Source organism: Vogesella oryzae, assembly GCF_902829295.1.
Lineage (GTDB): Bacteria > Pseudomonadota > Gammaproteobacteria > Burkholderiales > Chromobacteriaceae > Vogesella > Vogesella oryzae.
This window is the reverse complement of sequence record NZ_CADEPL010000020.1, coordinates 1-56,658: the sequence shown is the minus strand read 5'-3', so window position 1 is coordinate 56,658 and position 56,658 is coordinate 1. Positions and strand designations below refer to the sequence as shown.

General features: G+C 57.6%; 56 protein-coding genes, 2 tRNA genes and 1 other RNA gene (1 of these 59 only partly in view). 30 read left to right on the top strand and 29 right to left on the bottom strand.

Annotation, left to right across the window (positions count from 1 at the left end):
* The 5 genes from HU218_RS08725 to HU218_RS08705 form a co-directional block, all read left to right on the top strand.
* Positions 1-161: the 3' end of a CinA family protein gene (locus tag HU218_RS08725; RefSeq protein ID WP_174874548.1), read on the top strand. It extends 328 nt beyond the left edge of the window; only the last 161 of its 489 coding nucleotides appear in the window; its start codon lies beyond the left edge, outside the window; it ends in the stop codon at positions 159-161.
* Positions 162-405: 244 nt separating this feature from the next.
* Entirely contained in the window at positions 406-1,407 is a 1,002-nt protein-coding gene (locus HU218_RS08720) for a BMP family lipoprotein (RefSeq protein ID WP_174874547.1), read from the top strand.
* 129 nt (positions 1,408-1,536) lie between these two features.
* Positions 1,537-3,060, top strand: a complete 1,524-nt coding sequence (locus HU218_RS08715) for an ABC transporter ATP-binding protein (RefSeq protein WP_174874546.1) — start codon at positions 1,537-1,539, stop codon at positions 3,058-3,060.
* Complete coding sequence (locus tag HU218_RS08710) at positions 3,057-4,154, top strand: ABC transporter permease (RefSeq protein WP_217450763.1); 1,098 nt, start codon at positions 3,057-3,059, stop codon at positions 4,152-4,154. The genes HU218_RS08715 and HU218_RS08710 overlap by 4 nt, the downstream gene beginning before the upstream one ends.
* Positions 4,155-4,164: 10 nt before the next feature.
* Positions 4,165-5,112: an ABC transporter permease gene (locus HU218_RS08705; RefSeq protein ID WP_174874545.1), complete on the top strand. Its 948-nt coding sequence runs from the start codon at positions 4,165-4,167 to the stop codon at positions 5,110-5,112.
* Positions 5,113-5,181: 69 nt separating this feature from the next.
* Here the strand turns inward: HU218_RS08705 and HU218_RS08700 are convergent, their stop codons facing one another.
* From HU218_RS08700 to HU218_RS08685, 4 genes are all read right to left on the bottom strand, one after another.
* Positions 5,182-6,075, bottom strand: a complete 894-nt coding sequence (locus HU218_RS08700) for a tyrosine-type recombinase/integrase (protein ID WP_174874544.1) — start codon at positions 6,073-6,075, stop codon at positions 5,182-5,184.
* Positions 6,075-6,926 (bottom strand): AAA family ATPase, encoded by an 852-nt coding sequence (locus tag HU218_RS08695; protein ID WP_174874543.1) that lies wholly within the window; start codon positions 6,924-6,926, stop codon positions 6,075-6,077. The genes HU218_RS08700 and HU218_RS08695 overlap by 1 nt, the downstream gene beginning before the upstream one ends.
* 78 nt (positions 6,927-7,004) lie before the next feature.
* On the bottom strand, positions 7,005-7,421 hold the full coding sequence (locus HU218_RS08690; RefSeq protein WP_174874542.1) for a hypothetical protein: 417 nt from the start codon (positions 7,419-7,421) through the stop codon (positions 7,005-7,007).
* Positions 7,418-7,864, bottom strand: a complete 447-nt coding sequence (locus HU218_RS08685; RefSeq protein WP_174874541.1) for a thioesterase family protein — start codon at positions 7,862-7,864, stop codon at positions 7,418-7,420. Before HU218_RS08685 ends, HU218_RS08690 begins: the two co-directional genes overlap by 4 nt.
* 123 nt (positions 7,865-7,987) lie before the next feature.
* Between HU218_RS08685 and HU218_RS08680 the strand changes: the two genes are divergently transcribed.
* Positions 7,988-8,440, top strand: a complete 453-nt coding sequence (locus tag HU218_RS08680) for a universal stress protein (RefSeq protein WP_174874540.1) — start codon at positions 7,988-7,990, stop codon at positions 8,438-8,440.
* Positions 8,441-8,507: 67 nt separating this feature from the next.
* On the opposite strand, the gene HU218_RS08675 is transcribed toward HU218_RS08680, so the two are convergent.
* A complete protein-coding gene (locus HU218_RS08675) occupies positions 8,508-8,834 on the bottom strand; it encodes a helix-turn-helix domain-containing protein (RefSeq protein WP_174874539.1) in 327 nt (108 codons plus the stop codon).
* Positions 8,835-9,077: 243 nt separating this feature from the next.
* Positions 9,078-9,176: signal recognition particle sRNA small type (gene ffs / locus HU218_RS08670), an RNA gene on the bottom strand.
* Between the two features lie 144 nt (positions 9,177-9,320).
* Here ffs and argE point away from each other — a divergent pair.
* From argE to HU218_RS08650, 4 genes are all read left to right on the top strand, one after another.
* Positions 9,321-10,502 (top strand): acetylornithine deacetylase, encoded by a 1,182-nt coding sequence (gene argE / locus HU218_RS08665; RefSeq protein ID WP_174874538.1) that lies wholly within the window; start codon positions 9,321-9,323, stop codon positions 10,500-10,502.
* Positions 10,503-10,630: 128 nt separating this feature from the next.
* Entirely contained in the window at positions 10,631-12,019 is a 1,389-nt protein-coding gene (locus HU218_RS08660; protein WP_174874537.1) for a sodium-dependent transporter, read from the top strand.
* Between the two features lie 21 nt (positions 12,020-12,040).
* Positions 12,041-12,517 carry a hypothetical protein gene (locus HU218_RS08655; RefSeq protein WP_174874536.1) on the top strand — a complete coding sequence of 159 codons (477 nt, stop codon included), beginning with the start codon at positions 12,041-12,043 and terminating at the stop codon, positions 12,515-12,517.
* Between the two features lie 11 nt (positions 12,518-12,528).
* Positions 12,529-12,894 carry a cupin domain-containing protein gene (locus tag HU218_RS08650; RefSeq protein WP_174874535.1) on the top strand — a complete coding sequence of 122 codons (366 nt, stop codon included), beginning with the start codon at positions 12,529-12,531 and terminating at the stop codon, positions 12,892-12,894.
* A gap of 82 nt (positions 12,895-12,976) precedes the next feature.
* Here HU218_RS08650 and HU218_RS08645 read toward each other — a convergent pair whose 3' ends face one another.
* From HU218_RS08645 to HU218_RS08615, 7 genes are all read right to left on the bottom strand, one after another.
* The gene (locus HU218_RS08645; RefSeq protein WP_246210886.1) at positions 12,977-13,261 is read right to left on the bottom strand and encodes a hypothetical protein; all 285 of its coding nucleotides are present in this window, start codon (positions 13,259-13,261) and stop codon (positions 12,977-12,979) included.
* A gap of 93 nt (positions 13,262-13,354) precedes the next feature.
* Positions 13,355-14,443, bottom strand: a complete 1,089-nt coding sequence (locus HU218_RS08640; protein ID WP_174874534.1) for a TRAP transporter substrate-binding protein — start codon at positions 14,441-14,443, stop codon at positions 13,355-13,357.
* A gap of 93 nt (positions 14,444-14,536) precedes the next feature.
* Entirely contained in the window at positions 14,537-16,021 is a 1,485-nt protein-coding gene (locus tag HU218_RS08635) for a TRAP transporter large permease (protein WP_174874533.1), read from the bottom strand.
* On the bottom strand, positions 16,018-16,572 hold the full coding sequence (locus HU218_RS08630; protein ID WP_174874532.1) for a TRAP transporter small permease subunit: 555 nt from the start codon (positions 16,570-16,572) through the stop codon (positions 16,018-16,020). Before HU218_RS08630 ends, HU218_RS08635 begins: the two co-directional genes overlap by 4 nt.
* 160 nt (positions 16,573-16,732) lie before the next feature.
* Positions 16,733-17,317, bottom strand: a complete 585-nt coding sequence (locus tag HU218_RS08625; RefSeq protein WP_174874531.1) for a hypothetical protein — start codon at positions 17,315-17,317, stop codon at positions 16,733-16,735.
* A complete protein-coding gene (locus tag HU218_RS08620; protein ID WP_174874530.1) occupies positions 17,317-17,820 on the bottom strand; it encodes a C40 family peptidase in 504 nt (167 codons plus the stop codon). Before HU218_RS08620 ends, HU218_RS08625 begins: the two co-directional genes overlap by 1 nt.
* Positions 17,817-19,733, bottom strand: coding sequence for an ATP-binding cassette domain-containing protein (locus HU218_RS08615; RefSeq protein WP_174874529.1), 1,917 nt, complete (start codon positions 19,731-19,733; stop codon positions 17,817-17,819). Before HU218_RS08615 ends, HU218_RS08620 begins: the two co-directional genes overlap by 4 nt.
* Before the next feature lie 152 nt (positions 19,734-19,885).
* Between HU218_RS08615 and HU218_RS08610 the strand changes: the two genes are divergently transcribed.
* The 13 genes from HU218_RS08610 to HU218_RS08550 all read left to right on the top strand — a co-directional run bounded on the left by HU218_RS08610 (position 19,886) and on the right by HU218_RS08550 (position 35,387).
* Positions 19,886-20,242: a hypothetical protein gene (locus HU218_RS08610; RefSeq protein ID WP_174874528.1), complete on the top strand. Its 357-nt coding sequence runs from the start codon at positions 19,886-19,888 to the stop codon at positions 20,240-20,242.
* A gap of 19 nt (positions 20,243-20,261) precedes the next feature.
* Positions 20,262-20,723 (top strand): protein YgfX, encoded by a 462-nt coding sequence (locus HU218_RS08605; protein WP_174874527.1) that lies wholly within the window; start codon positions 20,262-20,264, stop codon positions 20,721-20,723.
* A 9-nt stretch (positions 20,724-20,732) separates the two neighbouring features.
* Positions 20,733-22,025, top strand: a complete 1,293-nt coding sequence (gene folC / locus HU218_RS08600) for a bifunctional tetrahydrofolate synthase/dihydrofolate synthase (RefSeq protein ID WP_174874526.1) — start codon at positions 20,733-20,735, stop codon at positions 22,023-22,025.
* 3 nt (positions 22,026-22,028) lie between these two features.
* Positions 22,029-22,808: an SPOR domain-containing protein gene (locus HU218_RS08595; protein WP_174874525.1), complete on the top strand. Its 780-nt coding sequence runs from the start codon at positions 22,029-22,031 to the stop codon at positions 22,806-22,808.
* Positions 22,809-22,824: 16 nt separating this feature from the next.
* Entirely contained in the window at positions 22,825-23,310 is a 486-nt protein-coding gene (locus HU218_RS08590) for a CvpA family protein (RefSeq protein WP_174874524.1), read from the top strand.
* 74 nt (positions 23,311-23,384) lie between these two features.
* Positions 23,385-24,923: an amidophosphoribosyltransferase gene (gene purF / locus HU218_RS08585; protein WP_174874523.1), complete on the top strand. Its 1,539-nt coding sequence runs from the start codon at positions 23,385-23,387 to the stop codon at positions 24,921-24,923.
* A gap of 89 nt (positions 24,924-25,012) precedes the next feature.
* Positions 25,013-26,194: an O-succinylhomoserine sulfhydrylase gene (locus HU218_RS08580; RefSeq protein WP_174874522.1), complete on the top strand. Its 1,182-nt coding sequence runs from the start codon at positions 25,013-25,015 to the stop codon at positions 26,192-26,194.
* 188 nt (positions 26,195-26,382) lie between these two features.
* On the top strand, positions 26,383-27,018 hold the full coding sequence (locus HU218_RS08575) for a TetR/AcrR family transcriptional regulator (protein ID WP_174874521.1): 636 nt from the start codon (positions 26,383-26,385) through the stop codon (positions 27,016-27,018).
* A 35-nt stretch (positions 27,019-27,053) separates the two neighbouring features.
* The gene (locus tag HU218_RS08570; protein WP_174874520.1) at positions 27,054-29,507 is read left to right on the top strand and encodes an acyl-CoA dehydrogenase; all 2,454 of its coding nucleotides are present in this window, start codon (positions 27,054-27,056) and stop codon (positions 29,505-29,507) included.
* Between the two features lie 93 nt (positions 29,508-29,600).
* Entirely contained in the window at positions 29,601-29,978 is a 378-nt protein-coding gene (locus tag HU218_RS08565; RefSeq protein ID WP_174874519.1) for an acyl-CoA thioesterase, read from the top strand.
* 184 nt (positions 29,979-30,162) lie between these two features.
* Complete coding sequence (locus HU218_RS08560) at positions 30,163-31,536, top strand: OmpP1/FadL family transporter (protein ID WP_174874518.1); 1,374 nt, start codon at positions 30,163-30,165, stop codon at positions 31,534-31,536.
* A 202-nt stretch (positions 31,537-31,738) separates the two neighbouring features.
* Positions 31,739-34,114 carry a 3-hydroxyacyl-CoA dehydrogenase/enoyl-CoA hydratase family protein gene (locus HU218_RS08555; protein ID WP_174874517.1) on the top strand — a complete coding sequence of 792 codons (2,376 nt, stop codon included), beginning with the start codon at positions 31,739-31,741 and terminating at the stop codon, positions 34,112-34,114.
* Positions 34,115-34,184: 70 nt separating this feature from the next.
* Positions 34,185-35,387: an acetyl-CoA C-acyltransferase gene (locus tag HU218_RS08550; RefSeq protein WP_174874516.1), complete on the top strand. Its 1,203-nt coding sequence runs from the start codon at positions 34,185-34,187 to the stop codon at positions 35,385-35,387.
* A gap of 74 nt (positions 35,388-35,461) precedes the next feature.
* Here HU218_RS08550 and HU218_RS08545 read toward each other — a convergent pair whose 3' ends face one another.
* From HU218_RS08545 to yjgA, 5 genes are all read right to left on the bottom strand, one after another.
* Positions 35,462-36,982 carry a PilZ domain-containing protein gene (locus HU218_RS08545; protein WP_174874515.1) on the bottom strand — a complete coding sequence of 507 codons (1,521 nt, stop codon included), beginning with the start codon at positions 36,980-36,982 and terminating at the stop codon, positions 35,462-35,464.
* A 72-nt stretch (positions 36,983-37,054) separates the two neighbouring features.
* The gene (trpC, locus tag HU218_RS08540) at positions 37,055-37,861 is read right to left on the bottom strand and encodes an indole-3-glycerol phosphate synthase TrpC (protein WP_174874514.1); all 807 of its coding nucleotides are present in this window, start codon (positions 37,859-37,861) and stop codon (positions 37,055-37,057) included.
* A 10-nt stretch (positions 37,862-37,871) separates the two neighbouring features.
* On the bottom strand, positions 37,872-38,834 hold the full coding sequence (locus HU218_RS08535) for a YheT family hydrolase (RefSeq protein ID WP_174874513.1): 963 nt from the start codon (positions 38,832-38,834) through the stop codon (positions 37,872-37,874).
* Positions 38,834-39,412, bottom strand: coding sequence for a molybdopterin adenylyltransferase (gene mog / locus HU218_RS08530; RefSeq protein WP_174874512.1), 579 nt, complete (start codon positions 39,410-39,412; stop codon positions 38,834-38,836). Before mog ends, HU218_RS08535 begins: the two co-directional genes overlap by 1 nt.
* Positions 39,409-39,975 carry a ribosome biogenesis factor YjgA gene (gene yjgA / locus HU218_RS08525; protein WP_174874511.1) on the bottom strand — a complete coding sequence of 189 codons (567 nt, stop codon included), beginning with the start codon at positions 39,973-39,975 and terminating at the stop codon, positions 39,409-39,411. The genes mog and yjgA overlap by 4 nt, the downstream gene beginning before the upstream one ends.
* Positions 39,976-40,079: 104 nt before the next feature.
* Between yjgA and pmbA the strand changes: the two genes are divergently transcribed.
* From pmbA to HU218_RS08510, 3 genes are read left to right on the top strand one after another with little or no spacing between them, the layout of a single operon-like run.
* The gene (gene pmbA / locus HU218_RS08520; protein WP_174874510.1) at positions 40,080-41,432 is read left to right on the top strand and encodes a metalloprotease PmbA; all 1,353 of its coding nucleotides are present in this window, start codon (positions 40,080-40,082) and stop codon (positions 41,430-41,432) included.
* Positions 41,433-41,440: 8 nt separating this feature from the next.
* Positions 41,441-42,649: a patatin-like phospholipase family protein gene (locus HU218_RS08515; RefSeq protein ID WP_246210884.1), complete on the top strand. Its 1,209-nt coding sequence runs from the start codon at positions 41,441-41,443 to the stop codon at positions 42,647-42,649.
* Between the two features lie 47 nt (positions 42,650-42,696).
* The gene (locus HU218_RS08510) at positions 42,697-43,185 is read left to right on the top strand and encodes a disulfide bond formation protein B (protein WP_174874509.1); all 489 of its coding nucleotides are present in this window, start codon (positions 42,697-42,699) and stop codon (positions 43,183-43,185) included.
* Positions 43,186-43,272: 87 nt separating this feature from the next.
* Here the strand turns inward: HU218_RS08510 and HU218_RS08505 are convergent, their stop codons facing one another.
* From HU218_RS08505 to HU218_RS08495, 3 genes are all read right to left on the bottom strand, one after another.
* Positions 43,273-45,153 (bottom strand): M3 family metallopeptidase, encoded by a 1,881-nt coding sequence (locus HU218_RS08505; RefSeq protein WP_217450762.1) that lies wholly within the window; start codon positions 45,151-45,153, stop codon positions 43,273-43,275.
* A gap of 136 nt (positions 45,154-45,289) precedes the next feature.
* A tRNA-Asp gene (locus tag HU218_RS08500) sits at positions 45,290-45,366 on the bottom strand.
* An 11-nt stretch (positions 45,367-45,377) separates the two neighbouring features.
* Positions 45,378-45,453, bottom strand: a tRNA-Val gene (locus HU218_RS08495).
* A gap of 228 nt (positions 45,454-45,681) precedes the next feature.
* On the opposite strand from HU218_RS08495, the gene HU218_RS08490 reads away from it, so the two are divergent.
* Both HU218_RS08490 and tilS read left to right on the top strand, forming a co-directional pair.
* Positions 45,682-46,647 carry an acetyl-CoA carboxylase carboxyltransferase subunit alpha gene (locus HU218_RS08490; protein ID WP_174874508.1) on the top strand — a complete coding sequence of 322 codons (966 nt, stop codon included), beginning with the start codon at positions 45,682-45,684 and terminating at the stop codon, positions 46,645-46,647.
* Positions 46,619-47,944, top strand: a complete 1,326-nt coding sequence (gene tilS / locus HU218_RS08485; protein WP_343033025.1) for a tRNA lysidine(34) synthetase TilS — start codon at positions 46,619-46,621, stop codon at positions 47,942-47,944. The genes HU218_RS08490 and tilS overlap by 29 nt, the downstream gene beginning before the upstream one ends.
* Before the next feature lie 58 nt (positions 47,945-48,002).
* Here the strand turns inward: tilS and HU218_RS08480 are convergent, their stop codons facing one another.
* From HU218_RS08480 to HU218_RS08455, 6 genes are all read right to left on the bottom strand, one after another.
* Positions 48,003-48,407 (bottom strand): cytidine deaminase, encoded by a 405-nt coding sequence (locus HU218_RS08480; RefSeq protein ID WP_174874506.1) that lies wholly within the window; start codon positions 48,405-48,407, stop codon positions 48,003-48,005.
* A 139-nt stretch (positions 48,408-48,546) separates the two neighbouring features.
* A complete protein-coding gene (gene prmB, locus HU218_RS08475) occupies positions 48,547-49,497 on the bottom strand; it encodes a 50S ribosomal protein L3 N(5)-glutamine methyltransferase (protein ID WP_174874505.1) in 951 nt (316 codons plus the stop codon).
* Positions 49,498-49,617: 120 nt separating this feature from the next.
* Positions 49,618-50,991 carry a phosphomannomutase/phosphoglucomutase gene (locus HU218_RS08470; RefSeq protein WP_174874504.1) on the bottom strand — a complete coding sequence of 458 codons (1,374 nt, stop codon included), beginning with the start codon at positions 50,989-50,991 and terminating at the stop codon, positions 49,618-49,620.
* Between the two features lie 76 nt (positions 50,992-51,067).
* Positions 51,068-52,093 (bottom strand): anthranilate phosphoribosyltransferase, encoded by a 1,026-nt coding sequence (trpD, locus tag HU218_RS08465; protein WP_174874503.1) that lies wholly within the window; start codon positions 52,091-52,093, stop codon positions 51,068-51,070.
* 22 nt (positions 52,094-52,115) lie between these two features.
* Positions 52,116-52,685 (bottom strand): aminodeoxychorismate/anthranilate synthase component II, encoded by a 570-nt coding sequence (gene pabA / locus HU218_RS08460; protein ID WP_174874642.1) that lies wholly within the window; start codon positions 52,683-52,685, stop codon positions 52,116-52,118.
* A gap of 350 nt (positions 52,686-53,035) precedes the next feature.
* Positions 53,036-54,289: an Hsp70 family protein gene (locus HU218_RS08455; protein WP_174874502.1), complete on the bottom strand. Its 1,254-nt coding sequence runs from the start codon at positions 54,287-54,289 to the stop codon at positions 53,036-53,038.
* A 222-nt stretch (positions 54,290-54,511) separates the two neighbouring features.
* On the opposite strand from HU218_RS08455, the gene HU218_RS08450 reads away from it, so the two are divergent.
* Positions 54,512-54,826: a DUF2249 domain-containing protein gene (locus HU218_RS08450; protein ID WP_174874501.1), complete on the top strand. Its 315-nt coding sequence runs from the start codon at positions 54,512-54,514 to the stop codon at positions 54,824-54,826.
* A gap of 113 nt (positions 54,827-54,939) precedes the next feature.
* Positions 54,940-55,923, top strand: coding sequence for a potassium channel family protein (locus HU218_RS08445; protein WP_174874500.1), 984 nt, complete (start codon positions 54,940-54,942; stop codon positions 55,921-55,923).
* Between the two features lie 48 nt (positions 55,924-55,971).
* Here the strand turns inward: HU218_RS08445 and ppnP are convergent, their stop codons facing one another.
* Entirely contained in the window at positions 55,972-56,283 is a 312-nt protein-coding gene (gene ppnP, locus HU218_RS08440) for a pyrimidine/purine nucleoside phosphorylase (protein ID WP_174874499.1), read from the bottom strand.
* A 223-nt stretch (positions 56,284-56,506) separates the two neighbouring features.
* Positions 56,507-56,658, bottom strand: a 152-nt coding sequence (locus tag HU218_RS08435) for an IS3 family transposase (RefSeq protein ID WP_174874498.1), incomplete at its 5' end; no start/stop codon positions are given.

Genomic DNA, 56,658 nt, shown 5'->3' with positions numbered 1-56,658 from the left:
CCGAGAAGCCGGTTGGCATGGTTTGCTTTGCCATTGCTGGTACTGCAATTGCTACTCCGCTGACATGGACGCAACACTTGGCCGGAGATCGACACGCCGTACGAGAACAGTCCATCTGTGAATTGCTGTCGGCACTCTTGCAACAGTTGGCACCGAACTAAGCACCTCTGGCACCGATCATTAGGGCCTGTTCCTTCGGCCGGTACAAGCAACGGAAAAATCCGCTGATAACTTTCGGCGCTATGCGTATAATCACGCCCCTGCCTGAAATTTGCGCAACGCAAGCCGGTGTGTCTATCGACTGCCAATGCAAATTCACTGCGCCTGAAAACGTGTTGTCATGGTGTTTTGTCGCTACCATGATTCAGCCGATTCAAACGATACGCACATTGGGAGAAACATCTCATGCAAATTGCAAAAAAACGGGGCTTCGCCATCGCCGCTGCCATGCTGGTAGCCGCATCCTCCAGCTTCGCCTTTACTCCGGCCGTGGTCTATGACCAGGCCGGCAAGTTTGACAAGAGCTTCAACGAAGCGGCCTACACCGGCGCAGAACGCTTCAAGAAAGCTACCGGCGTTGCTTACCGTGAAGCCCAGATTGCCAACGAGGCACAAAAAGAGCAGGTTCTACGCAACCTGGCGCGCAAGAACATCGACCTGGTCGTTGCCGTTGGCTTCTCGTTTACCCAGGCGGTTCAGACTGTTGCCGCTGAATACCCCAACGTGAAATTTGCCATCGTCGATGACGTTGCCAAGGGTGCCAACGTACAGTCCGTACTGTTCAAGGAACAGGAAGGTTCCTATCTGGTAGGCATGGCCGCAGCACTGGCGTCCAAATCGCACAAGGTCGGTTTTATCGGCGGCATGGACGTGCCCCTGATCCGCGCCTTCGGTTGTGGCTATACCCAGGGCGCACGCGCTGCCGACAGCAAGGTTGAAGTGGTTTCCAACATGACCGGCACCACCCCGCAAGCATTCAATGATCCGGCACGTGGTGGCGAACTGGCCCGCAGCCAGTTTGACCGTGGCGTCGACGTTGTCTTCCATGCCGCCGGCGGTACCGGCATGGGTGTACTGCAAGCAGCCAAGGACAAGAGCAAGCTGGGCATCGGCGTGGACTCCAACCAGAACCACCTGTTCCCGGGCTTTGTTTTGACCTCGATGCTCAAGCGCGTAGATAACGCTGTCTACGACCTGTTCATGGCTGGCAAGAACGGCACCTGGAAGCCGGGCATCGTTACCATGGGCCTGAAAGAAGGCGGTGTGGACTGGGCGCTGGATGCGAACAACCGCAAGCTGATCAGCAAGGACATGGAAGCCAAGATCAATCAGGCCAAGAAAGACATCATTTCCGGCAAGGTCAAGGTTGTCGACTACCGCGCAGCCAACAGCTGCCCGGTTAAGTAACCCCAAAACGTCTGACTTTCAGATAGATGACGCGGCAAGCAGGCCTGGACCTGCTTGCCGCGCTTTCATGCGCTAGCATTTTGCTGTGCGTCATATCTGGACTGCATTTTGACCGAAAGCACACATCATATGGCCGAATTAGCCATCGAACTCATTGGCGTCAACAAGCACTTCGGTGAGGTTCACGCCAACAAGGACATTAGCTTCGGAATCCGCAAAGGCTCCATTCACGGCATCATCGGTGAAAACGGAGCCGGCAAATCCACACTGATGAGTATCCTCTATGGCTACTATCAGGCGGATTCTGGTGCAATCAAGATCAACGGTAAGGAACAGCGAATCCGCTCCAGCCAGGATGCGATCGCCAAGGGCATTGGCATGGTGCACCAGCACTTCATGCTGGTCGACCCGTTTACCGTGCTGGAAAACATTGTACTGGGCGCGGAAGAAGGCATCAGTTTGGAGAGCAGCCTTGCCGCCGCGCGCCGCCATCTGGCGGAACTGAACCGTGATTATGGCCTGCAGGTCGACCCGGATGCCGTGGTTGGCGAACTGGGTGTCGGCAGCCAGCAACGCGTCGAGATCCTGAAGGCACTGTATCGCGGTGCCGACGTGTTGATTCTGGATGAACCGACCGCGGTACTTACCCCGCAGGAGGCCGACGATCTGTTCCGCATCCTGCGCCTGTTAAAACAGCAGGGCAAGACCGTGATCCTGATCACCCACAAGCTGCGCGAAGTGCTGGACATTACCGACACCGTGACGGTGATGCGTGCCGGCGAAATTGTGGGCCAGGTGAACACCGCCGAGGTAAACAAGGAAGACCTGGCCGACCTGATGGTTGGCCGCAAGGTCAATCTGCAGCTGGACAAGACGCCCGCCAAACCGGGCAAGCTGGTGCTGGAAGTCAATGGGCTGAACCTCACCGATGAGCGTGGCGTCGCATTGTTGAAGGACATCAATTTTTCGTTGCGCGCAGGCGAGATCGTCGGTATCGCCGGCGTTTCCGGCAACGGCCAGTCCGAGCTGCTTGAAGTACTGTCCGGCATGCGTGAGGCGTCCAGTGGCTCAGTACGCTTCAACGGCACCGAGCTGACCACGCTGAAATCGCGCGACCCCAAGGCGGCGGCCTATCGTCAACTGGGTATTGGCCACGTGCCGGAAGACCGATCCCGAGAAGGCTTGGTCAAGGACTTCTCCACCTTCGAGAACGCCATTCTCGGCCATCATCACGACAAGAGCATTCGCCGCGGTTGGCTATTCAACCGCAAGGCTATTGTTGAGCGTTGCCGGCGTTTTATTACCGAGTTCGATGTCCGTCCTGCGCTGACCCATCGCCGCATCGGCCTGTTCTCCGGTGGCAATCAGCAAAAAGTGATTTTGGCACGCGAGATTCACGCCAACCCGGAGTTGATGCTGATCGGTCAGCCGACCCGCGGCGTGGATATTGGCGCGATCGAGTTCATCCACAAGCGCCTGATGCAGTTGCGTGACGAAGGCAAGGCGCTACTGCTGGTATCGGTGGAGCTGGACGAAATTATGGCATTGAGCGACCGCATCATCGTAATGAATGCCGGCGCAATTTCCGGCGAGTTGCCGGCGGCCGAAGCCACCGCCACTTCGCTGGGTTTGTTGATGGGGGGTCATAAATGAGCCAGCCTGCCAATCTGCCGCGCTGGGCGGCACTGTGGCTGATGCCGGTTTTGAACCTGCTCGCGGCACTACTGGTGTCCGGGCTGGTGATTGCCTTGATCGGCGAAGATCCGATCGAGTGCCTGAAACTGATGATCAACGGTGCATTCGGCTATCCGGAAGGCATCGGCTACACCTTGTTCTACACCACCAGCTTCATCTTTACCGGTCTGGCGGTGGCTGCGGCGTTTCATGCCGGACTGTTCAATATCGGTGGCGAAGGTCAGATGTATCTGGCCGGGCTGGGCGTCACGCTGGTCTGTCTGCAATTTGGCGGTCTGCCTGCCTGGCTACTGATTCCGCTGGCCATGTTGGCCGCAATGGTGTTTGGCGCCGGCTGGGCATTCATTCCCGCCTACCTGCAAGCCAAGCGGGGCAGCCACATTGTGGTCACCACCATCATGTTCAACTTCATCGCCAGTTCGCTGATGACCTGGCTGCTGGTGGACAAACTGCGCATGCCCGGTTCGCAAACACCGGCGACAGTCGAGTTTGCCAAGTCAGCATGGGTGCCGATGCTGCATGAGCTGTTGGCGCCACTGGGTTTCGCCTTGCCGAACACGCCGTTGAATGCCACTTTCTTCCTGGCGCTGCTGGCCCTGGTGCTGTTCTATCTGGCGGTGTGGCATAGTCCGCAGGGTTTTGTGACCCGTACCGTTGGCTTGAACGAGAAAGCCGCGCGTTACGCCGGCATTCCGGTGGACAAGGTGGTGATTGCGGTAATGTGCGTTTCCGGTGCCTTGGCGGGCTTGGCTGCCATCAACGAATTGCTCGGTTCGACTCACCGCATGAACATGGGCTTTACCAATGGCATCGGCTTCGTCGGAATCGCCGTAGCACTGATGGGGCGCAATCATCCGGTCGGCATCCTGCTGTCTGCATTGCTGTTTGGCGCACTGACCCAGGGCGGACTTGACCTGTCATTCGAGAAACCGGCAATCACCCGCGAGATGATCATCTTTACCCAAGGCCTGATCATCCTGTTCTGTGGCGCGCTGGAAAACCTGTTCCAGACACCGTTGTCGATTGCACTCAAGCGCATACTGAAGAAGTAGGGGGACACACATGGATATGTTTTTTAGTGTGCTGGATGCCACCTTGCGCGTGAGCACGCCACTGGTGCTGGCCGCGCTGGCCGGTCTGTTTTCGGAACGATCCGGCATTGTCGACTTGGCACTGGAAGGCAAGATGTTGGCCGCAGCCTTTGCGTCTGCCTGTGTTGCCTATCTGGCGCATTCTCCATGGGCGGGTCTGGGTGCCGGCATTGCCGCAGGCGTGCTGGTTGCCCTGCTGCACGGGGGGGTGTCGATCAGCTACAACGGCAACCAGCTTATCTCTGCCGTCGCCATCAATATGATGGTGTCTGGCGTCACGCCGGTCTTGGCGCTGGCGTGGTTTCAGCAGGGTGGACGCACGCCGACACTGGACGACAGCGAACGCTTTACCGCATTGCCCATGCCGTTTGCCGATGCCATCGAGCAAAGTTCAGCGTTAAAGCTCATTTTCGGCCACAACATTCTGGTCTACATCGCGGTGGCCGTGATCTTTGTGGTGAGCTGGGTGATGTACAAGAGCCGCTTCGGCCTGCGATTGCGTGCCGTGGGTGAAAACCCGCATGCCGCCGACGCCGCCGGCATCAGCGTGAAAAGCGTCCGTTACATCGCCCAGGCGATCAGCGGTGCCTTGTGCGGCGTTGCCGGCACATACCTGGCATTGGCGCAGACCGGCGCCTTCATCCAGGACATGACGGCCGGCAAGGGCTATCTGGCACTGGCCGCACTGATCTTCGGCAAGTGGCGGCCGTGGGCGGCCGTTTCCGGCTGTTTGCTGTTTGCCTTTACCGATGCCATCCAGATTCGCCTGCAGGGTGTGGAGCTGCCATTGATCGGCAGCATTCCGGATGCGTTCATTCAGGCCATCCCTTATGTGCTGACCGTGGTACTGCTGGCCGGGCTGATGGGGCGAGCGGTGGCGCCGAAGGCGATCGGCATTCCATTCGTCAAATCACGCTAAGCTGCGGCCAACCATGAGAAGAAACGGCGCCTGTGTGGCGCCGTTTTTATTTATTGCGGTTCAATTGGATTACTCGTCGCTGTTTTTCTTTCGCGCGCGCGGATGGGCGCCATCGTAGACTTTGGCCAGGTGCTGGAAATCCAGGCTGGTATAGATCTGGGTGGTTGCCAGATTGGCATGTCCCAGCAGCTCCTGCACTGCCCGCAGATCGCCGGACGACTGCAGCATGTGGCTGGCAAACGAATGCCGCAGCATGTGCGGGTGCACATGCTGTTCACTGCCGCTACGTAACGCCCAGCTATCCAGCCGGCGGGCCAGCTGGCGGCTGCTGATTCGGCTGCCGCGCCGTGACAGAAACAGTGCCTCCTCGCCCTCTGCAGGTTGGCGCAATGGCAGCCAGCGGTGTAGTGCGGCCAGTGCCTGCTTGCCGACCGGCAGGATGCGTTCACGATTGCCCTTGCCATGTACTTTTACCAGGCCCTCGCCCAAATCGATGTCGCTCAGGTTCAGCGCTACCGTTTCGGACAGCCGCAGCCCCGAGGAGTACATCAGCTCGAAGATCGCCTGGTCACGAATGTCATGCTCGTCTTCAGGAGCGCTGTCCAGCAAATGCATCGCGCCATCCACGCTCAGCACGTTCGGCAGGCGCTTGCCGGCTCGCGGCGCGCGCAAGCCGGCACAAGGGGTGGCCGCAATCCAGTCGCGGCGCACCATCCAGTCATACAGGCTGCGCCAGGTGGATAGCATGCGTGCCAGCGTCCGGGGGGAAAGTTCCTCACGCCGCAGTTGTCCCAGGGCCCGCTGGATCTGTGGCCCATCCACTGCTGCCGGTACGGTGTCGGCCAATAGTTCGGCCAGCCGTGTCAGGTCACGGCGGTACGCCAGCCGAGTGTGTTCGCTGCGTGCGGCCAACCGCAGCTGGTCATCGAAGGCGTCAATCAATCCTTGCCAGTGCGCTTCCATCAGCTGCGGCGCACCTTGGCCATTTGCATCAACCGCTCGAACAGGTGCAAGTCCTGCTCGTTCTTCAATAACGCCCCAACCAATGGTGGCAATTGCTGCTGTTCATGCCGCTGTAGCAGCTCTTCGGCACGGGTGTCTTCGTGCTGCAGCAGTTTCAGCCAGTCCAGCAATTCGGAAGTGGAGGGTTTTTTCTTCAGGCCGGGCAGCTCGCGAATGCCGGTGAACACCTCCAGGGCACTCTTCACCAGGCTTTGCTGGATATCCGGGTAGTGCACATCGATGATGGTTTGCAGGGTGTCGCGGTCCGGGAAGCGGATGTAATGGAAGAAGCAGCGGCGCAGGAACGCGTCCGGTAGTTCTTTCTCGTTATTGGAGGTAATGATGATGATGGGTCGCTGCCGGGCGCGCACGAATTGCTGGGTTTCGTGCACAAAAAACTCCATCTGATCCAGCTCTCGCAGCAGATCGTTAGGGAACTCGATGTCGGCCTTGTCGATTTCATCGATCAGCAGCACCGGCGCAGCATCAGCCTCGAATGCCTGCCATAGCTTGCCCTTGATGATGTAGTTGTGAATGTCGTGCACACGCTCACTACCCAGCTGCGAGTCGCGCAAGCGCGATACGGCATCGTACTCGTACAGGCCATGCTGCGCCTTGGTGGTCGATTTGATTGGCCAGATAATTAATTCTTTGCCAGTGGCCTTGGCCAGCTCCTCGGCCAGCATGGTTTTGCCGGTTCCGGGCTCGCCCTTGATGAGTAGTGGGCGCTGCAGGGTGATGGCGGCATTGACTGCCATCATCAGATCGTCGGTGGCAACGTATTGATCGGTGCCGGTAAAGCGGGTTGTCATTGCGGGTTAGCCTTGTCTTGTTATGGTGTTGCGGTAATGCAAACAGCCGCCAAATGGCGGCTGTTGTCGGCGGACTGCTTAGCCTTTACTAAGCTCGGCCTGCAAGTCGTCCAGCGTGATGTGCCAGTGCGCCATCATGTGACGCAGCAACAGCATTTCGGAGTCGCTGATTTCCTTGTCAGCCTTGCAAATGTCCAGGGCAAGGGCGCAGCACAGTACGTGCTTGTTGCGTTCGGTGACAGTGTCCAGAATATTGTTGATTCGTTCGGCGCTTAACAAGTGGATGATGCCGTCTTCCTCCGCTTCGTCGGAAATGTCATCGCAGTATTCCATCAGCACGCTGATGAAGTCTTTGCGCGCCAAGCCAACCAATTGGTACACATGCAGGCTCTCCAGCGTTTCGATTTCGCGGGGGTCCATGTTGCCATCGGTAATCATGAACATGGCCAGAATCCGGGCGATGGCTTCCGGGCTGTTGGGCGCGTATTTTTTCATGGCGCGTCTCCTGTGTTTTGTTCTTCGAACCGCAGTAGAAACCCTGCGGGGATTGGGGCAACTTTACGGGCTTGGTAGTCGAAGAAAACAATGCCTGTCTTCAATCTTGCCACTTCTTTACCGGTGGCGCCATCACTAACCAGGTAGAAAATATCGCAGCCATAAGAGTTGAAATCAGTCAGTGCCAGCTGAAAGCGAAGGACATCGCCGTGAAAGGCTTCTGCCCGATAGATTACCGCAGCATCGGTCATGATGATGCCCCGACCCGCAATATCCAACTCGGAAAACCCGTGCGCCTTGAGCAAACGCAATCGCGCCTCATGTGCCAGCCGCAAAATGGCGTCGTTACCAAGATGACCACCATAGTTGATATCCCCAATACATACTGAAACTTGGGTTTCAAAGATGAATTTAGCGGGTAATGCCAGCTTGATTCGCGCCATGGGTTCCAGTCTTGCGGATTCGGTATTCAGTCATACTGCCTATGCAGTTAACGTTTATCAATGCCTTCGTGCTGTATTGCGCTAGACTGGGACTGTGTCTTTCACGCGGAAAGAGAGGGGGATATGTATCAGAGAATTTTCGTGCCAGTTGACGACAGTGCTACATCTGCACTGGCTTTAGCTGAAGCATGCAAACTGGCAAAAGAAGTTGGTGCAGCCATGAAATTGGTGCACGTGGTTGATCTGGCTCAGTTTGGCTGGGGTGGGGCAGAATTCCTGGATGCGGCTGAACTACAGGGCTCCATCAAGCAAGCTGGTGAACAAGTGCTGGCCGCCTGCCGTAGCAAGGTTGAAGCTCTGGGCTTGGTTGCGGAATCGGCAATTCTGGAAAGCTGGGGCGACCGTATTGCCAGCGTTATTGTGGAGGATGCCAATAGCTGGGGGGCGGATTTGATGGTGATGGGCACGCATGGGCTTGGCGGTTTAATGCACCTGCTGATGGGTAGTGTGGCCGAAGGCGTACTAAAGCAGGCAGATGTGCCAGTGTTACTGGTGCGAAATCCGAGTGCAGACTAATTGTCGATACGACTAAATCAATAAAAAACACCCGCAGCTGCGGGTGTTTTTACGCTGGGTCCGGCAATCAGGCTTCGGCGCCGTCTGCCACTGCGTCGCCTTGAGCTTCCATGCGGGCGCGAACGGCCTTGCGCAGGCTCTTGTAGAGATCAGGATGGGTTTCTTTCAGGTACTCGACAATTTCAAAGTCTTCACGACGCACCTTGGACAAGTCGATCTGCTCGACATGAACCAGACGGAGCAATTCACGTACCGGCTTTGGCATGTTGCGACCGCTTTCGTAGCGGCTGCCGCCTGATTGGGTGACACCAATACGGCTCCAGAACTCCTGCTGATTCAGGCCCAGCTTGCGACGGATTTCCCGTGGGTTCGGGATTTTTTCAAACAGTTTCATGGCGTTCCTCGCTGCATGTTTGTTTTGAGGTCGGAGGGTAAGTCCGAGTGACGATTCAAATAAAAAACAGTGGGCGCGGAGTCATTGCTCCAAGCCCTTGTGTAATGCATATGATAGCAGGATTTCGATTGCGAAAAAACGAAAATGCTCTTCGAATTATCGATAGATTTTGATCGACACTTGGGGCTTGCTCAGATTTTATGAAACGAGCAAAGCGAGGAATTTTTTTGAGCAGAGGGGAGGGGTGGCGAGCCTGAACCCCGGCACTTGCACTAAATAGCTGTGGCTGCTTCCTTCCGGACCTGACCAGGTTCACTACCGTGCAATGCGGGGGGGCCCGCCATAGAGAGCACGAATAATACCCGCTGCTGCTGTACTTGCCAAGCGCGCCACGCCTTTTCTTTTCCATCCCGCGCATGCTCGCCATTTTCAGTCTACCGGCAATTGGTTATGCTGACTTGTGTTTTGCGCCAATCAGGTACCGCCATGTCTGCCATTCCTTCATCTTCCACACTCACTATTCTGGTGCAGCTGCTTGCATTTGATACCACCAGCAGAGAATCCAACCTGGCTCTGATTGATTGGGTAGCAGACTATCTGGACGGCTATGGCATCCACTCCACGCTGACGTTCAGCGACGACCGTCACAAGGCCAATCTGTATGCAACCATCGGCGACAGCTCCTTGCCCGCCATCATTCTCTCCGGTCACACCGATGTGGTACCGGTTGATGGCCAGACTTGGCAATATCCGCCGTTCGCCGCGACAAAGACTGATGACAGGATTTACGGGCGCGGCAGTGCCGACATGAAGGGGTTTGTTGCCTGCGTACTGGCCATGGTGCCGGCATGGGCCGCGCTTGCCCAGACTCAGCACTGGACACGCAGCCTGGGGATTGCGCTGTCCTATGATGAAGAAGTGGGTTGCTTGGGTGTTGGCCGACTGATTGCCGATTTACAGGCGCGGCAAGTCCCCGTTGCAGGCTGCATCATTGGCGAGCCTACCAATATGCGCCCGGTAATCGCCCACAAGGGCATTGCTCACTATCGCTGCCACGTTCAGGGAAGGGCGGCTCACTCGTCCCTTACTCCCCAGGGCGTGAATGCCATCGAGTATGCGGCGCGACTGATTACCCATATCCGCAAACTGGCCGATACCGAGGCATCTTTCGGCAACCGGCACCCCTTGTATGATGTGCCGTTCACCACCCTGCAAACCGGTTTAATCAGTGGTGGAAATGCGGCCAACATCGTGCCCAAGAGCTGCGAGTTCGTGTTTGAAGTGCGCTGGTTGCCGGGAGACGCACACGAACGCTTCGTAAGTTCGGTGCGGGATTATGCCTCCAGTCTGCAGCAAGAAATGCGCGAAATTGCCCCAGAGGCGGAAATCAGCTTCGAACAGCTCGTGAACTGCCCGCCATTCCAGTCAGAAGAGGGCGGCGAGATTCGTGAACATGTGGCCGCATTGTGTGGTTGCCATGGTGGCGATGCCGTCGCCTATACCACCGAAGCCGGACGGTTTCATGAAGCCGGTATTGCCTGCGTGGTTTGCGGTCCCGGCTCCATCGTGCAAGCACACCGCCCGGATGAGTTTGTCGAGCTGGACCAGCTGGCTGCTTGTGAAGCCTGGCTGTCAGCGCTTCAGGCCAGGCTGGTAGCCGAGGAATAAGCCCAAAAACCCCTTTACGATGCTTGTTGTGCACTGCAGAATCCGCCTTCCTTTGCCAAGCGCAAGGTAGTTGCCCATGTCGTCACAAGCGACAAAGGGCGGATTTCGGTTTTCTGTGGGATCTGAAAATGAGCAAACAAACACGACCCGTGTCCAATGAGGCAACGGGCAATTCTCGTGATGGATTTACCTCCAGTTTTGGCGTGTTGGCCGCCACGCTGGGCTCTGCCGTCGGGCTGGGCAACATCTGGAAGTTTCCCTATGTAACTGGCGCCAATGGTGGCGCAGGTTTTCTGGTTGTTTATTTGCTGGCGACACTGCTGGTCGGCTTGCCAGTCATGATTGCGGAAATTAGCCTGGGACGGCGGGCAAAGGCTGATGCAATCACCACCTTGCGGACCCTGGCGCCTTCCGGACAGAAGTGGTGGCTGGTCGGGCTGTCCGGCGTTATCGCCGCCTTCCTGATTACCTCGTTCTACTCAGAAGTGGCTGCATGGGTTTTCGCCTATGTATTCAAGGCGATACGGGGTGACATTCTATCAAGCGATCCGGCTGTCACTTCTGCTGCCTTTGGGGCATTGATCAGTGACCCGTGGCAATCCCTGCTCTGGCAGTGGGGTGTGCTGCTATTGATGGGCGGCATACTGGCATTTGGCGTAGCCAAGGGGATTGAGGCCGTCACCAAGAAACTGATGCCATTACTATTCATCCTGTTGATCGTCATTGGGATCCGCAGCCTGATGTTGCCTGGTGCTGCCGCAGGTTTGGCATTCCTGTTCACCCCGGACTGGAGCAAGCTTAGCGCCAGCGTGGTGCTGGTTGCGATGGGGCTGGCATTCTTCAAACTCTCTATCGGCATGGGCACCATGATCACATATGGCAGCTATTTCCGTGACGAGCAGAACATACCTGCCACCACATTTCGTGTCATGACCGCCGACCTGTTTGTCTCCATGCTGGCCGGCATTGCCATTTTCCCCGCCGTGTTCAGCTTCGGCTTCCAGCCGGCAGCCGGCCCATCGCTGCTCTTCATCACCATTCCGGCGGTATTTGCCAGCATGCCGTTTGGCCATCTGCTCATGGTGCTGTTTTTTGTGCTGTCTGCAGTCGCCGCCACCGGTGCAATGCTGTCCCTGCTCGAAGTGCCGGTATCGGTAATGGTTGGCCGCTTTGCCATTAGCCGCCCAGTTGCAACGGCCATTACCGTACTGCTGCTTGCACTGGTCGGAGCCAGTTGTGCGCTATCTAACAATACACTGGCAGATACCAAGCTGTTTGGCATGACATTTTTTGATCTGTTCGACTATCTCAGCTCCAACATCCTGTTACCGCTAGGCGGGATTTGCATTTGCCTGTTTGTTGGCTGGATCTGGGGAAAAGAACAACTTAGCGCCACACTAAGCAATCATGGTGTACTGTCAAATGGCAAAATCGTGAGCATGGTGTATTTGCTGCTCAAGTTCATCACACCGGTATTGATTGCACTGGTGATGCTCAAAGGACTGGGCTGGCTGTAACGGCAACGCGACGGAGGAAAGATGAAGGTTGTAAGTTGGGTAACTGGGCTGCTTGTTGCTTGCCTGTTGGCATGGGCAGCCTGGCCTGCGTCCAACAGCAACCTTTTCCCCCCAGATACGGATGGCGACTTGATTCGCGATGATGTTGGCCAGCTGATTGCCGAGCGCTTTGCGGCCAACCCGGCGGCAAATGCCTCGCTGCGGCAGCTGGCCAGAGCCTGGCAACAGGGCGTGCAGCAGTCAGAAACAACCTGGCCGCAAGCACAACAACAGATACGCCTAGCCACCAGTTGCGTCCTGAACGATGCCGTTTTGGGCAAGGCACATATGTCAGCCGAAACGATGTACCACTTTATGCAGCATATGCATGCCGCCATCTTTGACACTCCGGCCAGGCGTGCCCGCTGGGAGCGATTTGACCTTGCAACCAACAGTGCACCATTCGAAGACCTGCCACTGAATCCGTGCGTGTTTGATCCGGCCGCGCTGGCCGGCTAATGGAGCGTTCAATGCAAAGTATTACCATCATTACCGAACAAGGGCAGTCGCCGGAAATCGACTACCCGAAACCTGAGCGCTTACTGGAAGGCAACCCGCGCCGCCAAACCTGGAGCGGTTATGACAGCCCTGACGGGGTGTTGGCCGCAGGAATCTGGTGTTGCGAAACAGGAGCGTGGCGCATAGCTTTTTCTCCGGAAAAGGAAGAATTTTTCTGCGTGATGAGTGGCCGGGTCAGGCTTAGCAACATGATGGGGGAGCACTGGGAAGTAGGCCCAAGCGAAGCTGCTGTCATACCAGCAGGTTTTAATGGCGTATTTCAGGTTCTGGAACCGGTACGCAAATACTACGTCATTGTCGAGCGCAAGACCGACTAGGCTCAGAACGAACGACCCAAAAATGCGGCCGACCTCTCACGGACGATGTGCAGGTTGGCCGCATTGCTCTCTAGGCAATGGCTTAATCAGGTTCCGGATCGTAGCGCGCATCCGGATCAACAGGTGGCGGGGTAAAGCCGTTAATTTCCCGCTCTTCGCGCGCCAGCAACAGAATCAGTGCCGCATTCAACGTGCCAAAGCCCCAGGCAATCAGGAAAAAGACCGAGTAGGCCGTCAGTTTGTCCTCGAACAGCCGGGCGCCATGCAGACTCAGCTCATGGGGATCAAATACCGAAAAGAAACAAGCCGTTGCTAGCGCCCCGGTAATGAAGGCTGGCCAGAGTGTGAGAATACGTTTATGCAGCATGGCAAACTCCCGAGGTGACACTTCTACTGTAGCCAGCCGCGGCATGAATGCAAAAAAGCCGCGATTCCTCGCGGCTTTTTCAGGTAGGTAACCTTACTTAACCCTGTTGGCATACATGAAGTTTTCCATCTTGCTTTCCGCAAGATTGAACCAGCCATGCTGCAGGGTGCGGAACTTCTTCCACTCGGTATAGATTTTCTTGAAGTCCGCGTTGGAGGCTGCTTCCTTCTCATAAATGGTGAATGCTGCCTTCTGCGCTGCCTGCAGAACATCATTCGGGTACTGATGCAGCTTGGTGCCCTTCTGCAGCAGGCTAACCAGTGCTACCGGGTTCTTGGCATCGTACTCGGCCTGCATGCTGATGTTGGCCTCGGCAGCCGCGGCTTCGAAAGCTGCTTTATACTCTGCCGGCAGCTTGTCCCACTCCTTCTTGGAAACATAGAAGGACACGTTCGGGCCCGGCTCCCAGAAGCCCGGGTAGTAGTAGTGCTTGGCAACCTTGTAGAAGCCCAGCTTCTCATCATCGTACGGCCCAACCCATTCGGCCGCATCGATGGTGCCTTTTTCCAGGGCCGGATAGATGTCGCCGCCGGCAATGGTCTGGGGAATGGCTCCGAGTGCAGCCATAATTTCGCCGCCAAAGCCCGGAATACGCATTTTCAGGCCCTTGAGATCGGCGAGCGACTTCACTTCCTTGCGGAACCAGCCCCCCATTTGGGTGCCGGTGTTGCCGCCCGGGAAGTTGACGATGTTGTACTTGGCAAACAGCTCACGCATCAACGCCATGCCACCACCGTAGTACAGCCAGGCGTTCTGCTGGCGTGAGGTCAGTCCGAATGGCAGCGTGGTATCAAACGCAAACGCCTTGTTCTTGCCCACATAGTAGTAGCTGCAAGTGTGGCCACATTCGACGGTGCCGTTCTGCACCGCATCCAACACCTGGGTGCCCGGAACGATCTCGCCACCGGCAAATACGCGGATCTGGAACTTGCCGTCGGTCAGTTCACTGACTCGCTTGGCCAGCTGCTCGGCGCCGCCGTAGATGGTGTCCAGGCTTTTGGGGAAGCTGGATGCCAGCCGCCAGCGGATGGCAGGGGTGTCTGCAGCCATGGCTTTGGCCGAAACGGCGGCAGTAGCAAGGCCGACTGCACCGGCTTTCTTCAGAAACGAGCGTCTTTCCACTGTGATCTCCTTGTGTTGTGTCTACTGCTATTTTTACTGGCCGGTTGAGCGGCCGATTTGGGTGCAGCGGCTCGAGCTACACCCGTGGAATGGTTACTGACCGGTCAGCTCCTTGAGCAGGTCATTGCTTTGGTCACTGCCAGCGGCCGATGCGTCGCCGGACTGTTCCGCTGGCACCTCTAGCGGCGCCGAGCTTCCTGCGTCGTCAACCTGCTGCAACATGGTGGCGGCATCGGTGCCGGTATTGATCTTTTCGCTATGCAAAGAACCGGTGACCAGCGAAGGGAAGGCGATCAACAAACCAACCATGATAAGTTGCTGCAGCACGTAGGGAATGGCGCCCCAGTAGATGTCCGTACTCTTGACCTCTTTCGGCGCCACGCTGCGCAGATAAAACAGCGCGAAACCGAAGGGCGGGTGCATGAAGGATGTCTGCATATTGACGGCCAGGATCACGCCAAACCAGATCAGATTGATGTCCAGGCTTTGCGCCACCGGGGCCAGCAATGGCACCAGGATGAAGGCGATCTCGAAGAAATCGAGGAAAAATGCCAGGAAGAACACCAGTACGTTGACAGTAATCAGGAATCCGGTAGCGCCGCCAGGCAGATTGGACAGCAAGTGCTCGACCCACTTGTCGCCATCCACGCCGAGGAAGGCGATACGGAAAACACGAGCGCCGATCAAGATGAAGACCACAAAGGTGGACAGCTTGGCGGTGGAGTCCATGGCCTGTCGCAGCAGGGTCAGGCTCAGCTTGCGATTGATCAATGCCAGTGCCAGCGCGCCAACCGCACCCATCGCTCCGCCTTCGGTAGGCGTGGCAATGCCGAGGAAGATTGTGCCCAGCACCAGGAAGATGAGCAGCAGCGGCGGGATCATCACTAGTACGACGCGACGCGCCAGTGCTATGCCGCGCAAGGTACGGGCCTCTGGCGGCAAGGCCGGTGCCAATTGTGGTTTGACCAGCGTGACCAAAAAGATAAACACCGCATAGAACGCGACCAGGGTCAGGCCCGGAATCATCGCACCGGCATACATATCGCCAACGGAGGTGCCCAACTGGTCTGCCAGTACGATCAGCACCAGTGATGGTGGAATGATCTGCGCCAGGGTGCCGGATGCCGCAATGACACCGGTGGCAATACGGGTGTCGTAGCCATAGCGCAGCATGATGGGCAGTGAAATCAGCCCCATCGAGATCACCGAAGCAGCGACAACGCCAGTGGTAGCCGCCAGCAGTGCTCCAACAAAAATCACGGCGTAGGCAAGGCCTCCGCGGATGCTGCCGAATAGTTGGCCGATGGTATCCAGCATGTCTTCCGCCATGCCGGAGCGCTCCAGAATCAACCCCATAAAGGTGAAGAACGGGATGGCCAGCAAGGTGTCGTTACGCATGATGTCGTACACCTGGTTGGGCAGCGCTTGCAGCAGCTCCGGGCGGAGCAGGTCGAAGTGGATACCTATCCAGCTAAACAGCAGACCAACAGCGGACAGGGAAAAAGCGACGGGAAAGCCGATCAGCAGAAACAGGATCAGCGAGCCGAACATGATCGGCGCCATCATTTCGAAGCTCATACGTGCTCCTCCTGGTGCGGGTCATGTTGTCCGGCCGCCGGATCCGGGTGCTGGCCGGCCAGAAAACCGAGACGTTTGATGATTTCCGAGCAGCCTTGCGCGAGCAGCAGGGCAAAACCGACGGGAATCAACAGGAAGACGGGCCAGCGAATCAAGCCGCCGGCATCTGACGACATCTCGCCGCTTTGCCAGGCGTTGTAGAACATCGGCCAGCCAAACTTGATCAGCAGCACACAGGTGGGCACCAGGAACAGCAGGGTGCAGACAATATCGACAACCGCACGGGCACGCGGGGAAAGTTTGCTATTGAGCAGGTCGATGCGGATGTGTTCGTTCTTTTGCAGGGTATACGCCGCCGCCAGCAAGAACACGGCGGAGAACAGGTACCACTGCACTTCCAGAAAAGCGTTGGAACTGAAATTGAAGGCTTTGCGGACAATGGCATTGCCGGCACTAATGAGCACGACGATGAGCACAAGCCAGGATGCGGCCTTGCCTACCCGTGCAGTGATGGCGTCGATAAGACGCGACAATGCAAGCAGTGACTGCACTGTGATCTCCTCTTTGTTGTGTGTTGAGCTCTTTGGCTCTTGGCGGCGGCTTCTCCGAGCTCGCCGTCCTGTTGGTCTCAATTGCGTTAACAACCGGCCGGCAGGATGAGGCTATGAAAACACAGCAAAGTTGGCTTGCAAAGCACAATGGAATAGGGGATTACCCTTGGTTGTCTGATTTGATCCGGGCAAGACGCAAGCGCAGCGCGTTATCGCGAGTCTCGAGGGCAGCAATCTGTACGCGTTCGGCCAGTGTTTTACCCAGCAGTGGTTGCTGCAACCAGCGCGCGACAGCTGGCAATTTTTCCAGCAGCACACTGCAGCGATTGTCTTGTAGCACCAGCCACTCCAAGGGTGCGGCCAACCTCTGCAATGCACGCAAGCCAAGACTGCTCTCCAAACCCAACTGCATCAGTTTTCCCAATGCGCGGCCCACCAGTGTTGGGTCACGATTTTCACCCCGCACGGAAAAATCGATATCAATACGGCGTTGCGCCCAATCGACCGGGGCAAAACGGAAATGAATGGAAAGTAGCCGCTGGCCGGGCTTTTTCAGCAACAGCTGTAGTACGCCGCCATCTGCAGAGAACTGCAGATGCTCCACGCACAATTCTTCGCTATCAAGCGCTGCCTGCAGCTGCGACTGTAGCCAGGGGGCGGGCAGGGCGATGCCGTTGCGGTGCAAGGTCGGCAATCTGGTGCGGAGTGTTTGCCAGCGTTGCGTCCAGCCAGGCGGGGAGTCCATCAGTCGAACAGGGTCCGGGCGCCCTGATAACGGGCAGCAAAGTAGCTGTTGTCCATCCGCTCGACACGAATGGTGCTATTGCTGCGTGGCGCATGCACAAACTTGCCGTCGCCAATATAGATTCCCATGTGCGAGAACGGTCGACCCAGGGTGTTGAAAAACACCAGGTCGCCAACCCGCAGTTGATTATTGCCGACGGGTCGCGCCAGGCTGGCGATCTGCGCGGCGTTATGCGGCAGCGTCACGCCGGCGGCATTCTTGTAGATGTAGGCAACCAGCCCGCTGCAATCCAGGCCGGCCTCCGGATTACTGCCTCCGAACTGGTATTCGATATCCAGCATGCTCAGGGTGTAGAGCAAGATCTCGCGGCCGACTCCGTCAGCCTGCAGCGAGGAGAGTGTCACCGTGCGTGCCGGTGCCTTGGCTTTTCTGGCGGGAGGCTGGCTGGTGCTACAGGCTGCCAACATGGCGACCAGCAGTGCTACGGTGACAGCGGTTCTCATCCCTGTTTAGCCTCCAGGATTTCCCAGCGCTCCAGCTTTTCCAGCAGCGCAAGTTCGATTTCCTCGATACGGCTCTGCATATCGCGTGCTTGTAGCGGTGCATCACGGTAGATGTTCGGGTCCTGCAACCGGGTCTGCAACTCGGCCTGCTCATTCTCCAGTGCGGCAATTTCTTCAGGCAGACGTTCCAGCTCCCGCTTTTCATTAAAGCTGAGTTTCTGCGTGCGATTGCTACGGTCACGCTCCTGTTTTTGCGGCTCAGGGTTGGCCGCAGCCGCCTTGCGCTGGGTGTCCTGTTTCAGTGCCGCCATGCGGGCGCGGGTATCGACCCAGTCCTGATAGCCCCCCGGATATTCCTCCAGCCGGCCGTCCCCCTCAAAGGCGATCACCTGGGTGACTACGTTGTCGAGAAATGCGCGGTCGTGGCTGACAAGGAATACGGTGCCGTTGTAATTGGTGATCAGATCTTCCAGTAGTTCCAGCGTATCGATATCCAGATCGTTGGTCGGTTCGTCCAATACCAGTACGTTGGCCGGACGGGTGAACAAGCGCGCCAGCAACAGGCGGTTGCGTTCGCCACCTGACAGCGACTTAACCGGGCTGCGCGCCCGCTGCGGCGAGAACAGGAAGGCTTCCAGATAGCTCATCACGTGCTTCTTCTGGCCGGCGATTTCGACAAAATCGTTTCCCTGGCTAATGATGTCGGCGACGCTGGATTCTTCATCCAGCTGGCTGCGGAACTGGTCGAAATACGCCACCTCCAGCTTGGTGCCCTGTTTTACCGTGCCGCTATCTGGCTGCAACTCGCCAAGGATCAGTTTCAGCAGTGTCGTCTTGCCGGCGCCATTGGGACCGATCAAACCAATCTTGTCGCCACGCAGGATGCGGCTGGTAAAGTCGCGAATCAGCACCTTGCCGTCGTAGGCCTTGCTGACGTGCTCCAGCTCGGCGATGAGCTTGCCCGAGCGCTCGCCGGCATCCAGCTGGAAATTCACCTGACCGACGCGTTCGCGACGAGAGGCACGCTCACGGCGAATGGCCTCCAGCCGGCGCACACGGCCTTCGTTGCGAGTGCGTCGGGCCTCGATGCCCTTGCGGATCCAGACTTCTTCCTGGGCGTGAAATTTATCGAAAATACGGTTCTGCTCTTCTTCGATCGCCAGTTCCTCGGCCTTGCGTACCTGATAGGCGGCAAAATTACCCGGGTAGCTGCGTAGCAGGCCACGATCCAGCTCCACGATGCGGGTGCAGACGTTGTCGAGGAAGCGCCGGTCGTGCGTAATCAGCAATACGCTGCCGGTGAAGTTGCGGATCAGTTCTTCCAGCCACTCGATAGCGCTCATGTCCAGGTGGTTGGTCGGTTCGTCAAGCAACAACACATCCGGGCGGGCCACCAGTGCCCGCGCCAGTGCCACCCGTTTTTTCCAGCCGCCGGACAGGTCGCTTACCAGTGTGTCGGCATCAAGCTGCAGATGGGTGAGGGTGGAGCTGATCAGGGCATCGAATTGCCAGCCGTCGCGCGCTTCCAGTTGATGCTGGATGTCGGTCATGCGTGCCATCATCGCGTCATGGTTGGCCGCGGGGTCCGCCAGCTGCAGGGTGAGATGGTGATAATCGACCAGCAGGGTTTTGAGATCACCCAGGCCTTCGGCCACAGCATCGAACACAGTGTGCCCATCGCCAAATACCGGCTCTTGCGGTACGTAGGCCACGCGCAAGTCGTTCTGCTGGTTGATGCGGCCATCATCAAGCTTCACCGTGCCGGCAATGGCCTTGAGCACCGAGGACTTGCCGGCGCCATTGCGACCGATAAGAGCAACGACCTCGCCGCTTTCCAGCGAGAAATCAACGTGGTCGAGCAGGGCGTGGTGACCAAAGGCAAGACAGGCTTTTTCAACAGTAATCAGGGCCATGATACGGGCTGGGACGCATAGGAAATCTGTAATACCAAGGATTGTAACATGAGGGGGTAGAGCGCCCTTCGCCTTGGCCGGTCATGGCTGTTACAATGCGCGCCAAACCAGACCGGGCACCGGCATTTGCCGCCCCACCTGAAAGGATTGCCATGTACTTTGTTGACCGCTCGGTAGCCGTAATCAAGCCGAAAGCACCGTTCCTGACCTGGCTGAACGCCGTTCCTGACAATGACATGATCGACCTGTCGCTGGATGTATTGCGCGCGGACTGCACTGTGTTGCTGCTGCCGGAATTTGACGAGCCGGAAGATGCGATCACGCATATCGACGAAATGTACGAGCAAATCTTCCGCATGGAACTGGCCTCCTGGTACGAAGACGAAGCGCTATGGCCCAAGGACATGTCGCTTAAAACTTTTTGGGAATGGTTCGACGTCGAGGTGCATTCCACCCTGCTGGATACCGTCGACAACGAGATCATCAATAGTCCGGCCACGCCGGTCTGATCGTTAGTCAGCCTCCGGCATGCATCCGCAACGCGTAACGCCATTTGGTGCCAAGCTGCGCTGCGGAGTATTGCTGCCGGCAGTGCTGATTGTTGCCAGCCTGCTATTGGTGCTCGCCGCGCGCTTACTGCCTTGGTGGCAACTGCTGCCACTCATGTTTGGCTGGATATTGGTGATCGGCTACCTGCTACGCCAAAGCGGCATGTTGGCCGCACCGCTACAGGGGTTTCGGGTGGAAGCCCGTGGCCGGCTGGCAATTCAATTGCAGGATGGCGCCTGGCTGGCCGCGCACTTGCTTTCGGCCAGTACAGCCTTCATCTGGCTGGTGTCGCTGAAAATGATCGACGAGACCGGCAGGCATCATCAGCTATTGGTATGGCGCAGCACAGTGGACGCGGAAACGCACCGCGCACTGCGTGTTTATGTTCAGTGGAGTCGTGACACGGCAACGCCCGTGGCCGATTCAACGAGAAGTAATTAGGTTGTGAAGATGACTGCACAGGCACCCGCAAACGGGGCATCGCTAGCCGACTGGCTGGCTTATCTTGAAGCCGCCCACCCGGTGGGTATCGACATGGGTTTGACTCGCGTGGCAAAAGTCCGCGATGCCATGCAGCTGCAGCCAGCGTTTCCTCTGGTGATTGTCGGTGGCACCAATGGCAAGGGTTCGGTGTGCGCGATGCTGTCGACGATGCTGAATCGCGCTGGCTTCAAGGTTGGCACCTACACCTCGCCGCACATCCTGCGTTACAACGAACGTGTCGCCATTGATATGCAGCCGCTGCCAGATGCAGACATTGTGGCTGGTTTTGCCGCTGTGGAAGCCGCCCGCGGCGACACTTCACTCACATACTTCGAATACGGCACGTTAGCCGCCATGCATGCCTTTTTGCAGCAACATGTCGATGTCGCGGTATTGGAAGTAGGGCTGGGCGGCCGGCTTGATGCCATCAATGTCTTCGAACCGACGGTGTCGGTGGTGGTGAGCGTCGACCTCGATCATCAGGCTTATCTCGGCGACACCCGTGAGTTGGTTGGCTTCGAGAAAGCGGGCATCTATCGTCCCGGCAAGGCCGCCATCTGTGCCGACCCCAATCCGCCGCAGTCTTTGCTGCAACATGCGGCCAACATCGGTGCCGATCTGAAGCTGCTCGGACGCGATTTTGGCATCAGCCGCATGGAAAACCAGTGGTCGTTCCACATGGGCGATGTCCATAAACACGCTTTGCCGATCCCGGCCTTGCGTGGCGAATACCAGATGGTCAACGCGGCTACCGCACTGGCAGTACTTGAGGCGCTAAAGCCGCTGTTGCCGGTGAGCATTGGCGCCATCAAGCGCGGCTTGCTGGAAGTGGACTGGCCTGGCCGCTTCCAGGTGCTACCTGGACGCCCGTTGACCGTGCTCGATGTGGGCCACAATCCCCACGCCGCCCGCGCGCTGGCCGACAGCCTCAAGCGCATGGCGTTTGCCAACAAGCGCATCGCCGTGTTTTCCATGCTGTCCGACAAGGACCTGTCTGCTGTGGTCCGCTTGCTGCAAGATGAATTTGACGAATGGCTAGTGGCAGGGCTGGATATGCCACGCGGTCGCAGTGCTGACGACATCGCTGGCGAACTGGAATCGATGGGTGTCAAGGGCGTATCTCGTTTCAATTCGATACCCGAAGCATGGGATGCCGCCTTATCGCGCGCCGGCGAGAATGATAGAATTGTGGTCTTCGGCTCGTTCCATACCGTAGCCGAAGTCATGCAACACCGTCTCCATCATCGCGCCCAAGGATAGTCGATGGCTCTTTCCACTCATGATGAACTGCTGATGCTGCGCAAGCGTGCCCGCCGCCGCCTGGTCGGTGCCATTGTGCTGGTGACGGTATCGACTGCCGTGCTGTGGAATGTTGTAGACGCTTTACCCGAACAAGCGATGCAGCCGGAATCGGTTGACATTACCGGCTTGCAGACTGCCTCCGCGGCACAGGCCGTAGCCCCCAAAGCGGCCGCTGCATCACGGCCGGCGCAGAGCGTGCCTGCGACCGAGCTGTTGGCGACGTTACCACCAGAAGATACGGTGACCGCCCAACCGGCGGCCGCCACCGCATCTCCATCCACGTCAGCAATTGTGGCAACACCTCCTGCGCCGGCGGTGAAACCCAAGATTGAGCCGGAAAAAGTCACGCAGTCGGCCAAAACCACGCCCAAGCCGGTCGAAAAAGCAAAGCCCAAGGAGGCGCCTAAGCCGGATGGCACCAAGACTGACCCGATGGCCATTCTGGAAGGGCGCGACACCCCCAAGCCGGCCATCAAGCCTGAGCCTGAGGCTGCCAAACCTGCCGCGGATGGCAAGCGCTATAGCGTACAGCTGGCGGCTTTGTCCGACCCTGCCAAAGTCGATGCACTGCGCAGCAAGTTGGCCGCAAGTGGTGTTAGTGCGCGCTTCAGCAAAGTACAGACCAGCAAAGGTGAGGTTACCCGTGTGCGCGTAGGCCCCTTTGCCTCGCGCGCCGAAGCGGACGCATCGCTGCGGCGGCTGGCAAAAGCTGGCGTAACCGGCATTGTGGTAACGCAGTAATGCACGGAGCACTGGCATGACCTGGCTGGACTACCTGATCCTTGCCCTGATAATCGGCTCCATTGCCATCTCGCTGTTTCGTGGCCTGGCGGTTGAGTTGCTGTCACTTGGCTCATGGTTGCTGGCGCTGTGGGCAGCACGCACTTTTGCACCCATGCTGGCGGGCTTCGTGCCACTACCCGGCGAAGGCATCCAGCTGCTGGCAGCCTTCCTGCTGTTGCTGCTGCTGACCTGGTTCTGCTCCTCGCTGCTTGGCAGTTCGCTGACGGTGGCCATGGATGCCATCGGACTTGGCGGCGTAAACCGTTTTTTGGGTGGCCTGTTCGGGCTGCTGCGCGGCTTGCTACTGGCAACGGTTGTGGTCATGGCGGGCGGCCTGAGCGACCTGCCGAAAAGCCGCGACTGGCAAAATGCCTTGTTTGCCCAGCCGTTTGAATCTGTTGCGCTTGCCTGTCGGCCGTGGATGCCGGACATGCTGGCGCAGAAAATGAAGTTTTCTTAGCTTTGCCATAGAGGGGTGAGGATGCAGTGGTGTCTTCGCCCCTTGTTTTTAGTCGTGTAGTCTGGGGATTAACTATGTGTGGAATTCTTGGGGTGGTAGGTCGGACGCCCGTAAACCAGCTGTTGTATGACGGTCTGCAACTGTTGCAGCACCGCGGTCAGGATGCAGCCGGTATTGTTACGGCCAACGGCAAGACCTTTCACATGCACAAGGGCAGCGGGCTGGTGCGTGACGTGTTCCGTACCCGCAATATGCGATCGCTGCAGGGCAATGCCGGCATCGGCCATGTGCGCTACCCCACCGCCGGCTCGGCCTCCAGTCTGGCCGAGGCGCAGCCGTTCTACGTAAACTCGCCGTTCGGCATCGTGCTGGCGCATAACGGCAACCTGACCAACACCGACGAGCTCAAGTCGGACATGTATCGCAACGACCTGCGCCACATCAACACCAACTCCGACTCGGAAGTGCTGCTGAACGTGTTTGCGCACGAAATTGCCTCGCGCGTGGAAAACGCCACTCTGACTCCGGAGGCCGTGTTCGGCGCCGTTGAAGCCGTACACCGTCGTGTCCGCGGCGCTTATGCGGTTGTGGCAATGATTGCCGGCTTTGGCCTGGTCGTGTTCCGCGATCCTAACGGCATCCGTCCGCTGGTGATGGGGAGCAACGTTGTAGATGGTCACACCGAGTACATGTTTGCTTCCGAATCGGTGGCGCTGGACTGTTCCGGCTTCAAGCTGCTGCGCGACGTAGCGCCGGGCGAGTGCGTGTATGTAACGTTTGATGGCGACATGCACAGCAAGATCTGCGCCGAGAAAACCCAGCTGGCACCGTGTCTGTTCGAATACGTGTACTTTGCCCGTCCAGACTCGGTAATCGATGGTGTCTCCGTTTACCAGTCCCGTCTGAATATGGGCGAAATGCTGGCCGAGAAAATTCGTCGCGAATTCCCGGACGTTTCCATCGATGTAGTGATCCCGATTCCGGACTCCAGCCGCCAGAGTGCGCTGCAACTGGCCAATGCGCTGGGCCTGCCGTATCGCGAAGGCTTCATCAAGAATCGCTATATCGGCCGTACCTTCATCATGCCGGGCCAGGCGGTACGCAAGAAGTCCGTGCGTCAAAAGCTGAACCCGGTGGCACTGGAATTCGCTGGTCGCAACGTATTGCTGGTGGACGACTCCATCGTGCGTGGCACCACCTCCAAGGAAATCGTGCAGATGGCACGCGACTCCGGCGCCAAGAAGGTGTTTTTTGCTTCCGCCGCGCCAGCAGTCCGCTTCCCCAACGTGTACGGCATCGACATGCCGACCCGTGCCGAGCTGCTGGCCACCGGCCGCGATGATGCGCAGATCGCCAGCGAAATCGGCGCGGATGCCGTGATCTATCAAGAGCTGGACGCTCTTGAGCAGGCAGTACAAAGCATCAACCGCGAACTAAATGTGTTCGAGGCTTCTTGCTTCAGTGGCTGCTACATCACCGGCGACATCGACGAGGCATACCTTGATGCCATCGAGGCCGCACGAGGCAAAGGCAAGGCGCAGCCGGAAGGAGATGACCCCAGCAGCAAACTGGTCGATTTGAACCTGAATGTTGCCGAACAAAACCTGATGTGATGTTCATATAACGACAAGGGTTGGCCGCTACGGCCAACCCTTGTTATCTTCGATGGACCCGTTTCCATCGTCCGTATTGCGAGCCCACCATGTCCTGCGACGACTCCTCCCTGCAATTGCACCCAGAAACCCTGGCCATTCGCGCCGGCCGCGAAACCAGCGAATATCGTGAGCACAGTCAGAGCCTGCACCTGACCTCGAGCTTTACTTTTGAATCGGCTGCTCAGGCCGCCGCCATGTTTCTGGGCGAGATCGACGGCTATACCTACTCTCGCTTCACCAATCCGACCGTCAGCGCCTTCCAGCAACGCCTGGCCATGATGGAAGGCGGTGAGCGTGCCATCGCTACCGCCAGCGGCATGGCAGCCATTCAGGCGACCATGCTCACCCTGCTCAAGGCTGGTGATCATATCGTTTCGTCGCAGAGCCTGTTCGGTTCCACCATCAATCTGTTTAACGGCATTCTGGGTAAGTTTGGTGTCGAAACCAGCTATGTTGACGCCTCCGATCCGGCGGCCTGGCGTACAGCAGTCAAGCCAAACACCAAAGTCTTTTTCCTGGAAACACCGTCCAACCCGCTGACCGATCTTGCCGATATCGCCGCGATCGCTGACATCGCCCACGCCGCCGGCGCGATCCTGGTGGTGGACAACTGCTTCTGCTCACCCGCGCTGCAGCAACCACTGAAACTTGGCGCCGACCTGGTGGTACATTCGGCTACCAAATATCTGGATGGTCACGGCCGTGTAATGGGTGGGGCGGTTGTGGGTAGCGACAAGCTGGTGGAGCAGGTCTACTTGCACGTACGCACCGCTGGTCCGACGCTGGCACCATTCAATGCCTGGGTGCTGCTATCCGGCCTCGAGACGCTTTACTTGCGGATGGAGAAGCATGTTGCCAACGCGCAAGCCCTGGCCGAATGGCTGGAGCAGCAGCCTGCTGTTACCCGTGTTTTCTTCCCCGGCTTGCCAAGCCACCCACAGTACGAGCTGGCAAAGCGCCAGCAGAATGGCGGCGGGGCGGTGGTGTCGTTTGAAGTGGCCGGTGGCCGCGAAGCGGCGTGGCGAGTTGTCGATGCAGTGCAGATGATTTCACGCACGGCCAACCTTGGCGACGTGAAGAGCACCATTACCCACCCGGCCTCGACGACCCATGCCCGCATTACGCCAGAGGCACGAGCCAGTGCCGGCATTACCGAAGGCTTGTTGCGTGTAGCGGTAGGGCTAGAGCACATCGAGGACATCAAGGCCGATCTGCTGCGCGGCCTGTAAAAAACGTCTGTTTCAAGCAAGCGGCAGTCTAGAATATGGACTGCCGCTTTTGGTTTGGGCGACTGACAGCAGTAATCGATGCCGTTCTTGACACGAGTCAAATTAGAACGTAAGTTTCAAACACTTGTTCGAAAGTCATGATGAATAAGGCGACGCAACTTATTACCCCTATCAAGGGACAGGATCACATGGAAGCGAACAAACCGGATACCGCAACACGCATTCTGGACGTAGCAGAGCGCCTGTTTGTGGAGCACGGCTTTGAAGCAACTTCGCTTCGCATGATCACCCAGCAGGCTGAAGTCAACCTGGCTGCGGTGAATTACCACTTCGGATCCAAGGATGCACTGTTCGAATCAGTATTCATGCGCCGCATCGGCCCGTTTGTCGCGGCCTGTCTGGCTGAGCTGGATGCTATCGAACAGCCGGGTCAAGCACTGACCGCAGAGGCATTGGTGACTTCTTTTGTCCGGCCATGTCTGGCCCTGTCAAAAGACCCCTCGAGGGGAGGGGCGCTCTTTGTCAGACTGATGTCGCGTACGCTGGTGGAAAACCACCGCTTACTGCGCGAAGCACTATCGCAGCAGTACAGCGTGTTTGTGCAGCGTTACAGCATTGCTTTTCAGCGGGCGCTGCCACAGTTTGAATCCGAAGATATTGCATGGCGTATGCACTTCGCGTTTACCGTGATGTTCAACGCTTTTGCCGGTAATGATGTATTGAAGATTTTTGGTCGTAGTCAGGTGGTAAATGCCCGTGACCCGGACCTGATCATCAAGCACCTGGTTCCATTTGTTGTAGCGGGGTTGACGGCGCCCATCTGATTGACTTGACAGGGTCAACACGAGGGTAATCCATAATGATATCTGCCGTAATTCTTGTCCTGCTGGTTGGTGCGCTGGCTTATTTCCGCGCACCGGTCTTGCTCTGGACCATCACTATTGCTGCCTGGCTGACCAGCCTGCAACTCTTCTGGAACTGCCAAATCCCGTTTGCGGTCTGGGTCGTATTCGGCGTCATTGCTGCCGTACTTAACCTGCCGTTCTTGCGCCGCGCCATCTTTACCGGCCCGGTGTTCAGCATTTTCAAGAAGATCACGCCTGCCATGTCGCAGACCGAGCAAGAGGCTATCAATGCCGGTACGGTCTGGTGGGATCGTGACTTGTTCTCAGGTAAACCGGATTGGCTGCGCTTGCTTTCCTTCCCGGACCCGAAACTGACTGCCGAAGAGCAGGCATTTCTGGATGGCCCGACCGAAGAGCTGTGCAAGATGGTCGACGACTGGAAGATTACCCATGAACGGAAGGATCTGCCGCCGGAAGTGTGGCAGTTCATCAAGGACAAGGGTTTTCTTGGCATGATCGTCAAAAAGAAATACGGCGGCCTTGAGTTCTCCAATTACGCCCATGCCAAAGTGGTCACCAAGATCGCTACGCGTGGCGGCAGTGCTGCAGTGTCGGTCATGGTTCCCAACTCCCTGGGGCCGGGCGAGCTGCTGCAGCACTATGGTACCGAGGCGCAGAAGGACTACTACCTGCCGCGTCTGGCCAAAGGTGTGGAAGTGCCATGCTTCGCGCTGACCAGCCCGTACGCTGGCTCCGACGCTGGCGCCATCCCTGACTTTGGTATCGTTTGCCGCGGCTCCTATACCGACCCGCGTAGCGGCCAACGTCACGAAGACGTTCTGGGTGTCCGTGTAAGCTGGGAAAAGCGCTGGATCACGTTGGCACCGGTAGCCACCATTCTCGGCCTGGCGTTCAAGATGTACGACCCGGAACATCTGCTGGGCGACAAGCAGGACATCGGTATCACCTGCGCGCTGGTGCCGACCGAGCATGAGGGCGTATGCATCGGCCGCCGCCACTTCCCTGGCGGCGCGGCGTTCATGAACGGCCCTACCTGGGGCAAGGACGTTTTCATTCCGATCGAGTGGATCATTGGCGGCCGCGAGTATGCCGGGCAAGGCTGGCGCATGCTGGTTGAGTGCCTGTCGGTTGGCCGTTGCATTTCTCTGCCGGCAATGTCGGTTGCTTCCGGCAAGGTGGCGTCGTATACCACCGGCGCCTACGCCCGCATTCGCGACCAGTTCGGCTTGTCGATCGGCAAATTCGAAGGCGTCGACGAGGCGATGGCACGCATCGGTGGTTTTACCTATCAGATGGAAGCATCGCAGGATCTGGCGCTGACCGGCCTGGATATCGGCGAAAAGCCATCGGTACTGTCCGCCGTGCTGAAGTACCACAACACCGAGCGTATGCGTAAGGCCCTGAATGACGCCATGGATATTCACGGCGGCAAGGCAGTGGTGCTTGGGCCGCGCAACTATTTGGCGCGCGCCTACCAAGCCATTCCCATTGCCATCACCGTGGAAGGCGCCAATATTCTTACCCGATCGATGATTATCTACGGACAGGGCGCCATTCGTTGCCATCCATTCGTGCTGCGTGAAATCAAGGCTGCGATGGCCAATGACGCAGCCGAGTTCGACAAGGCGATCACCGGTCACATCAACTTTGTTATCAGCAACGTATTCCGCTCGTTGTGGATGGGGCTGACAGGTGCGAAGCTGGTCGACAGCCCCAAAGCTGGCGATGTTGCCGCTTACTACAAGCAGTTGACCCGTTTCTCCAGTGCTTTTGCATTACTGTCTGACATGGCCATGTTCAGTCTGGGCGGGTCGCTGAAGTTCCGCGAAAAGCTGTCTGCCCGCCTGGGGGATATGCTGTCCAACCTCTATATTGCCTCTGCTTGCCTGAAACGCTTCGAGCGCGATGGCGCTCCTAAGGAAGACTTGCCGGTCCTGAAGTGGGCGGTAGAGATGGCACTGTACGATCTGCAGCAGGCTATGGACGGCTTCCTTGCCAATTTGCCAAGCCGCATGTTGGCCGCAGTGTTGCGCAAGGTCATCTTCCCGTGGGGCTTGACACTTAAACCGGCTAGCGATCGTATCGGCACCCAAGTGGCGCGCAGCCTGATGGAACTTGGCCCGACCCGCGACCGCCTTACCCGCGGCATGTTTGTGTCCCAGGATGAAACCGATCCGGTGGGCGTGCTGGTACCGGCCTTGAAGGCAATGCTGGAAACCGAACCGGTCGAGCAGAAGTTGCGCAAGCTGGCACGTGATGGCAAATTTGCCGCCGTTACCGCGCGCGAACGACTGGCAGAAGCCCTGCACAGCGGGGTCATTACCCAGGCAGAATTCGACGCAGTAACTCGCGCCCGCAAACTTAAGCGTGACGTCATCATGGTTGATGATTTCGACATGAAACTCGAGCAACACGATGAAGGTCTGCTGCAACGCCTGATTTTCTAATCGCCACAAGGCAACAGCATCGGGCGGCCAAATGGCCGCTCTTCTGCCGATATCGTTTTGCGTCGGGCAGAACGATATCTGGAGGAGTTGACAATGCAAGATGTAATGCATGGAACAAACCGGCAACCTGTCCTGCGTGTACGTGCCGAAGTACATGGCAGCAATGTCCACGGCAGGGTGCATATGGGCTGGCTGATGGGGCAGATAGATTTGGCCGGTTCAGCTGTCGCCGAAAGGTTGGCCGCGGGCCAGGTAACTACTGTGGCGGTAAACGCTTTTCAGTTTGCCAACCCGATCCAGCTCGGCGATTTTGTCTCGATTTATGCCGACAAGCTGCGTCTGGGGCAGAAGTCCGTCACACTGAAAATCACCGTTGAAACCGAGCGGATGAATGGCGATATCCTGCCGGTTACCGAGCTGATTTCGACCTATGTTGCCATCGATAACGATGGCCGTTCACGGCTGATCTAGGCTGTCGCTTGCCCGTAATTTGGACCCACTGTTGTACTGTTGCTTTAGTGAAACGATTGTTTGGAACAATCGCTCGAAATCGCTTGAACTAGGTATTCACTCTGATACCATCGTCTACAGGTCGAGAACAAAAATATGATCGATCAAGACAGCGCCACAAATAACGCACAGAGGGATTAACACCATGCAACTCAAGCGCCTGACTCTTTCAGTAATGATGATGGGAGCTTCCGCTGCCGCAATGGCATCGGGGTACCACTTTGGTACCCAATCTGTCAGTTCGCAGTCTACTGCCAACGCCAGCGCAGCTGAAGCTGCCGACGCATCCACCATTTTCTACAACGCCGCCGGTATGACCAAGCTGGACGGCACCAATTTCTCCGGTGCAATTAATCTGGTAATGCCAAGCGTTGAATACAGCAATGCTTCCGGCAATTACCCAACTGGCGGTGCGATTACCACGGGGGATGGGGGTGCTGGCACTACTGCTGCCACATCCGGAAAAATCACCGATGATCTGATTGCAGTGCCGCATTTTTACCTTTCGCATCAACTAAACGACAAAGTTTATGTAGGTTTGGGGGTGTATGTGCCGTATGCATCCGATACCGAATATCAGCGTAACTCTGTGCTCCGCTACAACTTGAATGCTACCTCGCTGACTACCATCGATATCAATCCGACCGTAGCATTCAAACTGAATGAGCAGCACTCAGTTGCCGTCGGGGTAATTGCACAGTATGCCAAGGCGCATCTGCGCCAGTACGCAAACTTTGGCTTTGCACTCGCTGGCAACAACCCCGCAGGTAACGGCCAAGCTGACGGGTTTGCAGATGTAGATGGCGATGACTGGGGTTTCGGCTACAACCTGGCCTGGATGTGGGATATATCCGACAAGACTCGTGTTGGCATAAACTATCGCTCTCAAATTGAACACACGCTGTCTGGCACAGCAAAATGGAGCAAACCTGCCGCAGGCTATAGCGCACTGAATGCTGCCGGGTTTAAGGATTCCGAAGGCGCCAGCGTGGATATCACCACCCCGGAGTCGCTGTCGTTACACGGCATGCACAAGCTGAACGATAAAGTTGACCTGTTCGCGGACGTGACTTGGACTAAGCACTCCCGCTTCAGTACCGCCCAACTCAAGTATGAAAATTCAAAAACTAACCAAGGCAATACCACCTATCTGAATCCGGACTGGAAAGATACTTATAAAATTGCCATTGGTGGTTCCTACCAGTGGAGCAATCCGCTGCAGCTGCGTTTTGGTATCGCCTACGATAAGTCCCCGGTACCGGATGATAATCATCGACTGGCAACCATGCCGGATAATGATCGCTACTGGTACTCGTTTGGCGCCAAGTACGATATCAACAAGAACAACTCTGTGGACGTGGCCTACAGCTATATCCAGATCAAGGATGCCAAGGCTAATGTATCTGGCAAGTGCTCTAACTACGGCGTTTCTCAGTGTGTTTCCAGCCAAACAACAGCTACAGCCGATTACAAATCTCATGCCCAGATCATAGGTGTGCAGTACAACCATTCTTTCTGATGGCTTTAGCGGTATCGCGGCCAACTCTTACAGGTTGGCCGCAACAACACGGTTTACCGGCCGTGTTTTTTTTAAGGGAAATGCTGAATATTCATTCAGTTACTGTATCGAGTCCGATACTGGCGAAATCCCTGCCTTGGCCGACCCGGAACCTATAATCCGAGAGGCCTTCACTATGTTTGTCAAGACAACCGAGGAAACCATGTCTCAGACCAAATTCATCGTACGCAAGGTAGCCGTTCTCGGCGCCGGCGTGATGGGGGCCCAGATCGCCGCCCATCTGGTTAATGCCAAGGTGCCGACCGTGCTGTTCGACCTGCCAGCCAAGGAAGGCCCGAAAAGCGCGATTGCATTGAAAGCGATCGAGGGCCTGAAAAAGCTCAAGCCGTCCCCGCTGTCCAGCAAGGAGGCCGTGAACTTTATTCAGCCAGCCAACTATGAAGAGCATCTGCACCTGCTGCAGGACTGCGACCTGGTGATCGAAGCGATTGCCGAGCGCATGGACTGGAAAGCCGAGCTGTACGCCAAGGTAGCGCCGCATCTTGGAGAGCAAACCATTTTTGCAACCAACACCTCGGGTCTGTCGATCAACCAGTTGGCCGATTCTCTGCCGGCCGAACTGAAGCCGCGCTTCTGCGGCGTGCATTTCTTCAACCCGCCGCGCTACATGCACCTGGTAGAAATCATCCCGTGCGTTGGCTCCGCTGCCGCGATGCTGAATAACCTGGAGCGCTTCCTGGTGACCACGCTGGGTAAAGGCGTAGTACGTGCCAAAGATACCCCCAACTTCGTGGCCAACCGTATCGGCGTATTCTCGATGCTGGCGACCATCGCCAATGCCGAGAAATTCGGCATCCGCTTCGATGTGGTTGACGACCTTACCGGCCCGCGCCTGGGCCGTCCGAAATCTGCCACTTTCCGCACTGCCGACGTAGTTGGCCTGGACACCTTCGCCCATGTGGTCAAGACCATGGACGACACCCTGCCGAATGATCCGTGGCATGGCTTGTTCAAGTCACCGGAATGGCTGCAGAAACTGATTGCCGCCGGTGCGCTGGGCGCCAAAACCAAGGCCGGCATCTACAAGAAGGAAGGCAAGCAGATGTTCGTACTCGATCCGGTGGCCGGCGAGTACGTAGGCAGCGGCCAGAAGGGTGACGATGCAGTCAAAGACATTCTGAAAATTGCCAATCCGGCAGAAAAATTCCAGAAACTGCGCGATAGCGAGCACCCGCAAGCGCAATTCCTGTGGGCATGCTTCCGCGATGTGTTCCATTACATCGCTTATCACCTCGGCGACATCGCCAATTGCGCGCGCGATGTGGACTTTGCCATCCGCTGGGGTTTTGGCTGGAGCGTTGGCCCGTTCGAAACCTGGCAGGCCGCCGGGTGGCAACAGGTGGCCAAGTGGATTGCCGAGGATATTCAGGCTGGCAAGTCGCTGGTTGCGGCCAACCTGCCGGCATGGGCGCTGGAGACGGATCGCGCCGGCGTGCATTTCGCTGATGGCTCGTTCGATGCGGCTGGCAACAAACTGGTTGGCCGCAGTACGCTGGATGTCTACCAACGCCAGCTGGCACCGGCCAAAGTGCTGGGCGAAGCAAACGCCCCTCTGGGCGAAACCGTGTTCGAGAACGACGGTGTGCGTGCCTTTACTACCGGTGACGAAGTTTTGGTGGTGTCGTTCAAGTCCAAGGCGCACGCGATTGGCCCGGATGTCATTGATGGCCTGAATACCGCCATCGACATTGCCGAAGCCCGCTTCAAAGGTCTGGTGATCTGGCAAACCGAAGAACCGTTCTCGGTCGGCGCCGACCTGACTTCGATGATGCCTGCCTTCATGATGGGAGACTGGGATGCCATCGACGCCACCGTGCGCCGCTTCCAGGAAACCTCCATGCGCCTGCGTTACTGCCAGGTGCCAACCATTGCCGCGACCCAGGGCTATGTTTTCGGTGGTGGCTGCGAGTTCGCCATGCACTGCGACAAGACGGTTGCCGCGCTGGAGTCCTATGTCGGGCTGGTGGAAGTTGGCGTCGGCCTGCTGCCGGGCGGTGGTGGCTGCAAGGAATTTGCTTTCCGCGCCGCACAGGAAGCCCGTGGCGATGTGCTGGCGGCGCTGAAGGACTACTTCATGGCGATTGCCACTGCCAAAGTCGCCACCAGCGGTCACGAGGCCCAGGAAATCGGCTTCTTCCGCAAGGGTGACAGCGTGGTGTTCAATACCTACGAGCTGCTGCATGTCGCCAAGCAACAGGCGATAGCGCTGGCTGAATCCGGCTACCGCCCGCCGATGCGCGGCGCTACCTTCCCGGTTGCAGGTCGTGCCGGTGCGGCATCCATCAAGGGACAGCTGGTCAACATGATGGAGGGCAACTTCATCAGCAAGCACGACTTCTTTATCTCCAGCCTGATCGCCGATGTGATGACCGGTGGCGACGTGGAGCAGGGTACGCTGGTGAACGAACAGTGGCTGCTGGATCTGGAACGCAAGGCCTTCATGACCTTGCTGAAAACCAGCAAGACCCAGGATCGCATCGCCAACATGCTGACCACCGGCAAGCCGCTGCGTAACTGATAGTAGCCAGAATATCGGCAGGCTGGCGTTGCTGAGGGGCAGGCCAGCCTGTCATCAGGAGAATTGCAAAATGGTTAAACAAGTACAAGAAGCTTACATCGTTGCGGCAACCCGCACCCCGGTAGGCAAGGCGCCGCGCGGCATGATGCGTCATGTGCGGCCGGATGACATGCTGGCACACGTTATTACCGGTGCCCTGGCGCAGGTGCCAACGCTGGATCCGAAACTGATTTCCGACTGCGTGGTGGGTTGCGCCTTTCCGGAAGCAGAACAAGGGCTGAACATGGCGCGTATCGGCGTGCTGTTGGCCGGTTTGCCGGATACTGTCGGTGGCATCACCATCAACCGCTACTGCTCGTCCGGCATCAACGCGGTACAGATTGCCGCCGACCGTATCCGCATGGGCGAGGCCGATGTGGTCATCGCCGCCGGTGCGGAATCGATGTCCATGGTGCCGATGATGGGTAACAAGGTTTCGTTGAACCCGGCGATCTTTGCCAAGGACGAGAACTACGCGATTGCCTACGGCATGGGCCTGACCGCCGAGAAAGTAGCGCAACAGTGGGGCGTATCGCGCGAGGATCAGGATGCTTTCGCTGTTGAGTCGCATCGCCGCGCACTGGCCGCCATCGATGGGGGCAAATTCAAAAACGAGATTACCCCGCTGGAAGTAACCTATCGCACGCCGAACCTGGAGACGGGTGAAGTCATCAGCAAGACCCGCGTACTGGATACCGACGAAGGTCCGCGCCGCGAAACCACACTGGATGGTCTGGCCAAGCTGAAGACGGTATTCGATGCCAAGGGTTCGGTGACTGCTGGTAACTCCTCGCAAATGTCGGATGGTGCTGGTGCCGTTATCCTTGTCTCCGAGCGTGTGCTGAAGGAGTTCAACCTCACCCCGCTGGGTCGCTATGTAACCTTCGCAGTGAAAGGCGTACCGCCGGAAATCATGGGTATTGGCCCGAAAGAAGCCATCCCTGCGGCACTGAAACAGGCAGGCCTGGCACAGGATGATCTGAAGTGGATCGAGTTGAACGAGGCATTTGCGGCTCAGGCACTGGCGGTAGCTCGTGATCTGGAACTGGACATGAGCAAAGTCAATCCGCATGGCGGCGCCATTGCCCTGGGGCACCCGTTGGGCGCCACCGGTGCCATCCGTACCGCCACTTTGATCCATGGCATGCGTGATGCCGGCATGCAAGGGCATGGCATGGTAACCATGTGCATTGGTACCGGCATGGGTGCCGCCGGCATCATCGAAGTACTGTAATTATTGCGGCCAACCCTGACTGGCCACAAAAAAAGCCCGGCGTATTGCCGGGCTTTTTCTATATGGCGAGCCACCTAGCTGGTCAGTCGCTCAAGTGTCTCGAATTCGACCTGCTGGCAGTCTTCAAAACTCGCCACCTGTTCGGTTATCCGAATCTGGTAAGTTTTACCATTGGCGGACAGACTCAGCACACCGCCGCCTGCCGGCAATTTGCCCGGCACCAAGAAAACGCGCCGACCACCGCGAGTATTGTTCTGCGTCAGATAGATACCGTTAAACGGCGTGCTATTGATACTTTCGCTTAGCTGCACCGGTAATGGCATATTCCCGAGCAGCTCGACACCGACCTTGGTGCCGCCCTCACTTAGCCGTTGTACACGACGAATGATACCCAACTGGGCAGGTTGGCCGCGCGTGCCGACCCAGATGGTGCGACCGATCAGCAGGCCGTCAACGTCCCGCCCCAGATAAGTCATGCCGACCCCGGCTTCGCTGGAATCGGTAACACGCCATTCGTCGTTAAACTGCTCGTCACCCAACGGCACGTTCCGGTTGAGTCGCAGGTGGTGGGCAATCCGCTCGAAACCGACTTCTACCTTCGCCATGCTACTGCTAGTCAAGCGTTCGTGCCGGCGCATGGATTTGCCACCATCCTGTGACCAGCGGGTAGACAGTTTCTGCAGCAAGCTGCGCCACGTCGCTACCGGCATAGAAGGCAGCGCACGGCTGAAATTCGCCGGCACCGCCTGATCGAAATCGAGGATCAGATCCGCTAGCCGGTTAACCACCGCATCGCCAGACCAGAAACGGCAACCCTTGCCCAAGGTACCGCGACGCAACAATTGCGGTGCCGCAGGCAGGTCCAGGTTGATGACATACTGGAAATCACTATCACTGGCATTCGGTGCAAGGCTGACATCGTCAGCCAGCCGTGACAGTAGCAGGTGAATTGCTTCGATCTCGATCGGCACCAGATTGTCGGTTTGCGCCAAGTGCAGCATTGCGGCCTGCACCAGCATCCTCTCGGCAGTAATGCTTTCTTCTTCCGGCTCGTACAGTGCAATAGCTTTCTGCTGGAAGCCGGCTTGTTCGATCAGCGAATACAGCCGATAAGCTTGCAGCCAGGTCGAGCCATCGGCATGGATGTAACGGAGTGCGCTCCAGCGAATCAAGCTGAGCTGGTGGTGCAGGGCACGCACGGCTGCCAGCTCCAGCGATGGCGTCATCTGTGGCGTTTTGCTGTTCTGGCTTTGCCGCAGGCACAGCAGATAGCCGTTAGCCAGCTCGGTCCAGTACGCCAGAATCGTCGGCAAATAGGTACGCGCACGCGGTACGCCAGCCAGGTAGTCGAGACACAGATGGTGATGAATGGAAGCAGCATGGGTGTCCACATACAACAAGGTCTCAATGCGATCCTTGAAAGTAATGCTGACATCCTTGTTGATGCGCGCCACCGCCTTGATGATTTCCACCAAAGCAGGGCGGCTATCCATGGTCGGCAGGGTGCTTACCAGCCGGGTTGCGGACTCGGTGGTATCGGAACCAGGCCGTCTACGACCGGAGACGGCTCGGAAAATGGCTTTCAGGTCGATCATGGTGCGGTTTTCACAGTCGGCACTGGCCTATCTCTGCATGGTAGATGAAGACAGCCGCAGCTTGGTATAAATCTATGCGGCATCAGCCCCGAAAAACATTCTGGCCAGCCCGGCGCCTGGATCCTGCTCGCGCATAAAGGCTTCACCAACCAGGAATGTATGCACATGATGCTCGCGCATCAGGGCAACGTCCCGGGTGGTCAGGATGCCACTCTCAGTCACCGCGATACGATCAGGCCCTATGGTCGGAAGCAAACGCAGGGTCGTTTCCAGGTTAACCTCGAAAGTGCGCAAATTACGGTTATTGACACCCACCAGCGGCGTTTGCAACTGCAAGGCACTCTCCAGCTCATGCTCGTCATGTACTTCAACGAGAACCGTCATCCCCAGTTCGTGCGCCAACGCCTCGAAATCGCGCATTTGCGGTAGCGACAAAGCTGCGGCAATCAACAGGATGCAGTCGGCGCCAATCGCTCGCGCTTCGACGATCTGGTACTCGTCAACCATGAAATCCTTGCGCAGCACCGGCAACTGGCATGCGCCGCGGGCAGCAACCAGATAGTCCTCATGGCCTTGAAAATAGGGCGCATCGGTCAGCACCGACAGGCATGCCGCACCGGCAGTAGCGTAGCTATGGGCAATGGCAGCCGGATCGAAATCGGCGCGGATGACCCCTTTGCTTGGGCTGGCTTTTTTTACCTCGGCGATGACGGCCGGCAGCTTCTGGCTATGCTTCTGCCGGATAGCGGCAACAAAGTCACGCCGGTCGTCGCGCCGAGCCTCGGCTTCGTCGCGCAAGCTGTTGAGCGAGCGCAGCGGACGACGCTGAGTAACTTCCTGGATTTTAGTGGCGCATATTTTGGTAAGGATATCGGACATAACCAAGCCTTCAGTTGCCGCCAGGGGCAGCCATGTATTTATCAAAAAAGCCCAATAGCCGTTGCGGCATCCAGGTCAGCTGACCTGGGAATGGACCGGTAACGAAACCGGCATGGCCGCCTCGTTCAGGCAATTCCAGTGTCACCGCCGGGCTCACTTCGCTGGCATCAGGCAGTGCACTGGGGGGCAAAAATGGATCATTCCGCGCATTTATCAGCAAGGTTGGCCGCACGATACTGCCCAATACCGGTTTGCTGCTGGCGCGCGTCCAGTAGTCTCGCACATCGCGGTAGCCATGCAAGGGCGCCGTCACGACATCATCAAACTGGGCAAAAGTCCGCGCGCGTCGCACCGACCTGGCATCGAACAGCCGCGGGTGATACTGCAACTGCTGCAATGACTTTGGTTTAAGCGTGCCAAGGAACATGCGGGTGTATAGCCAGCGACCAATGCCACGATCCAGCCTGCTGCTAGCGGCAGCCAAGTCCAGCGGCACCGAGATCGCGGCGGCCGCCAGCGGTAACGCCGATGCTCCCCATTCTCCGAGATAACGCAACAGCATGTTACCTCCCAGTGACACACCTGCTGCAAATAGCATGGGCTGCTCGGCAGCCATACGTTGCAATATCCAGGCCACCTCGGCCGAATCGCCAGCGTGATACGCGCGGGGCTGCCGGTTTTCCATGCCGCCGCAACCGCGAAAATGCGGTACAGCACCATGCCAGCCGCGAGCCTGCACCTCGCGCATCAGCGCGATCGCGTAATGGCTGCGGCTACTGCCTTCCAGTCCGTGAAACAGCACCACCAGCGGCGCACCGGGCCGGCCATCAATCCGATCGACGAATATTTCACCGCCATCCGGCGTAGACCACATTTCACGCCGGTAGGCCGGCACAGGCTGGCGGATGAACAGCGCCGGCCAGATGGTGTCGGCATGGCTGCCATGCAGCCAGCGTGGCGGTTGGGAACGCATCAGCTTTGCGGTTTGATCGCCGATTTAGGCCGGAAGGCCTTAACCACTTCGGCACGCGTTTCGACGTACGGACCGCCGATCAGATCCAGACAGTAGGGCACCGCAGCAAAAATGCCGGGCACGGCAATACTACCTTCTTCGCGGACGCCTTCCAGCGTCTCGCGAATCGCCTTGGGTTGCCCGGGCAGGTTAAGGATCAGACTTTGCTTGCGGATAACACCCACTTGCCGAGACAAAATCGCCGTCGGGACAAATTTGAGGCTGACCTGACGCATCTGCTCGCCAAAGCCGGGCATTACACGGTCGGCAACCGCCAGCGTTGCCTCTGGTGTCACGTCGCGCGGGGATGGACCGGTGCCGCCGGTGGTCAGCACCAGATGGCAACCTTCTTCATCGACCAGCTGTTTCAGCGTTTGCTCGATCAGTGCTTGCTCGTCCGGAATCAGTCGGGTAACGGTTTCAAATCGGGATGAAATCGCCAGCGCCAGCCAATCGACAAGCGCAGGAATGCCCTTGTCCTCATAAACCCCCTGGCTGGCGCGATCAGAAATCGATACCAGCCCGATTTTCAGCGTCATTCCTGTTCTTCTCCGCTGTCGAATTCATCTTCCGGAGCGTTCTTCTGTTTGCCTTGCTGCGGAATCAGGTCTTTGATCATCTGGAACAACTGGCGAGCGGCCTTGGGGGCCTTTTCCTCGCTACGTTCCTTGCGGGCATTGCGTACCGTGGTGCGCAATTGCTGCACATCCACCTCCGGAAACTCGGAAATAAACTGCTGCACGTGCTTGTCGTCTTCCAGCATGCGCTCGCGCCAGCGTTCCAGCAGATGCAGCCAGTTGGTATGCGCACTGGCATCGCCACGCAGCGCTGCGAGTTTTTCTTCGATCGGCGCCGGGTCAATGCCACGCATCAGCTTGCCGATGTATTGCAATTGGCGACGCTTGGCACCGTTGGCGGTAAAGCGCTGGTAGTCCAGCACTGCCACCAGTAGTTGCTCATCAAGCTCCATTTTCTTGAGCTTGGCAGCGGGCAGATCGGTCAGCTCACGTCCCAGGTCCTGCAGCGCTTCACTATCGCGTTTAAGCTGGGAGCGACTGGGAGGCAAGCCGTTTTCGTCTTCGTTCAGGTAATCAGTAGCCATTGGTAAAGCTTGCTTAAAGTGTCAAGCTGGTATGATACCGGAAATCACCCCGCACGGCCGCCCGAGCAAGGCGTGCAATGTGCCTATAAACGCGGAAAACAGATATGTCTGAACAGATTTTTTCTTATAGCGAATCGGACCTGGAAAACATTGTTGGCCGCATGCTCGATCTGGCTCGCAGCAATGGCGCCACCGCCGCCGAGGCCGACGTATCGGAAAGCTGCGGCCTGAACGTCTCGGTGCGCATGGCCGAAGTCGAAACAATCGAGTACAACCGTGACAAGGGCATTTCCCTGACGGTTTATCTGGGGCAGCGAAAAGGGCATGCCAGCACCTCCGATTTCTCGGACAAGGCACTGGCCGACACCGTGGCCGCCGCCTTGAATATTGCCCGCTACACCGCCGAGGACGATTGCGCCGGCCTGGCTGACCCCGCGTTGCTGTTCAATCCGGCCGCTGCACGCGACCTGGATCTGTACCACCCATGGACACTGCCAGTAGAGCAGGCCATCGATATCGCCCGCGAATGCGAAGCTGCCGCCCGTACCGTAGACAGCCGCATCAGCAATTCCGAAGGTGGCAGCATTTCCAGCCATGTGAGCCGGCACTGCTACGCTAACAGCAATGGCTTTGTCGGTAGCCAGTCCACCTCGCGCCACAGCCTGTCGGCGGCGGTAGTGGCAACCGGCGGTGACAGTATGCAGCGTGACTACTGGTACAGCAGCGCTCGTCATCCTGACGACCTGCTTGCCGCTGCCGAGGTTGGCCGCATTGCCGGCGAACGGACCGTACGACGCCTGGATGGCCGCCGGGTAAAAACCGGGCAGTACCCGGTATTGTTCGAGGCGCCAGTGGCTGGCGGCCTGCTGTCCAGTCTGGTGCAGGCGGTCAGCGGCGGTAGCCTGTACCGCAAATCGAGTTTCCTGATGGATTCGCTGGGCACCCAGATTGCTGCGCCACTGCTGAACATCAGCGAGGATCCGTTTGTGCTGCGCGGCCTGGCCAGTGGCTGTTACGACGAAGAGGGCGTAGCCACCCGGCAGCGCGAGCTGGTCAGCAACGGTGTGCTGCAAGGTTATTTCCTGGGCAGCTACTCGGCACGCAAACTCGGCATGCAAAGCACTGGTCATGCTGGCGGCGCCCATAATCTGCTGGTGCGACCAACCCTGAACGGTGGTTTGACTGCACTCTTGCAGCGCATGGGAACCGGGCTGCTGATAACCGAGCTGATGGGGCATGGCGTCAACATGGTGACCGGCGACTATTCGCGCGGCGCCAGTGGCTTCTGGGTAGAAAACGGGGTGATCGCCTATCCGGTGGAAGAATTCACCATCGCCGGCAATCTGCGTGACATGCTGCTGCATATCGACGCCATCGGTGACGACATCGACCGCCGCGGCAGTCGTCACATGGGCTCGGTCTTGCTCGAAAAAATGATGGTCGCCGGCGAGGCTTGAGTACCTACATGACCGGCAAACAAGCCGGCCATGTAGATTTGCGATGCTGTCCCATAATGAGAAAAAAAGGGGAGCGGATCATGACAAAACCTGCGGTGGGCCTGGTACTGGCCGGTGGTGGCGCACGAGCCGCCTACCAGGTGGGCGTCCTGATGGCCGTGGCGCACATGCTGCCACGTAATGAAGGCAATCCGTTTCCCATCATTAGCGGCACTTCGGCCGGCGCGATAAACGCAGTAGGGTTGGCCGCAGGCGCCACGCACTTCCGGCGCGCAACTGCTTTTCTGGCCAAAATGTGGAAAGGGCTGCACGTCACCGATGTCTACCGTGCAGACTGGCCGTTTTTTGCCCGCGCCTTTCTGCAGTGGGGCGGCTCGGTGTTTACCGGCGGCAAGTTGGTTCACAACCCCTCCAGCTTTCTGGATAACGCACCGCTGCGCGAGCTTCTGGCCGGTTCGGTGCAGTTTGCCGGCATTTCCCATTCTATCGAGCGTGGCGACTTGCGTGCGCTGTCATTAACGGCATCCTGCTATAGCACCGGGCAGTCCGTCAGCTTTTTCGAAGGTGCCGCGGATATTGACGAGTGGAGTCGCCATCAGCGACACGGTGTGAGGGAAAGCATCGGCGTTGACCACCTGATGGCCACCTCCGCCATTCCGCTGATTTTCCCCGCCGCCACGATTGATGGCCGCTTCTATTGCGATGGCGCGATCCGGCAGATGGCACCGCTATCGCCAGCATTGCACCTTGGTGCGGAGCGACTATTTGTCATCGGACTGCATTCGGCACACCGGCAACGCGCCGAGCGCCGCGCACAAGCCGATCAACCAACCTTGGCCACCATTTTCGGTCACCTGCTTAACAGCGTGTTTTTTGACAGCATGGAAGCCGACATGGAGCGGCTGACACGGGTCAACCATACGGTTTCCCTGATTGACGAGCACGTGCGCAGTAGTGGCCGAACGCAGCTAAAGCGGGTAGAGGTATTCAATATTTCGCCCAGCATGTCACTGGAGTCGATTGCCCATAAATACGTGCATACCTTTCCGCCGGCCATGCGCTTCCTGATGCGCGGAGCAGGGGCGATGCGCCGACGCGGCTCGGTCCTTGCCAGTTACCTGCTGTTTGAACCGGCGTACTGCAAAGAACTTATCGAGCTGGGTTATCGCGACGCGATGACTCGCGAAGTAGAAATTTTGAATTTTCTGAAATACTGAAGGTCTGCCTTGCCTGGCAGCCATCATTTGTAACGTAAGGGAGAAGCATGAATCTGAGTCAACGGCAGGTCTTTGCCGCCATTGCTATCGTATGTGCCGGTGCAATGGGGTATGCACTGTATGCACAGCATGTATTGGGGCTGGAGCCATGCCCGCTTTGTATTTTCCAGCGCGTAGGCATTATTGCCACGGGTGTTCTCGCCGCCATTTTTGCCATCGTCAATCCGCGCCGCCTGGCAGCAAAGTTGGCCGCACTACTGGTTGCATTAGCCGCATTGGCTGGCGGCATGGTATCGGCCTGGCATGTCTACCTGCAGCACCTCCCCAAGGATCAGGTGCCAGCATGCGGTCCGGGGCTGGACTTCATGCTGCAAACGCTACCGCTATCGCAAGTACTGGCCACCGTGTTCAAGGGCAGCGGCGAATGCGCGGAAATCAATTGGGTGTTTCTGGGCCAGTCGATGCCGCTGTGGACCGGGCTGCTGTTCGTGGCGCTGATTGCTGCTGCACTGTGGAACGGCTGGCGCAAGGTGTAAACCGCTGCTCACCAGTAGCCAGGCTGCTACGCAGGCAGCCAATAAAAACACCCCGCAAAATGCGGGGTGTTTTTATTGCGTAACGATTCAGTTGGCCGCATTCTGTTGGACCGTTGCCGGGTAGCGCTTGGCGATTGCCGCTTCGAACTGCCGGCACATGTCTTCATCGGACAGCGCATTGTCTGCCAGTAGCTCAACGCCATCCACCACACGAATCACGGCAGCCAACGTGGCAGGATAGTCCTGCGGGTAACGGCGCGTTTCCGCGGCGGCCATGCTGTCTTGCGCCTGCTGCCACGCTTGTTCACTGCTCTGGTTACAGGCCCCTGCCAGATGACGCGCACTGAAACCTTCGCCGGTCAGATTGCGCAGCGTGGCATCGTGGCTGATGCTGTTGCCGGGCGCCCAGTAGTGCTGTGCTAGCAGTGGCCCGATGGCCGGGTTATCCGTCAGGTAGCCAAAACGCTGCAGGAAATAAGCACGAGTCTGGTGGACCGCCATATTGGCCAGCAGGTAGCCATGATAGGCGGCGGCAGACTCCTGGTTCAGCAGATGCGGAATGGCCAGCAGCGGGCGCGGGCTATCCACGCCCAAAATCTGCTGCTCGGTGCTGCGCGCCAGCGCCAGTATGTTGGCCGCGGTCAGTTCGTTGTCACCCAACTGATACAGGGCGCGTTCAAAGTAACCAACCACGGCCAGCATCCGTTCATTAAAGGCGCGGAAAGGCTGGCTGCTCTCGATGCGGGCTCGGATTAGCTCATCCGGCATGGGTTCGCCGCTGGCGTTGACGGCGTAGCGTTTCAACCAGTCGGCATCGTCCAGCAGGCTATCGCAGAACATCGACTGCGTTTCGGCGTATGCCATCGATGTGGGGGCGAATTCCTGCGAGAAGCAGGGCGAATTCAGGGTGACGTTGGCAAAATGCGCGGCGTGGCCACCCTCATGGAACAGGGTGTTGATGGCGCGATGGCCGCTACCCACCTGGTCCGGTTTGGCCTCGGCGGTAAAATTGATCTGGCCGGCTACCCAGTTGCCATCGCGGTCGTAGAAGGTGGGTACCGGGCCGTGGCAAAAGCCGTTCTGATATTTGCCCTTGCGCTCCAGCAAGTCCAGCTGCAGCGTGGCGCCACGATAAGTGATACCCAGACGACGGAAGCTTTGCACCCAGCGCCGCAGCGCCTGCGAGAAGGGCAGGTACGGATCCATCTGGCGCACCACGTCGCCGCTCATGTGATAGCGGATGCTCCACGGCAGTGTGGCCTCGGTACCATGCTGTGCCTGTAGCTGTGCCAAAGCACGCTGATTGGCGTCGCGCGTAGCAACTTCAAAGTCATCCAGAATGGCAAACAGCTGCGCCGAGCTCATCTGCTCGTTTTTGCGCACCTTGTAGTCGAAGTAATTGGCGAATCCCAATGCGCGGGCCAGCCGGTTACGAAGACGAACGATTTCGATAAATCCATTGTCCAGCACCCACTGCTCAAGCTGGCGGAAAGCGTCGTAAGAGCTTTTGCGCCACTCGGCACAACTGTTCAGACTGATATTGGTCGCCAACATGCCCAAGGTGGCTTCCTCTTCCTCGCCCTGTTCGTTGCGATGACGTAAAACCAGCTCGCGCTTACGGGCGAACAGCGCCGCCTCGGCGTCGATCAGCTCTGCCATTAACTGGCGAGCAGCATCGTTGTCGATGATGTTGGCCTCAAACAGTGCCAGCCATCCCTCCAAACCATGCATCAGCGCGTCTCGCTCGCTGCTGGCGGGCTGCGCACGAACGGCGGCCAACTGTTCGCGGGTCTGCGCCAGCTTTTGTGGGCTTGAGATGAAATCCTTGAATGCCTGTTCGGCGCAGGCAAAACCGGCGTGATCATCGCTGGTGGCCATATAAGTGGCCCAGAACAGGTCTTCCTTGGCCTTGTGAATCTGCAGGTATTCCTGGTTCAGCTGATCAAAGAATGCTTGCGGTGTGGTCATGATGTTTTCTGCGGCGAGTGGCTAGATTGCTAGCTTACGCCAAAGACATGACTTGTTCTGTTGTCGGCTGGAGATTTGCCCGAAAGGGCAGGTGAAAAGCAAAAAGCCTTTCCATGAGGAAAGGCTTGCATGATGTTGGCGGAGCGGACGGGACTCGAACCCGCGACCCCCGGCGTGACAGGCCGGTATTCTAACCAACTGAACTACCGCTCCAACCTAAAGCTTGGTGGGCGTTGACGGAGTCGAACCGCCGACATTCTGCTTGTAAGGCAGACGCTCTACCAACTGAGCTAAACGCCCGAAAATTCGTTGCTGAAGCAGCTGTTTTTGCTGCGTCGTTCAGCGAGGAGGCGAATTAAAACACAGCAACGGCGGGGCTGCAAGGGCTATTCGCAAATTTTTGCATGCAAATTTTCAAGCACCTGTTTTTGCTATTTAAGATGCCTACGGCATTTTGTCTGACAGGGTGATGCGTGAAGCAAACTGCTCATGTATCATTGCTCGATTGTCCCTAATCGGAACCTAAGCATGAAGCCGACCTTTCTTGATTTTGAGCAGCCGATTGCAGAGCTCGAGAACAAGATAGAGGAACTGCGTTTCGTCCAAGACGATTCCGTCCTCGATATCTCGGAAGAGATTGCGCGTTTGCAGAAAAAGAGTCAGGAACTGACCAAGACCCTATATAGCAAACTGACGCCTTCGCAAATTGCCATTGTGGCACGCCACCCGCAACGCCCCTACACCCTGGATTATGTTGGCAGTCTGTTCACCGACTTCCAGGAACTGCATGGCGATCGCGCCTATGCCGATGATCCGGCAATTGTTGGCGGCCTGGCCCGTTTCAACGGCCAACCGGTAATGGTTATCGGCCATCAGAAGGGCCGTGACACCAAAGAAAAAATTTACCGCAATTTCGGCATGCCGCGTCCGGAAGGCTATCGCAAAGCCCTGCGCCTGATGCGCACCGCCGAAAAATTCGGCCTGCCGATCATTACTTTTGTTGACACCCCGGGCGCCTACCCGGGCATTGGTGCAGAAGAACGCGGCCAGTCTGAAGCCATCGGCCGCAATCTGTATGAAATGGCACGCCTGAAAGTGCCGGTGATCGTGACCGTTATTGGCGAAGGCGGCTCCGGCGGCGCACTGGCAATTGCCGTCGGCGACTACGTCAACATGCTGCAGTACTCGACCTACTCGGTAATCTCGCCAGAAGGTTGCGCCTCCATTCTGTGGAAGACCGCAGAGCGCGCGGCCGATGCCGCAGAGGCGCTTGGCATCACCGCTCCGCGCCTGAAGTCACTCGGCCTGATCGACCGCGTAGTCAACGAGCCTCTCGGTGGCGCTCATCGCGACCATCCGGCCATGATGGCGGCGCTGAAACGCGTACTGCAGGAGCAGCTGAAAGAAGCATCCAGCCGCGACGTCACCGAGCTGTTGAAAACCCGCTTTGATCGCCTGATGAGCTATGGCCGCTTCAAGGAAGATGCAGCCTGATCTGCTACCACAGCTGATTGCCCACTGGCCGGACAGTTTGTCCGGCCTTTGTCATTTGGAAGTGGCACTCTCCGGTGGACTGGACTCCTGTGTACTACTGCACCTGCTTTGCCGTTGGCGCGATGAGGCCAATGGCCCAACCCTCAGTGCGCTTCACGTACATCACGGCATCAGCCAGCACGCTGACGACTGGGAGGCGTTTTGCGGCCAACTTTGCGCTCAATACAAGGTGCCACTGCGCATCGTGCATGCGTCATTACAGAAGTCCGGTGGCGAAAGTCTTGAGGCAGTGGCGCGCGACGCCCGCTATCGGGCTTTTGCCGCATCACCGGCAGCAGCGATTGCCCTGGCGCAGCATGCTGATGACCAAAGCGAAACTGTATTGCTGCAATTGCTACGCGGAGGCGGCCCACGGGCACTGGCAGCCATGCCAGCGTGTCGACAGTGGCGAGGCAAAACCCTGTGGCGCCCACTGCTACAGGTTGACCGCAGCACCTTGCAGCAATACGCAACAATGCACAGGCTGCAATGGGTTGAGGACGACTCCAATAGCGATACGGCCAACTACCTGCGCAACCACTTGCGACTGGAAACTCTGCCGGCATTGCGGCAGCGATTGCCACAACTGGACACCCAGCTACTGCGCAGCGCACAGCGCATGGCCGATGCGGCCGCCATTCTCGACGACATGGCGGCGCTAGACCTGCAACAATGCGCCACACCTGATGACATACAAGTTTCGGCCTTGCTGTCCCTTAGCCCGCCACGACAGCGCAATCTGTTGCTAGCCTGGCTGACACAGCTGCATTGCCCGCCGCCATCTCCGGATGCACTCAACACCTTACTGTCGACATTGGCAGCCGGCGAGTCCGCCAGGTTGGCGCTACCCGGTTTTGAGCTATATCGCTATCGCGACACACTGGGCTTACTCAGAACCAATCCAGAACCGACCGCATGGCCACAGCGTTGCCGGGTCGGCGAGAATTGGCACGGCGCATGTGGAGAACTAAGCTGGCAACGTGGGCGCGGCTTGCCCGGCAACTGGCAGGGAAGGGAGCTGGTACTGACTACCCGCCAAGGGGGCGAGATGCTGCCAACAAGGGTTGGCCGTAAGCAGATCAAAAAGCTGTTCCAGGAACAGGCGGTACCAGCACTGTTGCGCGACGACTGGCCACTACTGCGCAGCACAGAGGGCAAGCTGCTGGGGGTGCCTGGCATTGCGCTTGCAGAAGGTGGACTGGAAGAGGATGGCTGGTGGCCACGGTGGCAACCGACTGCGATACATCGCCATCTCTAGAAAGCAATCCGCCGTGCTCCGACATCGGAACACGGTGGGTTATGTAGCAACAAGCCGATCAGCCCAGATTTTTTGGCCCAAACGCGCCCGGCAATAACGCATCAAGCGTGGTATTGACCTGCTCGCCACCATCACAGATGGTCCGCACCACCATAGTCGGCCCGAACTCGTTAAGCACCTGGCGGCATGCGCCACAGGGCGGGGTTGGTGCGCTGGTGGGCGTGTAGATACAGATGGCGACCACCTCGCGCATACCCTCGGCCCGGGCAGTAAAGATAGCGGTGCGCTCGGCACAGTTGGTCAGCCCGTAAGACGCGTTTTCCACGTTACAACCGCGCACGATGCGACCATCACTGGTCAGCAACGCCGCCCCCACCGCAAAACGGCTATAGGGGACGTAAGCCTGCCTGGCTGCGGCACGCGCCTGTTTTTCCAGTTCTTCCCAGGGAATGCTGTGACCCATGGCGATTCTCCATCAATAGGGCGCGCGATCATCCTCTTGCAACTCTGGCTTGTCAATTCGCGCTTTTAGTTCTGTAGCACAGACACCGCAAAGACAACAAAGCCGGGCATAACCCGGCTTGTTTGGTGCCAACGAGAATTCAGTCCTCGCCAGTTACACCCGCAAAGTCATCATCGTTCAGCGGATCGCCCAGCCCCGCCTCTACCAGCTCCTCGCGAGTCAGCAAAAACACAAAACCATCGCCGCTTTCGGTTTCCATCCAGGTGAATGGCAGGCTAGGGTAGGCAGCCTCCAGTACATCGCGGTTGTGGCCGATTTCCACCAGCAGCACACCCTGCGGATTAAGCAAACGGGCAGCATTTTGCAGGATCACGTGGGTGGCATCGAGGCCATCCTCGCCAGACCCCAGCGCCAATTCCGGTTCGTGCAGGTATTCGGCCGGCAGCGCATCCACCGACTCGGCATCCACGTACGGCGGGTTGGAGATAATCAGATCGTACGACTCTTCCAGCCCTTCCACCAGATCGCTATGGATCAGCTGGATGCGTTCTTCCAGCCCATAGTTCTGCACATTGATGCTGGCCACTTCCAGGGCATCCAGCGAGATATCGACAGCGTCGATCTCGGCATCCGGGTAGTGGTGCGCCAGCTGGATCGCCAGACAACCGGAGCCGGTGCAGAGATCCAGCGCCCGGTTGACCAGTTCCGGATGCTCAATCCACGGCGCCAACGGCTCGCCCAGAAGTTCATAAATAAAGGAGCGCGGCACGATCACGCGCTCATCAACATAAAAGTTGAACTCGCCCTGCCAGGCTTCGTGCGTCAGGTACGCCACCGGCACCCGCTCCTCGGCGCGGCGCTCGATCAGGTCGACCACGTCTTTCACCTCGGTTTCCAGCAGCTTGGCGTCCAGAAACGGCTCCAGACGATCAATGGGCAGCTTCAATGCCGACAGCAGCAGATAGGCCGCCTCGTCATAGGCATTGTCGGTACCGTGCCCGTAGGTGAGGCCGGCATCGTTAAATCGCGATACGGCAAAGCGCAGCAGGTCGCGTACGGTCTGGAAGCTACTGGCGGCTTGTGCGTACATGGTCATCCTTTCAAAATCAGGGCAACCCGCTGCTGCGGGTCACTAAAACGAAAAAGGTTGGCCGCGGCCAACCTTGTGCTGCTCTGGCAGCCTGTCGCGTCGAATGGGCGCGATTATCGCTCAGAACGGCAGCATTGCGCTGGTTTCATTGGCCAACACGCGGCGGAAATCGTTCTGGATGCGCTGCAGTGCAGCCGCATTGTCGGCCTCGAAACGCAGCACGATTACCGGCGTGGTATTGGAGGCACGCATCAGGCCGAAACCGTCGGCGTACTCCACCCGCAGACCGTCGATGCTGATGATGTTCTCGGCACCTTCGAACTGGGCACTATGCTGTAGGCGGGCGATCAGCGCGTGATTTTCGCCCTCGGCCGTTTTCAGGTTCAGTTCCGGGGTCGACAGTGCGTTAGGCAGGGCATTCAGCACCGCGGATGGGTCGGCGACTTTCGACAGAATTTCCAGCAGGCGGGCACCGGCATACAGACCATCATCGAAGCCGTACCAGCGCTCCTTGAAGAACACGTGACCGGACATCTCGCCAGCGAGGCCGGCATCCGGATGCTCCTTGAGCGCGGCTTTCATGAAGCTGTGACCCGTGCGGTTGATCAGCGGCTCACCACCAGCAGCACGTACCGCCGGCGCCAGCAGGCGAGTGCACTTCACGTCATAGATAATCTTGCAGCCGGGTTGACGGCTGAGCACGTCCTGCGCAAACAGGATCAGCTGGCGATCCGGCCAGATGATGCAGCCATCCTTGGTCACGACCCCCAGACGATCGCCATCGCCATCGAAGGCCAGCCCAATCTCGGCATCGCTATCGCGCAATGCCTGGATGACATCCTGCAGGTTTTCCGGCTTGGCCGGATCAGGATGATGGTTAGGGAAGGTGCCATCCACCTCGCAGAACAGTTTCTGTACTTCGCAACCCAAGCCACGGAACAGCTCGGGAGCAAAATCGCCCGGCACGCCATTGCCACAATCCACCACGATTTTCATCGGTCGGGCCAGCTTGATGTCACCCTGGATGCGAGCCAGGTACTCGTCGACGATGTCGTGGGTGCGGTAGCCACCGTGACCACTGGCAAAATCTTTATTGACGATGCGTTGATACAGTTTCTGGATCCAGTCGCCCGCCAGGGTGTCACCACCCAGCATCATTTTGAAACCGTTGTAGTCCGGCGGGTTGTGGCTGCCAGTCACCATCACCCCGGAGAAAGTTTCCAGCTGGTAGGCGGCAAAATACAGCATAGGCGTGGCGACACGACCAACGTCGATCACATCCACGCCGGCAGCGCGAATACCATCCGACAATGCATTCGCCAGCTCCAGACCGGACAGACGGCCATCACGACCGATACAGATAGCACCAACATTACGCTCGATCGCCTCGGAGCCGATGGCGCGGCCAACCTGGAATGCCACATCGGCAGTCAGCGTTTCACCCACCACACCGCGGATGTCGTACGCCTTGAAAATAGAAGCAGCGATAGTCATGACGGGAAAATCCATTGCAGTACATTTCAAAAAAAGAATACCGCCGGCAGACACCGGCGGCGTAGAGCAGGGCGCCTCAGGCAAAAGAACGGGACAATGCCACCAGTTCAGCCAGCTTTTGCTTGGCCTTGCCGCTATCAATCGCCGAACGCGCCATTGCCACGCCTTCTTGCAGGCTTGCCGCCACACCGGAAGTGTAGATGGCGGCGGCGGCATTCAGCAGCACAATATCGCGCGCCGGACCAGATTCACCCGCCAATACCGCTTGCAATATGGCTTTTGACTGCTCGGCGCTGTCAGCACGCAGAGCGGGCAGCGGGGCGTAGGCCAGTCCGAATTGCGCCGGATCCAGCCGATACTCGGTAATCTGGCCATCTTTCAGCTCGGCAACCAGGGTGTCGCCAGAAAGGGTGATTTCATCCAGACCATCGGTGCCATGCACGATCATCACGCGCTTGCTGCCAAGTTCGCGCAGCACGCGGGCCTGAATACCCACCAAATCGGGGTGGAATACGCCCATCACCTGGTTCGGCGCCCCCGCCGGATTAGTCAGCGGCCCCAGGATATTGAAAATGGTGCGCACCCCCAGCTCGCGACGCACCGGTGCCACGTATTTCATTGCCGAATGGTGGTTCGGCGCAAACATGAAACCGACACCAATTTCGTCAATACAGCGGCCAACCTGCTCAGCCGACAGGTTCAGATTGACCCCCAGCGCCTCAAGCACATCGGCACTACCGGAGCTGGAAGACACCGAGCGACCGCCATGCTTTGCAACACGGGCACCGGCAGCGGCCGTGACAAAGGCTGAAGTAGTCGAAATATTGAAGGTATGACTCTTGTCGCCACCGGTACCGCAGGTATCGACCAGATTGCTGGCATCTCGTACCGGTACCAGGGTCGCAAATTCACGCATCACCTGGGCCGAGGCTGCGATTTCCGACACGCTTTCGGTCTTCACACGCAAGCCCACCAGAATGGCAGCGATAACCGTAGGCGGGACTTCACCGCGCATGATTTGTCGCATCAGGTCCAGCATTTCGTCATGGAACAGTTCGTTCTGGTCAATCAGGCGATTGAGGGCGGCCTGCGGGGTGATCATGTTGTTTTTCTCCGTTATGGGGTCAGGCAAATTCTTTCAGGAAATTCTGCAGCATCTGATGGCCATGCTCGGTGAGGATCGATTCGGGGTGGAACTGCACGCCCTCGATAGGGAGGGTTTTATGCCGCACCCCCATGATTTCACCATCCTCGGTCCAGGCCGTAATTTCCAGGCAGTCCGGCAGAGTTTCGCGCTCGATCACCAGCGAATGGTAGCGGGTGCAAGTTACCGGGTTAGGCAAGTCGCGGAACATGCCTACATTGTGATGATGAACAGGGGAGACCTTGCCGTGCATCAGTTGCTTGGCGTGAATGATCTTGCCGCCAAAGGCCTGCCCAATACTCTGGTGACCAAGGCAGACGCCCATAATCGGCAGTTTGCCGGCAAAGTGGCGAATGGCATCCAGCGAGATGCCAGCTTCGTTTGGCGTACACGGACCAGGGGAAAGTACCAGATACTGCGGCGCCAGCGCCTCGATCTCTTGCAAGGTAACTTCGTCGTTACGGAACACTTTCACGTCTTGACCCAACTCGCCGAAATACTGCACGAGGTTGTAGGTAAACGAATCGTAATTGTCGATCATCAGAAGCATGATGGTGCTGTAGGCCCTATATTTCGCGGCTTTCGGCGCCGCAGACATTGAATTTGATCCAGTACTTTATGTTTTACTGCGAACCGAGCTTGATAGCTGCCTTGCAGGCGGACAGGATAGCACGCAAGAATTTTGCCTGCAGTCCATCACGGTCAAAATGAATGCACCGGCTAACTCACCGGTTCCGACATGCTGCCAAGTTACAGACAGCTAGAAGAGAGGTGTGGTTGATAAATTCACGCCCTATATTTTACATAATAAACATTATGCGACGTATTAGCCAAACCCCCTGGGGGGCTTTTTCAGCGCTCCAACCGAACTTCTTACAGCTAAAGATGATTTAATCCCCATCAGCCGAAGCGCCGGGCCGCATCCAAAGCCAAACCGCTGCCGATACTGCCATAACGATCGCCTTCAACGGCATTCGCATTAGGAAACATCGCAGCTACGCGCTGGCGCAGCAAAGGTACGCCACTGGAACCACCAGTAAAAAAGATGGTATCAACTTGCGCTGAATTCAGCTGCGCATCCTGCAGCAGTCGTTTGATGGTGTTTTCGATGCTGCCAAGTAACACCTCAATTGATTCATGAAATTCCTGACGGCTTACCTGGTGCTCGAGGCCGTCTTCGATTTCACACATCGACAGCATGGCGTGATCAACGTCGCTAAGTGCAATCTTGGCGGCCTCAACTTGAATCGCCAGCCAGTGGCCAGCGCGCTTGCTGATCAGACTAAACAATCGATCCAGTTTTTCACGTTCCAGCGCATCGGCGTAAACGCCTTGCAGTTCTGACCACACCTTGCGGCTGTAGGCAAAATTGATTGTGTGCCAGGTGGCCAGATTGAAGTAATAGCTTGAAGGCACTTCGGCATTGTTACGCAAGCGCGTGCGGTAACCCAGTTCCGGCATTACCGCCTTGAGGCTGAGCTGCTTGTCAAAATCGGTGCCACCAATATGCACGCCACCGTTAGCCAGAATGTCATCCAGCCGCTCGATGCGCGTGACGCGCTCCGGGGACAGCCGTAACAGTGAAAAATCCGAGGTGCCGCCGCCAATATCGACAATCAGCACCATTTCTTCGCGGGATATCCGGCTCTCGTAATCGAATGCCGCGGCAATCGGCTCGTATTGGAATGCCACCTCGGAAAAACCGGTACGGCGTGCGATGTCGCCCAAAGTATCTTCGGCCAACTTGTCTGCGACAGGATCGTCATCGACAAAGAAAACTGGTCGACCAAACACTGCCTGGCTAAAGCTGCGCCCGGCCGACGCTTCGGCTCGCTGTTTCAACGAGGTAATGAAATATGACAACAAGTCCAGAAACCGCAGCGGACGGCCATCTACCTCGGTCTGGCCGTTCATCAACCCAGTGCCGAGAATACTCTTGAGCGAGCGCATCAGCCGGCCCTCGTAACCTTCCAGGTACTCGGCGAGCGCCGCGCGACCAAAGGCCACGCTGTCTTCATCGGCATTGAAGAACACCACCGACGGCAGCGTGGTTTTTCCTTCTTCCAGCGCCAGCAGCGCCCCCTGCCCCGGCCGCCACCAGCCTACCGTGGAGTTGGAAGTACCAAAATCCACGCCACAGGCTTTTACTGTCATGTTCCCCGCTCCTGGCGCAAAGGAGCGGGATTATAGCGAAAGGCACCAGACTCGTCGGCACTATTCGCGGCGATCGGCCCATACCTTCGCTGGCTGTCGCAAAGCCCCGACTTAGCCGTGAAGCACTGGCGGACTTCTCCTTGCCTTGATTTTCTTATCTACGCTCAAGGAGCCGGCGGCAAGCACTATGGAGAATTGCGCCATCACCCGATGGAGACTCACATGCAAGCCCTGTCCGATAGCGTTTTTACCTTTGATGCCCGCGGCGTAGCCAAGCGCTTCCGCCATGCCGCCATTTTTGGCGCGCTGGAAGCACTGCATCACGGCGAAACCATGCGTTTCATCAATGACCATGACCCGCTGCCGTTGCTTGGGCAGATCCAGCAACGTTACGGCGAACAAGTTCGATACAACTATCAGCAACGCGATAACAGCCAGGTTGTTATCGACTTTAGCATCCATCTGGCGGAAGCCGTGCCGGCACCGCAGCAAGGCGGTTGCGGCGGAGGTGGAGGCTGCGGCTGCTCCGGCGGCTAAGCCTGCCGACAAGGGTGACCCAAGTGGTCGCCCTTTTTATTGCCCCGCGAGACTTTCCCCTGCCATCGGCTTTACCTAGAATGCAGGCGTCACAACCCGGATAACCATGCCCAATGGGACGCACCCTCGCCCTCAAATTATTCTCCCTGCTTGGCCTGATTATGGCCGTGGTTGTTATGGGTACGCTGGGCTACCACCTGCTGGAAGGCTGGTCACTGTTCGATAGCCTCTACATGACCGTGATCACCCTGGCGACCATCGGTTATGGTGAAACCCATGACCTGGATACCGTTGGCCGCATCTTCACCATTTTGCTGATTATCTTTGGCACCGGTGTCGTCGGTTATGGCCTGTCATCATTGACACTGATGCTGTTTCAGGGCGACCTGCCCGCCTACCTGCGCAAGAGAAAAATGGACAAGCTGATTTCCCGCCTGAAAAACCACGTCGTGATTTGTGGCCTGAGCCGCAGCGGGCTGTATGCCCTCGAAGAACTGCACCAGGCTGGTCATGACATCGTAGTCATAGAGCAGAATGAGGCACGTGCGGCCCAACTACTGGCTGAATACGGCACGCCCTACATCATTGGCGATGCCACCGAAGACGCTAACCTGATGGCTGCCGGCATCGAACATGCCCGCGCACTGATTACCAGCCTGACTTCCGATGCCAACAACGCCTTTGTGGTAGTGACCGGCCGTAGCCTCAACCCGCAACTTACTATTGTCTCAAAGGCCGAAACGGAAAGCGCCCGTAAGAAGTTGCAAGCGGTTGGTGCCAATCAGGTGGTGATACCGTCCTACCTCGGCGGCATGAATATGGCATCGCTGGTTGCCAACCCACAGACCATGCACTTCTTCGAACGGCTGCACACCCGCTACCCTCACGCCTTCCGGGCGGAAGTACTACCGGTACGTGACGAATGGGTTGGCCGCAGCATTGATGAATGCCTGCCCATTTCAAACGGCAACATGATGGTAATTGCAGTTGAGCTGCCTGGCGGCGAGGTACAGTTCAACCCGCCACTGGCCACGGTACTGCACAAAGACGAATCGCTAATGGTGATTGCGCAGCACCCGCAAACTGCAACCAGTTAAAACAAAAGCGGCCGCAATTGCGGCCGCTTTTGTTTGTCCCGTTAGCGTTTAGCCAAAGTGGCAAACGTAATGCAGCGTGTCGGTCACTTCAATCTGGAAGCTGCTCTCGCCAGGAACGGTAAACGAGTCACCGCCTTTGTAGCTGCGTGCTTCGGCTTCCCCTGCCAGGGTCACCTTGCACTCGCCAGCCAGCAATTCCATGATTTCCGGCGCACCGGTACTAAACAGCAGCTTGGCCGGCAGGATTACCCCAACCGACTTGCGCGTTCCATCTGCCAGCACCACGGTGTGGCTGACACATTTGCCATCGAAATAAACATTAGCGCGCTTGACCACGCTTACATTATCAAACTGGTCCATGATTTCTCCTTGTCTTGGGCACGGCCGTTACGGCTCTTGCACTGCATCATGCCTGTGTGCCGTTTGCAGCGTCAATGCCGCCCTCCCACAAGGATTAATCACAGCTGACTAACGACATGAGCCATTGCGGCCGGTCACCCACGTCCGGCTGTAGCATGCGCCCAGCTCGTTGATACCCCTGTGCGGCACTTGGACAAGCGCACTATGAATCGCCCCGGCTTCTCTAGACACTCTTGAGCCGTTGGAAATATTGCTTCTCAAACTCTACCGGCGATAGCCCGTTTGCGGAACCATGACGGCGCTTCGGGTTGTAGAACATCTCGATGTAATCGAAGATGTCTCGTCGGGCTTCCTCCCGGTCGTGATAGGTTTTTC

Excerpts from the sequence above, each read along its gene's own strand:
- HU218_RS08720 (WP_174874547.1), top strand. The coding sequence starts at position 406 with ATGCAAATTGCAAAAAAACGGGGCTTCGCCATCGCCGCTGCCATGCTG.
- HU218_RS08715 (WP_174874546.1), top strand. The coding sequence starts at position 1,537 with ATGGCCGAATTAGCCATCGAACTCATTGGCGTCAACAAGCACTTCGGT.
- HU218_RS08710 (WP_217450763.1), top strand. The coding sequence starts at position 3,057 with ATGAGCCAGCCTGCCAATCTGCCGCGCTGGGCGGCACTGTGGCTGATG.
- HU218_RS08705 (WP_174874545.1), top strand. The coding sequence starts at position 4,165 with ATGGATATGTTTTTTAGTGTGCTGGATGCCACCTTGCGCGTGAGCACG.
- HU218_RS08700 (WP_174874544.1), bottom strand. The coding sequence starts at position 6,075 with ATGGAAGCGCACTGGCAAGGATTGATTGACGCCTTCGATGACCAGCTG.
- HU218_RS08695 (WP_174874543.1), bottom strand. The coding sequence starts at position 6,926 with ATGACAACCCGCTTTACCGGCACCGATCAATACGTTGCCACCGACGAT.
- HU218_RS08690 (WP_174874542.1), bottom strand. The coding sequence starts at position 7,421 with ATGAAAAAATACGCGCCCAACAGCCCGGAAGCCATCGCCCGGATTCTG.
- HU218_RS08685 (WP_174874541.1), bottom strand. The coding sequence starts at position 7,864 with ATGGCGCGAATCAAGCTGGCATTACCCGCTAAATTCATCTTTGAAACC.
- HU218_RS08680 (WP_174874540.1), top strand. The coding sequence starts at position 7,988 with ATGTATCAGAGAATTTTCGTGCCAGTTGACGACAGTGCTACATCTGCA.
- HU218_RS08675 (WP_174874539.1), bottom strand. The coding sequence starts at position 8,834 with ATGAAACTGTTTGAAAAAATCCCGAACCCACGGGAAATCCGTCGCAAG.
- argE (WP_174874538.1), top strand. The coding sequence starts at position 9,321 with ATGTCTGCCATTCCTTCATCTTCCACACTCACTATTCTGGTGCAGCTG.
- HU218_RS08660 (WP_174874537.1), top strand. The coding sequence starts at position 10,631 with ATGAGCAAACAAACACGACCCGTGTCCAATGAGGCAACGGGCAATTCT.
- HU218_RS08655 (WP_174874536.1), top strand. The coding sequence starts at position 12,041 with ATGAAGGTTGTAAGTTGGGTAACTGGGCTGCTTGTTGCTTGCCTGTTG.
- HU218_RS08650 (WP_174874535.1), top strand. The coding sequence starts at position 12,529 with ATGCAAAGTATTACCATCATTACCGAACAAGGGCAGTCGCCGGAAATC.
- HU218_RS08645 (WP_246210886.1), bottom strand. The coding sequence starts at position 13,261 with ATGCTGCATAAACGTATTCTCACACTCTGGCCAGCCTTCATTACCGGG.
- HU218_RS08635 (WP_174874533.1), bottom strand. The coding sequence starts at position 16,021 with ATGAGCTTCGAAATGATGGCGCCGATCATGTTCGGCTCGCTGATCCTG.
- HU218_RS08625 (WP_174874531.1), bottom strand. The coding sequence starts at position 17,317 with ATGGACTCCCCGCCTGGCTGGACGCAACGCTGGCAAACACTCCGCACC.
- HU218_RS08620 (WP_174874530.1), bottom strand. The coding sequence starts at position 17,820 with ATGAGAACCGCTGTCACCGTAGCACTGCTGGTCGCCATGTTGGCAGCC.
- HU218_RS08615 (WP_174874529.1), bottom strand. The coding sequence starts at position 19,733 with ATGGCCCTGATTACTGTTGAAAAAGCCTGTCTTGCCTTTGGTCACCAC.
- HU218_RS08610 (WP_174874528.1), top strand. The coding sequence starts at position 19,886 with ATGTACTTTGTTGACCGCTCGGTAGCCGTAATCAAGCCGAAAGCACCG.
- HU218_RS08605 (WP_174874527.1), top strand. The coding sequence starts at position 20,262 with ATGCATCCGCAACGCGTAACGCCATTTGGTGCCAAGCTGCGCTGCGGA.
- folC (WP_174874526.1), top strand. The coding sequence starts at position 20,733 with ATGACTGCACAGGCACCCGCAAACGGGGCATCGCTAGCCGACTGGCTG.
- HU218_RS08595 (WP_174874525.1), top strand. The coding sequence starts at position 22,029 with ATGGCTCTTTCCACTCATGATGAACTGCTGATGCTGCGCAAGCGTGCC.
- HU218_RS08590 (WP_174874524.1), top strand. The coding sequence starts at position 22,825 with ATGACCTGGCTGGACTACCTGATCCTTGCCCTGATAATCGGCTCCATT.
- purF (WP_174874523.1), top strand. The coding sequence starts at position 23,385 with ATGTGTGGAATTCTTGGGGTGGTAGGTCGGACGCCCGTAAACCAGCTG.
- HU218_RS08580 (WP_174874522.1), top strand. The coding sequence starts at position 25,013 with ATGTCCTGCGACGACTCCTCCCTGCAATTGCACCCAGAAACCCTGGCC.
- HU218_RS08575 (WP_174874521.1), top strand. The coding sequence starts at position 26,383 with ATGGAAGCGAACAAACCGGATACCGCAACACGCATTCTGGACGTAGCA.
- HU218_RS08570 (WP_174874520.1), top strand. The coding sequence starts at position 27,054 with ATGATATCTGCCGTAATTCTTGTCCTGCTGGTTGGTGCGCTGGCTTAT.
- HU218_RS08565 (WP_174874519.1), top strand. The coding sequence starts at position 29,601 with ATGCAAGATGTAATGCATGGAACAAACCGGCAACCTGTCCTGCGTGTA.
- HU218_RS08560 (WP_174874518.1), top strand. The coding sequence starts at position 30,163 with ATGCAACTCAAGCGCCTGACTCTTTCAGTAATGATGATGGGAGCTTCC.
- HU218_RS08555 (WP_174874517.1), top strand. The coding sequence starts at position 31,739 with ATGTCTCAGACCAAATTCATCGTACGCAAGGTAGCCGTTCTCGGCGCC.
- HU218_RS08550 (WP_174874516.1), top strand. The coding sequence starts at position 34,185 with ATGGTTAAACAAGTACAAGAAGCTTACATCGTTGCGGCAACCCGCACC.
- HU218_RS08545 (WP_174874515.1), bottom strand. The coding sequence starts at position 36,982 with ATGATCGACCTGAAAGCCATTTTCCGAGCCGTCTCCGGTCGTAGACGG.
- trpC (WP_174874514.1), bottom strand. The coding sequence starts at position 37,861 with ATGTCCGATATCCTTACCAAAATATGCGCCACTAAAATCCAGGAAGTT.
- HU218_RS08535 (WP_174874513.1), bottom strand. The coding sequence starts at position 38,834 with ATGCGTTCCCAACCGCCACGCTGGCTGCATGGCAGCCATGCCGACACC.
- mog (WP_174874512.1), bottom strand. The coding sequence starts at position 39,412 with ATGACGCTGAAAATCGGGCTGGTATCGATTTCTGATCGCGCCAGCCAG.
- yjgA (WP_174874511.1), bottom strand. The coding sequence starts at position 39,975 with ATGGCTACTGATTACCTGAACGAAGACGAAAACGGCTTGCCTCCCAGT.
- pmbA (WP_174874510.1), top strand. The coding sequence starts at position 40,080 with ATGTCTGAACAGATTTTTTCTTATAGCGAATCGGACCTGGAAAACATT.
- HU218_RS08515 (WP_246210884.1), top strand. The coding sequence starts at position 41,441 with ATGACCGGCAAACAAGCCGGCCATGTAGATTTGCGATGCTGTCCCATA.
- HU218_RS08510 (WP_174874509.1), top strand. The coding sequence starts at position 42,697 with ATGAATCTGAGTCAACGGCAGGTCTTTGCCGCCATTGCTATCGTATGT.
- HU218_RS08505 (WP_217450762.1), bottom strand. The coding sequence starts at position 45,153 with ATGACCACACCGCAAGCATTCTTTGATCAGCTGAACCAGGAATACCTG.
- HU218_RS08490 (WP_174874508.1), top strand. The coding sequence starts at position 45,682 with ATGAAGCCGACCTTTCTTGATTTTGAGCAGCCGATTGCAGAGCTCGAG.
- tilS (WP_343033025.1), top strand. The coding sequence starts at position 46,619 with ATGGCCGCTTCAAGGAAGATGCAGCCTGATCTGCTACCACAGCTGATT.
- HU218_RS08480 (WP_174874506.1), bottom strand. The coding sequence starts at position 48,407 with ATGGGTCACAGCATTCCCTGGGAAGAACTGGAAAAACAGGCGCGTGCC.
- prmB (WP_174874505.1), bottom strand. The coding sequence starts at position 49,497 with ATGTACGCACAAGCCGCCAGTAGCTTCCAGACCGTACGCGACCTGCTG.
- HU218_RS08470 (WP_174874504.1), bottom strand. The coding sequence starts at position 50,991 with ATGACTATCGCTGCTTCTATTTTCAAGGCGTACGACATCCGCGGTGTG.
- trpD (WP_174874503.1), bottom strand. The coding sequence starts at position 52,093 with ATGATCACCCCGCAGGCCGCCCTCAATCGCCTGATTGACCAGAACGAA.
- pabA (WP_174874642.1), bottom strand. The coding sequence starts at position 52,685 with ATGCTTCTGATGATCGACAATTACGATTCGTTTACCTACAACCTCGTG.
- HU218_RS08455 (WP_174874502.1), bottom strand. The coding sequence starts at position 54,289 with ATGACAGTAAAAGCCTGTGGCGTGGATTTTGGTACTTCCAACTCCACG.
- HU218_RS08450 (WP_174874501.1), top strand. The coding sequence starts at position 54,512 with ATGCAAGCCCTGTCCGATAGCGTTTTTACCTTTGATGCCCGCGGCGTA.
- HU218_RS08445 (WP_174874500.1), top strand. The coding sequence starts at position 54,940 with ATGGGACGCACCCTCGCCCTCAAATTATTCTCCCTGCTTGGCCTGATT.
- ppnP (WP_174874499.1), bottom strand. The coding sequence starts at position 56,283 with ATGGACCAGTTTGATAATGTAAGCGTGGTCAAGCGCGCTAATGTTTAT.